Genomic DNA, 44,471 nt, shown 5'->3' on the forward strand with positions numbered 1-44,471 from the left:
TGAAGACTTCTTTACTACTGATCAATCCATCCTCCTTCCGAAGTTGGTTTGCTAAGTGCTGCTATTGTACCCCTTGAGCCCTTAACAGGCTGTAGGCGGTGGGAGTGTCAAGGTAGCTGTTCGCCGAGAGTGTCGGCAGACGGCTTCTCAGATGCGGAAACTTCTGGTCAGGTTTCACCAAGACAGGGTGGGGGGTGAATCTGAGGAGGAAGTATCTGCTGAGGCAGTTTGAGATTCCTTCACGTCAGCGGGCCGTAGGCCCTGTAGCGGGGGTTGTGGCGTCCCCCCCCCAGGGCTAGGGCGGCAGGGCAAGCAACCTGCGCCTCAATCGAGGATAAATACCTAGGGATCCTCCGCACAGGGAACGGCAACCTCAGAGGGCGCAGCTTGTCCTAGGCTATCCAAAAAATGCTGCAAGAGCTGAAAGCGAGGTGGGTTGAGGCTGTAGTAGATCCAGCGCCCCTGCTGGCGAGCGTTGACCAACTGCGCATCTCGCAAGGTCTTTAAGTGAAACGAGAGCTTGGATTGGCTTACCTGCAGCTTTTCGCAGAGATCGCAAACGCACAGCTCCCGCCCACGCAACAGTTGCAGCGCGCGCAGGCGAATCGGATCGGAGAGAGCGTGAAATCCCTCCCGTACCTGCTCACACAGCAAATCCTCCTCTACCTTGGCCAACCACGAAACCATCCTTCGACTAGGGTAGCAAGAGCTTTGCGCTCCCGTCGGCAAGCACTCCCCCCACCCCAGTTGCTCCTGGACTGGGAAGGCCGCCATTGCTTTGCAGCACCAGCGCAACCCTAGGCTCGCGCTGCCTCTGATCAGGTCAACCCCGGCAGCAGTTGGTAATGCAACACCTGCGGTGGCCGAGCAAAGTAGGGCTCGAGGAGGGTGCGCCAGCGGACAAAGTTTTCCGATTGGCGGAAGTTAACCAAATGGGCCTCCAGGGATCCCCAGTGTACCAGCAACAGGTATTGCTGAGGGTGCTCTAAACAGCGCTGCAGTTGGTGCTGCCGATAGCCATCGGTCTGTTGTAGGTAGACAAAGGCTTGCGCGATGGCAGCCTCAAAAGCGGCTTCAGAGCCGGGGCTGACTTCAAACTGAGCCACCTCTAGGACAGGCGAAGGGTTCATAGGCTAGGTGTGCAGGCCGCACTCGGTTTTGGCTGTGCCCTTCCAGCGGCCAGAGCGGGGATCCGCTCCCGGCTCCACCGGCGCCGTGCAGTGGATGCAGCCGATGCTGGGATAGTTGCGGTCGTGGAGGGGGTTGTAAGGGATCCCGTGGTCGAGGATGTACTTCCAGACTTGGCCGTTTGTCCAGTCGGCGAGCGGGTTGAGCTTGAGGCGGTTGCGCTTGCCATCCCACTGCACCTTGCCGATATCGGCGCGGGTGGGGGATTGCTCGCGGCGCATCCCCGTAATCCAGGTGGTGCAGTTGGCCAGGGCGCGATTCAGGGGCTCTACCTTGCGGAGGCTGCAGCAGAGGTCAGGGTTGGTGCGGTACAGCTCCGGCTCATATTGCGCCGCCTGCTCTTCGGGGGTGAGCAGCGGTTTGAAGATCTCCAGCTGCAAATGGGGGTAACGGGCCAACACCTGCTGCTGCAGTTGCAGGGTTTCCGGGAAGTGAAAATCGGTATCCAGGAAAAAGGCGCGCACCTGGGGGCGAATGGCCGTGAGCAGATCGATGAGAACCAGATCTTCCGGTCCAAAGCTGCAGGCCAGCACCAGCCCGTCCCCAAACTCCGCAACGGCCCAGGCCAGCAGGTCGCTCGCCGACAAAGGCTCAAATCGCTCGCTCAGAGAAGCTACCTGCGGCTGATACTGCTCTCGTAACGCCTGAGCCGCCAGCTCCCAGTGGCCGGAGGAAGAAAGGGTTGCAGTCATAGGGGGAAGACATCGAATCCAAGGCTCTTTGCCTTTTTAATCTACACTAATTCGGTCAAGGTTTAGGATTTTTGGCTACTGGGCAACGGCGGGCAGGGATCGAGATCCTTTGGCCCGCAGGGGGATTTGTCCCCAGCGATCCCGCCGAACTCCCATGACCAGGCCATGCCAGAGAGGTCTGGGATCCGGCTCCGGCAGGTGAACCCAGTGGTAGCGCAACACCCCTCGCCGTGGGTTGACGTCCAACTCAAACACGCGCAGAGCGGAGACCGGCCCCACCAGAGGCGGCGCTGTCAGGTAGGGGATTCCGTCCTGCACATAGACCTTCGGCACGTGCAGATGTCCACTCAACACTGCCACCACCCGCCCGTGGTCGGCCAAGAGGGTATGCAGAGCTACAGCTTGCTCGCTGCGAAGCCGGTACTTGCGGAACAAAACCGCATCCATTTGGGTGGGGGAGATAAAGGGAGGCTGATGGATGAGCAGGATCAGCCATTCCTCCGGCACCGCTTGTAGATGTTCGCCTAGCCAGCGCAGTTGCGCGGGGCGCAGCACGCCCTGGGGCAGAGGGAACTGGCCCAGGCTGGCATCGAGGGCAATCAAGCGGATCCCAGGCAGGGGGGAAAGGCTGTAATCGACATAGCCTGTGGGGGCAAGGGGCAACGGAAATTGACGTTGGCACCAGCGGATAAATTGCTCCCGGTTGAAGCGCCCCTCCCTCCCCAAGGTGTCGATATCGTGGTTGCCGAGGCTGAGGTAGTAGGGCACCCGCAGTTGGGCGAGGATCTCCTGGAACACCTCAAAGCTCTCCGGATCGGCTTGATCCACCAAATCGCCGGTGAACACCACAAAGTCCAGATCCGGCACTTGGTTGAGATGGGCAACGGCAGCTTCCAACTGGCGGCGGGGGGAATCGGACATCCACCAGCAGCGGCACCCTGTCTCCGGCATTAGGTGAACATCTGAGACTTGGGCAAAGCAAATCCTTTGGGTGGCCATCACCTAGGTACTTATTCACACCTCACGCCCGCATCATAGTCAATAACCGGCTAGAGGGCTATGGGCTTCTCTTAACCTCAGCCAGGATACCCTCACCCCCAGCCCCTCTCCCTTTGGGAGAGGGGAGTTGTGGTTGCTGCGATTTGGAATCGTCACAAATGAGTCTGATTCTTGTTCCGGCGCCGCTGCCGAGCAACTGCTAGGGTATAGCAACACGGATCTTCGACAAGAGGATCCCTCAGTTCAAGCAAGGAGAAAAAATCATGTCTGCTACCACCCTTGTTCGTTGCGCCTGTGACCACTGCAACTGCAGCTTCGAAAGCAGCCAAGGCTATCGCTACGAAGGCCAACTCTACTGCAGCCAAGCCTGTGCCACCCATGACCACGCCCACCCCTCCCCTTGCTGCGTGGCCTCTCACTGCTGTCAATAGCAGGTTGGCAGGGATCGCTCACCCCGGCTTTTGCTTTCCGGGATCCCAAGCTGCTTTTCTCCCTGAGCAGTTTTTGATAGGCTCCCAGGGAGTTTTATTCCTGTCGAGCTTGCATGGAATACCGCTGGGATCTGCTGCCCACCCCGCCTCAATTTGATCCGGAGCTGAGCCGAGAGTACGGCAAGTATGCGGCCAAGGTGCTGGCTCTGCGGGGGTTGCACAGCCGAGAACAGGCGCGGGCTTTTGTCGATCCTAATCAGTATTCTCCCACGCCAGCGGGATCCCTGCCGGATCTGGAGCGGGCGGTGGCGCGGCTGTTGCAGGCAAGAAAAAGAGGAGAAACCCTCTGCATTTGGGGAGACTTCGACTGCGATGGCGTTACCGCCACCAGCCTCTTGCTCTCGGCGCTACAAACCTTGGGCTTCCGAGTCCAGTTCACTCTACCGCTGCGCAGCACCGAAGGGCATGGCTTGAACCCTCAGCGGCTGCAGCAGGTGCTGGATCAAGGCTGCCAGGTGCTCCTGACGGTGGATTGCGGCATAGGCAATGCTGCCGAGATTGCTCTGGCCCAAGCCCAAGGGGTGGACGTGATCGTGACGGATCACCACGCCCTGCCGGATCCCTTGCCCCCTGCCTATGCGGTGGTCAACCCGCTGCGCCTGCCAGAGGAACACCCGCTGCGCTTTCTGCCGGGGGTGGGGGTGGCCTACAAGCTGGCGGAGGCCCTCTACCAAGCGCTGGGGATCCCTGGTGTAGAAGAGTACCTGGATCTGGTGGCGGTGGGGATCGTGGCCGATGTGGCGGTGTTGCAGCGGGAGTGCCGCTACCTGGTGCAGCGGGGCCTGCCCGTGCTGGCCAACACCCAGCGTCCGGGGCTGCGGGCTCTTTTGGATTGGGTGAGCAACAGCCAATCCTCAGGAACGCCGACAGCCCAGGACATCGCCTTTCGCCTTGCCCCCAAGCTGAACGCCATTGGTCGCTGGGACGATGCCAGCCTAGCGGTGGAGCTGTTGACCACCTCGGATCCGCAGCGGGCCCAGACGCTGGTGGAGCATTTCGTTGCCCTCAATGAGGAGTGTCGGCAACTCACCCAACAGGTTCTGCAAGAGGCCAGCCAACAGGTGGAGAGCTTGGATCTGGCGCGGGAGCGGGCAATTGTTTTGGCCGGAAGCGGCTGGAATCCGGGGGTTTTGGGGATCGCCGCGGCGCGCTTGGCGGAGCAGTACGGTTGCCCGACGGTGTTGATTGCCAAAGACGAGAGGACGGGACGGGGCTATGGTTCGGGCCGCTCGATTCCGGGGGTGAACCTGGTGGAGGCCATCGAGGCTGTGCGTCCCCTCTTGCTGGGGGGAGGCGGCCACCCCATGGCCGCTGGGATCCAAGTGGATCTGTCCTGCCTGGCCGCCGTACAACTGGCTTTGCGGCGGGAGCTGGCCGCGCGGGTCGGCCCGGATCGCCAAGCTCGCGCCTTGGCGGTGGAGATTGTTATCGATTGGGAGCGGTTGGCCTCTCAGGGCCGGGATGGGGTGGCAGAGCTGGACGAGGTGTATCGGCAGTTGCAGCTTCTGCAGCCCTTTGGCCACGGCAACCCCAACCCTGTCGTAGCCTTGATGAACGTTCGCCGCGGCAGCGTCAGGCTGAGGGCTTCCCAGAATGGCCGCCACCTGAAGTTTGAGCTGGGATCCCGTGCCCTCTGGTTTTGGGAAGCCGGCGAAGAGCTGGAGCGGTGGCAAGCATGCCAGGCCTTGGACATCGCCCTGCAGTTGGAAGCCGAGCAGCCCTGGCAGGGCAAAGTGCTGGCGGTGCGCCCCTCTGGCGACTGGCAGGCGCCCACCGTTTCCGCCCCCAGCCTTCGGATCCAGGATTACCGGCAACGCCCCCTGCCGGATTCCCTCCAAGAAGTCTTCCGCTACGATGGGCAGGCCCTTCCTCTCGAGCAAGACTTCCTCCCGTCGGCAAAAACAGCTCTGCTGCTGGCCCGCTGGCCCTGGCTGCCGGCAAATCTAGCCCAACTGCTGCAGCAGGTGCAGCCGCAAACGCTGATCCTGGCCGCTTCTGGTCATCACTGGAAGCGCCTCCCCCACCAAATCGCCCGACTCCAGGAATTGGGGCGGACGGGACAATGGGATCCCCATGTCCTGGCGGCGACAACCGGCTTGCCCTGGCAGTGGCTGGCGGAATTGGAGGGGCCGGAGCAGATCCCAACACGGCTGCTGGGCCGCATTCAAGAATCCCAAGCTTTTCACCGCTGGCTGGACGAAGCCAGCCCCACCCAGATCGCCCAGCTCTGTCAGCGGCTGCTGCGACCGGATCCCCTGCCGGCAGTTGTTTCTCCGAAGTAGAAGACGCCCCCCGGCACCACCATCAGCCAACTTTGGGATTGCGCACTACGCTTAGCCCTGCCGGCTGGAGTTGTGCCTCTTCGGCTCTGTCGGGCAGCGGGCGCAAGGGAGGGCCAAAGCGGCCAACGGCTATGGTGTTGTGCAAAGCCGGGATCCGGCGGATGGATCCCTGGCGTAGGCAGCGGTGCAGGCGGCGCAGCAGGAAGAGGTCAGCCTCGGAGCAATCCTCTTGGAAGACTTTGACGTTAAGTTCGTGTTCCTGAGCAGCGGTAAGCAGACCGGTCATCATGGCAGTTTGAATAATTTGCTGCACAATCGTGCTTTTGATCTCGCTCATGGTGGGGATGCTCTTGGATTGAGACTTTTCGCTGGTTTCATTCTCGGCAAGACCCTCTGAAATGGACTCCGCCGAATGGCGGATTGGATATACGCACTTTGCCGGCTTTTTCGCTGCCCAAGATCCCGGGCCTTTCACGGGTTTATAAGCTTCGACTTTGCTCAGATCCCATGCGGAGAGAAACCTAGGATCGGCGATGCGTTAGACTTTCACGTCTAACTCGAAGCCGGAGCAGCAATTGGATACTTAGGGATCCCATTGATGGGGCAGTGCAAAATTAAACTTGCAAATGGCTTGTCTGAACTTGCTTAACTTGGCCGACATCCTATTTTTTCGAGCCACTGTCTGTAGTAATACGGAAACGAAGAGGCCTTGCAACTACCGACAAATGGCGTAGGCCTGTCCAGACTTTACTTTCTGCAATCCCTGCCAAGGGAGAGCTGGCTCCCCCCTCAGGGGGCAGCGCAGCCGTTCTGTGTTAGTTTGGGGGCGTCCTACTTCTGCGATTGGCTGTGTCGGAAAGCCCCCAAAAAGTCGGCTGTGCCGCCCCTTTGGGCTGCTGTGGATGCGGCTGTCTGGGCCTGCTGGCGGTGCTGGGCTTGGGGCTGGCGGGGGCAGGGATCCTGGTCTGGAATGGGATCCGGGCTTCAGGCGCCTATCGCACCTACCAGTTGGCGGTGGAGCGGCTCGAACAGACTGCGGTGGTGGTGGAGCGGCTGGGGGATCCCCTGCGTCCGGGCTGGCCCTCGCGGCTGCGCTTTCAAGAGGATGAGCAAGCCGGCTGGGCCTGTCTGTCCTTTTTGATCACGGGATCCCGGCGCACCGGCGAGGTGGCTGTGGAGTCGGAGCGGGGGGTGGCCGGCTCAGCCTGGCAGTTGCGCCATCTGCAGGTGAAAGTGGATGGGGATCCACAGGCCATACAGATCCTGAAAGGGGAGGGGGGATCCCGCTGTGAACAAGAGGAGCCGGCTGCAGGGGCAGTGCTGCCGACAGGCGAGATCTGAGTAGTTGGACATGCTTAGCCGCGGGTAAAGTCAAAAGGACTCCGTCCCGCTGACGCGAACGGTTGTGGCCCTGGATCCCTATGCGAACAGTTCCCTATCTGCGCTTGCTGCTGCTGTTGGCGCTGTTGGCCTCGTTCGCGGGCCTGATCGTCTGGCTGATCCAATCGTTTTTGGATCTGTACTACGCCACCCGCTACCACCCGATTTTGGGGGGGCTGTTGATCGGGGTGCTGGTGTTGCTGCTGCTGGTGTTTTTGGCCGCTTCCATCTACTACTTGTTTCTGTTCCGCCCCGCCCCTAAAACCGAGAGGCTTCCCAGGCCAGCTCCCCCGGCAACTCCTGCCGAGAAGTGGGAGGCAGCCCGGCGCAACCTGGCGCAACTAGAAGCTCAGATGGCGCAGATCCAGGATCAGGTGGCGCGGGCGGCGCTGGCGGAACGGTCGGCCCGGCTGGCCCAACAGTTGGCCCAGCCGCAACTGAAGGTGGTGGTTTTCGGCACCGGATCGGCGGGCAAAACCTCGCTGGTGAACGCGCTGCTGGGGCGGCGGGTGGGGGCGGTGGGGGCAACGCTGGGCACCACGCAGGCGGTGGCGGTTTACGATTGGGACCTGCCCGGGATCCCCCACCCGGTGCAGATCGTGGACTGTCCGGGCATTTTGGAGATCGGGCCGGCAGGGGCGATGCGGGAAGAGGAGGCGCAGGCCCAGGCCCAAGCTGCCGATCTGCTGCTGGTGGTGGTGGACGGGGATCTGCGCCGGTCGGAGGTGGATCCCTTGCGTCGGTTGATCGCCCTGGGCAAGCGGGCTCTGCTGGTGCTCAACAAAATCGACCGTTACACCCCCGAAGAACGGCGGCTCCTGCTGCAACGGCTGCGGGAACGGGTTTACCCCTTGATCCAACCGGAAGATGTGCTGCCGGCCGCCGCTGCTCCAGCCCCTGTACAGGTGGGATCCCAAACCTGGCAGCCGGAACCGGAGGTGGCGGCGGTGCGGGATCGCGTCCAGGCGGTGCTCTACGCCGAGGGGGGATCCCTGGCGTTGGACAATGCCCTGCTGCAATCCCAGCAACTGGGCGAAGAGGCCAAGCGGATCATCCAGGCGCAGTTGCGCCGCCAGGCGGAGGAGGTGATCGACCGCTTTCAGTGGATCGTGACCGGCGTGGTCTTTGCCAACCCCATCCCGGCGCTGGATCTGCTGGCCATTGCTGCCATCAACGCCCAGATGGTGGTGGAGCTGGGATCCCTCTACGGCTGCAAGATGAACCTGCAGCAGGGGCGGGAGCTGGCCCTGTCGCTGGCCAAGACCCTGGCCGGCCTGGGGCTGGTGGAGGGGGCGCTCCAACTGACCACCGGGCTCCTGGCCACCGTGGCTGAGGTGAGCGTGGTTGGCTTTTTGGCGACAGCCCCCATCCAGGCGGCCAGCGCCGGCTATCTCACCCGCATTGCCGGCAAAAGCTTCATCGAGTATTTCCAGCGCAACCAAAGCTGGGGGGAAGGGGGGATGCAGGCAGTGGTCAAGGCCCAGGTGGAGAGCGCCCAAAAATCGGGCTGGCTCAAGGAGTTTGTCCGCCAGGCCTCAGAACGGGTTTTTCGCCTGCGCTAGTCCTTGTTGGTGGCCTCGACAGCAATGTCCGTCGGCATGAAGGCCAGCTCCATCTGCGCCACGTAGTCGGCGTAGCTGAGGGCGGGCACATCGTCCCATTCCGCCAGGCCGTGCATCCGCTTCGACCACTCGATAAAGGGGGCAGGGTAGGCGTAGGTCAAGCTGGGATCCGCCAGCACCTCTTTGGGCAGCGGCGGAACCGACTTGAGCACGGCCAGCAACGCCGGCGGTCTGTAAATGACCACGCGGGCGGCTTCGATCTGCTCCGGGGAAACCTTGAACTTGGCAGCGATGAACGAAATTACTTTGGAAAGGGCCATCCCCCACCCTCAACTTGGCCTGTACAGCTAGATCGCCGCAAGGGCAAGCAGTCGACCACGGGAATCCCACCGGGGATCCCTTGCTGCAGATTGTTGTTGCCCGCTATCCTAGTAAAGCCGAAAAATTGGGGAAACAGGTGAGCCGTGGCTAAAAAAAGCATGATCGAGCGGGAGAAAAAGCGCCAACGCTTGGTCGAAAAATACCGGGAGAAGCGCCAACAACTCAAGGCGGCCATGGCCGATCCCAACATCGACCAGGCCACCCGCATGGAGCTGCACGCCCAACTGCAAAAACTCCCTCGGGCCAGCTCGCCCACCCGCCTGCGCAACCGCTGCTGGAAAACCGGGCGTCCCCGCGGCTATTTCCGGGATTTCGGCCTCTGCCGCAACAGCCTGCGGGAAATGGCCCACCGCGGCCTGCTGCCGGGCGTGGTCAAGGCAAGCTGGTAGAGCCAAGCTTGCCAGCCGCTGGTTACAACCCCGCCCGCAGGAGCGGAGCGTTGCGAGCGAAAACCAGGCTGCTGGCCGTCTCAGTCGAGGGGAGGGCATCTCCTGTCTCCGAGGGGGGTGGAGTTTGCTCAGGGCTGGTCGGCCAGCGGCGCTGGTTGAGATGTCAAAAACTTTTGTCTTCAGGCGAGGGAAGTATCTCAGCCGGGCGGCTGCTCTCGCCAAGTTAGCGAGGGATCCCTGTGGCCCTAGAGCCTTTCCAGATCTGCGACGAAGATCTCACCCCCGAAGTGGCAGAGGCGCTGGCCGGGGAAACCCTCTTGGCTGTGGACACCGAAACAATGGGGCTGATCCCACAGCGGGACAGGCTCTGTGTGGTGCAAATAGCCAACGCTGCCGGCGAGGTGGTGCTGCTGCGGCTGAGCCGCGGCGTGAAGCAGGCCCCCCATTTGGCGCGGCTGCTGACGGATCCCAACATCGAAAAGATCTTCCATTACGCCCGTTTTGACCTGGCCATGCTGCGCTACCACTTGGGGATCCAGGCCTGGCCGGTCTTCTGCACCAAAATTGCCAGCAAGCTGGCCCGCACCTACACCAGCAAGCACAGCCTGAAGGACGTGGTGGGCGAGCTGTGCGGGGTGGAGCTGAATAAAACTGCCCAGAGCTCCGACTGGGGAAACGTCCAGGCCCTCTCGCCGGAGCAGTTGGAGTACGCGGCCAACGATGTTCGTTACTTGATCCCGGTGCGCCACAAGTTGGCCCAAATGCTGCAGCGGGAAGAGCGCTGGGAGCTGGCACAGCGCTGTTTTCAACACCTCCCCACCCTGGTGGAGCTGGATCTGCTGGGATATGGCAACGTCTTCGAGCACCAGTAGCGAAGGCCCTCAGTTGGCCAAGTCGGGGAAGGTGGCCCGCACCGCCGGGTGGATGAGCTTGCCGCCGCAGAGGTTGAGCCCCTTGGCCAGGGCCGGGTCCTGCTCCAAGGCGGCGCTCAAGCCGAGGTTGGCCAACTTGAAGATGTAAGGGAGGGTGGCGTTGACCAGCGCCTGGGTCGAGGTCCAGGGGACGGCCCCCGGCATGTTGGGAACCCCGTAGTGCAAGACTCCATAGGCTTCGTAAACCGGCTGGGCATGGGTGGTGGCCTTGGTGGTGGCGATGCACCCCCCCTGATCCACGGCCACATCCACGATCAAAGAGCGGGGCCGCATCTGGGCCACCAGCTCTTCCTTCACCAAAACCGGGGCGCGTCTGCCCGGCACCAACACCGCTCCCACCACCAGGTCGGCCTCGCGGACACATTCCTCGATGCTTTGGGCCGTGCTGTAGAGCAGCTCTACCCGCGAGCCAAAAATCAGCTCCAGCTCGTTCAGCCGCTGCAGGTTAATGTCCAAAATCTGCACCCGTGCCCCCAAGCCTACGGCCATTTTGGCCGCCTCAGTGCCCACGGTTCCCCCGCCCAGGATCACCACCCGCCCCGGCGGCACCCCCGGGATCCCGCCCAGCAGCACGCCTCGCCCCCCCTGCTGGCGAGTCAGGTAGTGGGCGCCCAATTGCACCGACAGCCGCCCGGCAATCATGCTCATGGGCATCAAGAGGGGCAGGGATCCATCGGCCAGCTCCACCGTCTCGTAGGCCAGGCAGGTGGCCCCCGAACGCAGCAGGGCCTGAGTCAGCTCGCGGCTGGCCGCCAGGTGCAAATAGGTAAACAGGATCAGATCCGGGTGGAGCAGGGGATACTCGGCGGGCAGGGGCTCTTTGACCTTCACCACCAACTGCTGCCGGTAGATCTCCTCAGGGGTGGCGGCCAGCTTGGCCCCCGCTTTTTGGTAGTCTTCGTCGCTAAAGCCCGCCCCCTGGCCAGCTTGGGTCTCCACCCACACCTGGTGCCCCTGCTCCGTCAGAGCCCGCACCGCCGCCGGCGTCAGGCCAACGCGAAACTCCTGCTCCTTGATCTCTTTGGGCACACCAATGCGCATAGGGATCCCCATAGGGCTGTCTTCCAGTCTAGACAGACCAGCGCTGGGATGGGATCCCTGGCCGACGGGGGGCGGCAGGAATTGTAAAGTTTTGTGCGCAATCTGTCGGGGCGAGCCGTTGTTAGCTTTCCCCTGGCAACACCAGGCTTTAAGAGGAATCTAGAACTGCTTGCCCAAATTGACCCAAAAACGTGACATAATGCCCTCAAAACAGCGAATTTCCCGACTTGCGCTTATCCGGCGAAGCAGTGTTAATATCTGTTTCGAGAAGTCTCCGTACTCCCTCGCAAACGCACCTTGAAAACCTTATGGATTCAGCCTTTTCCGGGGGTAGGGTTGATCCCTACCTTTTCCCCGCAAGGGGACGGAAACTAGAACACTCCTGCGTCGTAGATCTGTTTTGCGAGGGGTTGATCCCTACCTTTTCCCCGCAAGGGGACGGAAACTCGACAACGAGCACCCGGTGGCTGCGGTTTCCGGTGAAGTTGATCCCTACCTTTTCCCCGCAAGGGGACGGAAACGGTGGATTTTGTGAGATACACGAATTGTCTTTAAGTTATCGTTGATCCCTACCTTTTCCCCGCAAGGGGACGGAAACCTGCCAACTTGTATAGATATAGATTCGGCCCCCGTCGGGTGTTGATCCCTACCTTTTCCCCGCAAGGGGACGGAAACGATGGCTGCCTGATGGCAGCCATCCATATGGATATGATCGTTGATCCCTACCTTTTCCCCGCAAGGGGACGGAAACGTCATGAAGTACTGCTCGGAAAACCCCTCATACTCCAGTTGATCCCTACCTTTTCCCCGCAAGGGGACGGAAACTGCATTTGAACCTCCCTTTACAGGGATAAAAGAACACCCAGGTGTTGATCCCTACCTTTTCCCCGCAAGGGGACGGAAACAGTCAAACATTTTCGTCTCCTTGTGAGAAAGTGTGCCTAATCGTTGATCCCTACCTTTTCCCCGCAAGGGGACGGAAACCGACCTTAATGGGCAGCCGAGAAGTGGTGTAAGACCCCGTTGTTGATCCCTACCTTTTCCCCGCAAGGGGACGGAAACTTGATTAAGCTCACCATCCGGAGAGCCTCCCTGATGGTGTTGATCCCTACCTTTTCCCCGCAAGGGGACGGAAACATCAAGATGAGGTAACCATGTAGGCTTCAAGCAGAGCCTGCCTGTTGATCCCTACCTTTTCCCCGCAAGGGGACGGAAACGCGAGGCATTGCGGATGGTCCAGCTAATCTAATCTAATGTTGATCCCTACCTTTTCCCCGCAAGGGGACGGAAACAATCTGGGCATGGCCACCCATCATTGGTGACCTCCTCAAGGTTGATCCCTACCTTTTCCCCGCAAGGGGACGGAAACAAGCCACGGATGTGTCCGAACAGAGGGCAGCTAGCTCCCGTTGATCCCTACCTTTTCCCCGCAAGGGGACGGAAACTTTATATATATGACTACAACAGCGGGCAGCGCTTAGTCAGTTGATCCCTACCTTTTCCCCGCAAGGGGACGGAAACCTCGGGACAAGGTAGTCCCTCAAAGGTTTCGTGCTTTGTGAGGTTGATCCCTACCTTTTCCCCGCAAGGGGACGGAAACTTCCCAGGTCAGTTTGGCCTGTCCTGGTCCAACTTGACCGTTGATCCCTACCTTTTCCCCGCAAGGGGACGGAAACTGTATATGCGCACTACCTCCTTCCCGTCAAAAATGACGGGTTGATCCCTACCTTTTCCCCGCAAGGGGACGGAAACAAGACAAGTTTCAATTCAGCTGACTCAGTCTCAGCTAGTAAAGTTGATCCCTACCTTTTCCCCGCAAGGGGACGGAAACCTCCAAAGCTTCCCTGATTTCTCCGCGCTCTATGCGTAGTTGATCCCTACCTTTTCCCCGCAAGGGGACGGAAACTCCGCACCTGTGAAGCCCAGGGCCTTCAAGACTTCTGCAAGTTGATCCCTACCTTTTCCCCGCAAGGGGACGGAAACTTCCCGATAAGGGAGGTACAACCTACGGAAGAGAAGTTGATCCCTACCTTTTCCCCGCAAGGGGACGGAAACTCTTGAGACCTGGAACATAGAGGTACTCGATGACTCGTTGATCCCTACCTTTTCCCCGCAAGGGGACGGAAACCCCGCATCGTGAATTTGTTTGGCTAACGCACGAGCGCGGTTGATCCCTACCTTTTCCCCGCAAGGGGACGGAAACGTACCAAAAAGAGATGAACCATAATCAGTAGTTACTAAGTTGATCCCTACCTTTTCCCCGCAAGGGGACGGAAACCGTCGAAACATACACCCGCTGAGACCACAGTTACAGGGCACAAAGTGTTGATCCCTACCTTTTCCCCGCAAGGGGACGGAAACAAGACAAGTTTCAATTCAGCTGACTCAGTCTCAGCTAGTAAAGTTGATCCCTACCTTTTCCCCGCAAGGGGACGGAAACCTCCAAAGCTTCCCTGATTTCTCCGCGCTCTATGCGTAGTTGATCCCTACCTTTTCCCCGCAAGGGGACGGAAACTCCGCACCTGTGAAGCCCAGGGCCTTCAAGACTTCTGCAAGTTGATCCCTACCTTTTCCCCGCAAGGGGACGGAAACTTCCCGATAAGGGAGGTACAACCTACGGAAGAGAAGTTGATCCCTACCTTTTCCCCGCAAGGGGACGGAAACTCTTGAGACCTGGAACATAGAGGTACTCGATGACTCGTTGATCCCTACCTTTTCCCCGCAAGGGGACGGAAACCCCGCATCGTGAATTTGTTTGGCTAACGCACGAGCGCGGTTGATCCCTACCTTTTCCCCGCAAGGGGACGGAAACGTACCAAAAAGAGATGAACCATAATCAGTAGTTACTAAGTTGATCCCTACCTTTTCCCCGCAAGGGGACGGAAACCGTCGAAACATACACCCGCTGAGACCACAGTTACAGGGCACAAAGTGTTGATCCCTACCTTTTCCCCGCAAGGGGACGGAAACTGCAAAGAAACAAAGAAATCACGACCATTGATGAGGTATGCGTGTTGATCCCTACCTTTTCCCCGCAAGGGGACGGAAACTCGGTCAGCAAGCCGAAGCACTTCACCAACTTACGCAGGGTTGATCCCTACCTTTTCCCCGCAAGGGGACGGAAACGTACCTTTTGTCCGCACCGAGAGCAGTTTTGGCTTGTGGTTGATCCCTACCTTTTCCCCGCAAGGGGACGGAAACAACGCACGAAGTTGTTCCCAGGTTAACTTAAGCTGCCCTGGGTTGATCCCTACCTTTTCCCCGCAAGGGGACGGAAACGAAAAGGGAGGTCGTATGTTTACAAAAGAGCAGTTTCTGTTGATCCCTACCTTTTCCCCGCAAGGGGACGGAAACGCCCTGCTGAAAGCCTCAGAACCCTCCGCTATGTCACGAGTTGATCCCTACCTTTTCCCCGCAAGGGGACGGAAACTCCACGCCTCCATCCCGGAGGTCGGTTTAACGCTGCGTTGATCCCTACCTTTTCCCCGCAAGGGGACGGAAACAACTGCTGCCCAACCCCACACGCCGATTGACCCGGCTCCGTTGATCCCTACCTTTTCCCCGCAAGGGGACGGAAACTTCCCGGACAATCCGCTCTGTATCGTATCCCCCGCGGTTGATCCCTACCTTTTCCCCGCAAGGGGACGGAAACATCTAGTTCCTCCCCCACACCAGACACCCAGGATTAGTTGATCCCTACCTTTTCCCCGCAAGGGGACGGAAACCCCAGAACTTCATAACCATACTAATCCTCCCTTGTTGATCCCTACCTTTTCCCCGCAAGGGGACGGAAACGTCAGACTCAATTAATATAGTGGGTACTTCTTCAAGTTGATCCCTACCTTTTCCCCGCAAGGGGACGGAAACACGATGCAGGGGGTTTCATCCCCTGCCATTGTGGGGAAGTGTTGATCCCTACCTTTTCCCCGCAAGGGGACGGAAACTTTTTGAGGACTTCGATAATGTTAGATTTGGACTTAAGTTGATCCCTACCTTTTCCCCGCAAGGGGACGGAAACTGCAGTTTGCGAAATAGTCCTCGCGGTTGTTGAAGACATAGTTGATCCCTACCTTTTCCCCGCAAGGGGACGGAAACGCCTCCTTGAGGGAGAACCCATTAATCTTCATTTCAGCGTTGATCCCTACCTTTTCCCCGCAAGGGGACGGAAACCTTTGGAAAAGCACCGACCCTGCTAGCCACATCGAGAAGTTGATCCCTACCTTTTCCCCGCAAGGGGACGGAAACCCACATAGTATCTTTCCACTCGCTCGTTGAACATCCAGGTTGATCCCTACCTTTTCCCCGCAAGGGGACGGAAACTTTCCAAAGAGCACCGAGGCAATTGTCGAAAACATGTACTGTTGATCCCTACCTTTTCCCCGCAAGGGGACGGAAACTTCGCGTTGACCTCCTTCGGCTTGATGATCCCACCATCAAGCTCGAGTTGATCCCTACCTTTTCCCCGCAAGGGGACGGAAACACACCAGCTCGGGATGTACTTTATTGAGCAGTGGCGCATGTGTTGATCCCTACCTTTTCCCCGCAAGGGGACGGAAACGGGTTGCTTTACCCGGGTTACACCCCGGGATAGGGCGCAGAAGTTGATCCCTACCTTTTCCCCGCAAGGGGACGGAAACGTTGAACCACCCAAGTTGGTGGTTCGTAACATCAACGGGTTGATCCCTACCTTTTCCCCGCAAGGGGACGGAAACGCTTCTTCACAGGAACTGGAACTGGGGACAGCTCCTTCAGACCGTTGATCCCTACCTTTTCCCCGCAAGGGGACGGAAACTATAGGGATCCGGTGGATCCCTGGTTAGGTCGGGGGTTGCTCTGCCCAGAAGGGATCCCTAGCGCAGGAAGCGGGCCAACAGCAGCAGGCCGAGGCCGCCGAAGAGGATGTTGAAGCTCCAGGCTGCCGCCCAGGGGGGAAGGGCTCCTGCTTCGCCCAGGCTGCGAGACACACTCAGCACCACGTAGTAGGCAAACACCAACAGGATCCCGAAGACGACACCCCCATAGCGGCCCACCCGCCGCGCAGTGGTGGATCCCAGGGGAAGGGAGATCAAGACGGCAAAAAAGCTGGCCAAGGGCAGGGAAAAGCGCATGTGGAACTCGGTGCGCAGGGGCTGGGTATTGAGGTTGGAGCGGGCCAGGCGGGAGATGCGCTCCGCCAGCTCCGGCAGGCTCAGCTCGTTGGGCGGAACCGGCGGCTGCATCAGGGCGGCCAGATCTTGGGAGACCTCTAGCGGCTTGCGGTCGAAGGGCTCTTCGGCCAGGCTGAGGCCGTCAGGGCCGTAGCGGTGGGTCACCCCTTCGCTGAGGGTCCAGTCCAGGCCATTCCACACCGCCTGGGCCGCCAGGGTCACCTCTGCCAACTGGTACTTGCCCCCCGGCAAGGGATCCACCTGCAAGATGGTGACATCCTGCATGGTGTTCAGCCGCGGATCCACCTGGCGGATGAAAAACCAGAGGTTGTCTTCCGTCCCGCCAACGCGGGCGGTTCTGAAAAAGACGTCGTATTGCACCGGGGTGGTGGCCCGGGCCAGGAGCGCCTGCTGGTCGATCTGGCGGATTTCTCGTTTGCTGGCCGGCAGGAGCACGTTGCTGATCCAAAAAGCGCTCAGGCTCATGAGCAGCCCCACCAGCAACAGGGGACGAAAAATGCGCGTAAACGGGATCCCGGCTGCCCGCATGGCGGTAATCTCGCTGTTGCCGCTCAGCTTGCCCAAGGTGAGCATGGTGGCAAAAAAAGCGGCGATGGGCATGCCCAGCAGCACCATCTCCGGCAGATCCAAAATGAGAAGGCGCAACACCGTCAGGGGCGGCACGGATCCCTCGACCAGCCGCTCGGCCAAGGTAAAGAGCCGGCCTGCCAAAAGCAGCAGGGTTCCCCCAGCTATACCGGCCAGCACCGGCGTGAGCATCTGCCCAAACAGGTAGCGCTCCAGCAGCCAGAACTTGGTGAGCAAGCGGGCCATGTCCAACAATTGAGGGATTGGGGCTATTTCAGGCTAGCTTGAACGGTTCTCCGGCAGGCCCTCACCCCCAGCCCCTCTCCCAGAGGGAGAGGGGAGCTGGGATCAACTCACAAGCTGTTTCATGGCTGTTTGCCATGACCATGGCAGCGCTGGCGTTGAACCCAGGTTTGCCGGCCATTGGCTCTGGATCAAGGCCTCCGGGAGGCCGGCGGCTCGGCAGGAGGGGGTAAGGGCTCGGTTTCGCCGCCGGGATCCAAACGGCTGGCCGAGGAGTTGAGGGGAAGCGGGGGCTCAGGATCCAGCTTGGCTCCCCAGGCGGCCAGGTAGGCTCTTTGTTCGGGGGAAAGGCGACGCACCCGGCGAAAGTCCGCGCCGGCCACGATGGCGCCGGCGTAGGCCCCGCTTTTAAAATCGGGCTTTTTTCCTGGCTGAGCCGGAGAAGCCGTCTGCAGGGATCCCACAAACAAGAGGGCGCGGTAGAGATCGGCGCCGCGCAGGTCGGCATTGCGCAGGTTGGCCCCGCAGAGGTTGGTGTGGCTGAGGTCGCAATCCCGCAGGTTGGCTCTTTCCAGGCTGGCCTCGCTGAAGTCCACCCCCCGCAGCAGGGTGCCATGCAGGTCGGCCCCTTCCAGCATGGTGCCCAGATTCACCACCCGGATCCCGTTGAGGCGATCCCGCTGGTAGCCGCCTTTGCCGTCCAGGATGGGCCGGCCCAGGTGTTCGTCGCGGCGCAGGGGGCTAAGCAAGTTAGCGGTGGAGAGGAAGCGCAGGATCTTGGCTTTGCCAAAGCGATCCACGCCGTTGAGGAGCGCCGCCGTGCGCCCGGCCGCAATGGCCCGCTCCAGGGGCCAGTCGTCCAACTGCCCGTCAGGGGAGAGAACCAGGTTGGAGATGCCCTCGAAGTAGGCGTCGATGGTCTGCTGCTGGGTGATGATGTTCTGCTGGATGGTGAGGTCGCGGGAGATGACGTACTGCCGCCAGGCGATGTAGGCGGCCAGGAGGGCGATCAGGATCTGACCTGTAGCCCCGAACACCTCGCCCAAAGCCCCGATGGCCTCCCAGCTCAGGGATCCCAGGGCCGAGAAGGCTCCACTCCAGACCAATCCTCCCATCACCGCCAAGCCGAGAGCTGCTGCCGCCCACCCCAGGCTGGGCCAGGTGGTCAGCCACTGCCAGAGGTCGCGCCCGATCTGCACCCAGAGCGGCTGCCCCCACCAGCCGGCCAGGCCCAGCCAAGCCAGCACCGCCCCCCAGCCCAGGGCCGGCTGCCCTGCCCACTGGCCCAGCAGCAGCAGCAGGGCTGGGATCCCCAACAACAGCAGGTTGAGCAGGGGGCGCCCAGACGAGAGGGAAGCCAGCGGCAACTCTTGGGAGGAGCCTTCGCGGGCAAGGGCTTCGTCGGTCATGGCAAGGGTATACTCTAGGGGTAGCGTTGGATCTACAAAAAGAAGCCTGCATCAGTCCGTATTTGGAGTTGGGGAAGAGGGCAGGATCCTGCCTGTCAGGTTTGGTAGGATAGCCTCGACCCTCCTTCCTTCTCTGGCCCAGCCTGGTGTGGGGATGACTCCTATGATCTCTTCCTTATCGTTCATCCGTCTGCAGAAATCCGGCGAACACCAATTTACAGCAGTCCTGCCTGACTTGCGGTTGCAGCGTCACGGCTCCGCGACGCTGACGCGACTGGCCACCTCTTTGCTGTTGAGCACCAGCTTACTGCTGGCGGCAGGAAGGGATCCCAGTTGGGCGCAAACTTCCCTGGACACCGGCCTTTTGGAGAAGCAGGCCCTGCCCCAAGCGCCGCCGCTGCCGGACGACCGCCCCGCCATTTTTGTGGATGCCGCCAATGGCAGCGATACCCAAGGGGATGGATCCCGCAACAACCCCTTCAAGACCATCACCCATGCCATCAGCCGGGCGCCAGCCGGCAGCATCATCCAGCTTCTGCCGGGGGTGTACAGCGCAGAAAGCGGCGAAGTCTTCCCCATCCGCCTCAAGGCCGGCCTTATCTTGCGCGGGGACGAGTCCACCTTGGGAGAGGGCTACCTGATCGATGGCGGCGGCACCTACATGAGCCCGACCTTGGCCCGGCAAAACGTTGCCCTGCTGGCAGAGACCGGCTCAGAGGTGCGGGGGGTTACCCTGCGCAACCAGGGTCGGCGCGGCTACGCCCTCTGGGTAGAATCGGCTTCCCCGCGCATTCTCAACAACAGCTTTGTGGGCAGCATCCACGACGGCATTTTCATCGCCGGCGCCTCCAACCCCTGGATAGAAGGCAACCGCTTCTACAAAAACGGGGCCAACGGCATCTCCGTCTTGGGCACCTCCCAGCCCACCATTGTCAACAACCTCTTCCAAGAGACCGGCTTTGGCCTCACCATCGACCAGCGCTCGGCGCCGATTGTGCGCAACAACCGCATCCTGCAAAACCGCACCGGCATTGTGGTCGGCGGCAGCGCCCGTCCCATCCTGCGCAACAATCTCATTGCCCGCAACCTGGAGACTGGCCTGACAGCTATCACCACCGCCCAGCCAGATTTGGGCACGGCTTCGGATCCCGGCAACAACATCTTTGAGGGGAACGGCCAGTACGACATCCACAACGCCACCCGCGGCCTGCGCCTCAACGCCAATGGCAACCAACTGGCCGGCAAAACCAAAGGGGAGCTGGATCTGGCCGGCCAGACCACGGTGGCTGCGCTGCCCAGCAACGCCCCGCCACCCATTGCGGCAGGCGGCTTGACGCTGCCCACAACTCCGCAGGCCGAGCCTCCGGCTCCCAGCAGGGATCCCCAGCCGGCGGCGGCCTCTCCCACCTTGCCGGTGGTGACGGTGCCCCAATCGACTGCCCCCGTTCCCCCTCCTGCAGCGGGATCGGGAGGGCGCATTTTGCCCAGTGCCCCCCCTCAGCCGGCAGGCGCTCAACCCCAGGAGTTTGTTGCCGTCCCCTTCACCCCCGATGGCTCCACCACGCCTGCCCAACCGGTTGAGCCTGCTCCTGCCACTCCCGTCCGCCAGCAATCTGTGGCTCCTCTCACGGATATTACTACCCTCCTGCCACCCCCGGCTCGCCGACAAGCGGGCAGCAGCCCAACAACCCCCCCTGTTCCCGTTGCCGCGGCTCCAGAACCGGCGGTAGCCCCAGCAGAGTCGGCCACCCGCTTTCGTGTGCTGGTGACCCCCAAGGGCAGCGACGATTTGCAGCGGCTGCGGCAGCTCCTCCCCGAAGCGGTGGAGACCGTGTTCAACGGCAGGAGGGTGCTGCAGGCCGGCCTCTACGACAGCCGCAGCCAGGCCCAGTCAGTCTTGGATCGGCTGTTGGACGCCGGCTTTGACGCGGTGGCGGAGATGATCTTCCGTTGACCTCACTGCCCAGGGATCCCCCCCGGCAGGATAGGAACTCCCCAGCAGGGAATGTATGATGCCTAGCACGGCTTTTTCCAGAGCAATGGGGAGGAAAGCCGTGCCGTCAGGTTGTCCTGGGGATCAGCCAGGGCAAGCAATGGGGAAAGTCCGGTGCAAATCCGGCGCTGTGCCGCAACTGTGATGGGCTGAGGCCCTCAGTCAGGATGCCCGCCTGCGGCTTTGGCTCAAAGCTTAGCCCTTCCGCGTCGCACGGAAGCAGGAGCAACCGGATGAAAGTAACTGTATGTCTCAGCCTTGGGCTGGGGATCTTGAGTTTGGGGATCCCGGCCTGGGGGCAGGCAATCTTGGATACCGGCCTCAGCGCCGAGATTTTGAATCAACCCGTCACCACCCCGTTTCGCCGTCCCGACCTCTTGCGAGAGTCTTCCCGCCCCGTCTATGTCATCACCCGCCAGCAGATGCGCCAGCAAGGGGCAAGGACGGTGCAGGAAGCCCTGCGCTACTTGCCCGGGATCCTCAGCGATGGCACAGCGGGAACTCAGTTGGGAGCTCTTAGCTCTCAATTCATGCGAGGGGCGCGAACGGCGCAGGTATTGGTGCTCTTGGATGGCCGCCCTCTCAACGATCTGGGTTTTTTCGGGGGGTTTGACCTCTCCCAAATCACCGCCGATGTCGTCGAGCGAATTGAAGTCTCCCCCGGCGGCGGCTCTACCCTGTACGGCTCAGACGCCGTTGGCGGCGTGATCAACATCGTCACGGTGGAGCCGCAGCCAGAAACGGAGACGGTGCTGGAAGCGGCGGTCGGCAGCTACGGTCTCAATGAGCAAGGGATCCAAAGTCGCGGCCAAGCCCAGGATCTGGGCTGGGTGCTCAGCTATCGCCGTCTGCAAAGTAACAACGACTTTCCCTTTGCCATTGAGCGGCTGGGCAAGTCAGGCAGGCGGGAAAACTCGGCGGTGGAGTACCACAACTTGCAGGCCAAGCTCACCTGGCAACTGGCCGAAGATCAAGTCCTAACAGCCAACGCCCTCTACCTCAACAAAGCCTTTCGCGTGCCCGGCAGTGTAGAGTTTCCCTCTCCCGACGCAGAGCAAAACACCAACGATCTGCTGCTGGATCTCAGTTGGCTGTGGACTCAGGAAACAGGATCCCTGCAGGCAAGAGTCTTTTTGGACGATCTCAACTACCGCTTCAGCGCTCCGCAAAGCCAGGGATCCCGCGACGTCATCTTGCGCAATGGCTGGGGATCCCAGCTTCAATATGCTTGGCAGGCCGGCGAAAACCTAGAGGGAGTTTTGGGGGCAGATTATCGCTCTATCTCAGCCCGCAATACGACTTTTTCTTTTGCCAGGGGTTCTGCCAATATCAACTACGACGATACGGTTAACCAGGGGGCCCTGTTTGCCCGCCTGGACTACAGCCCGGATCCCCAGTTCCACCTCGACCTGGGCATCCGTCAGGACTTCAGCAGTTTGGCCAACGGCTCGGCCACCTCGCCGGCTGTGGGGATCCGGTGGGCAGTTGCCGAGGGAACTACCTTGAGGGCCAGCTACGCCGGCAGCTTTCGCACCCCCTTGATCTCGGAATTGTTCTTTCGGCTGCGCGGCTTTTTTGAAGTGGATGGCAACCCCAATCTCCGCCCAGAGCGAGGGGAGAGCTTGGACATCGGCCTGGATCAAACCTTGGGAGATTTTGGCCTGCTGCGCTTAACTTTTGCCCACAACCGCATCCGCGATGGCATCACCTTTGTCAGCCTTGGGCCGCGCCGGGGAACCTATGAAAATATCGGGCTGGTCGAATATACCGGCCTGGAAGCGGCTTTAGATTTGCGTTTGGGGGAAAACTGGACGCTTTTTGCCAACTATACCCTCAATGATCCCATCATCCGCGCTGCCCTTAACCCGGCCACAGTTGGCAAAGAGCTAGCCTTTGTAGGAGCCGATAGCTTCAATCTAGGCCTAAGCTACCGCCACGAGCAGGGCTGGTACGGCTCGATTTTGGTCCATCACATTGGGAGCTTTTTTACCAACAATGCCAATACGGAATCCCTGCCAGGCTACACCACCGTGGCTCTGCGCGGCGGGATCCCGTTGGCTGAGGCCCTGAGCCTAGAGTTGGGGATCGACAACCTGCTGGATGAGCAGTATGAAGTTTTCCCCGGCTATCCCGGAGTTGGCCGCACGCTGAGGGTGAACTTGCGGGGGCAATTTTAGCGATATCCCAGGCTGTTTTTAACTCTCCGGCTGACCACTTTTAGCGAGAACTTTCCAAGTTGATTGTCTGCTTTACGGTTTAGTTTGGATGCAACTTATGGCGATCTCAACCAACTCTCTATCTCCTAACTTTTCTCCATCGCCAACTTCGGCTCAAGCTGAGGCCGAACATTACCTCTGGATCTGCACCACCTGCGGATCTCGCTGGGTGAACGGCCAAAAAGAAGGGACTAGCAAAGGAGAAATGCTCCTGGCCGCCTTGCAATCGCAAGTGCTCAATTCCCAATTGCACCTGAAGCCAGTTGCCTGTATGAGCGGCTGCAGCCATGCCTGCGTGATTGCCCTAGCAGCCCCGGGGAAGATGACCTATGTCTTTGGCGATCTCGATCCAAAAGATGTAGAGCCAATCTTACAAACGGCGGAGCTGTATTTGACAAAGCCCGATGGGATCCTGCCCTGGGCAGAGCGCCCCATCAAAAAGGGGGTGATTGCCCGCATTCCGCCAATCCAATAGGAGCAACCTATGGCCGCTTTCAGTCCCTGGATCACGCCCTTAAACCAGACTTGGCAAGAGGTTTCCCCCACCGGCTGGACAACCGTTTACGAAGGGATCCCGGCTCACATCGACTGTCTTGGGCCATTGCTCTATGAGCTCTTTCAGGAGCGCTGGGCCGAGATCCAAGTGGGCCAGGTGGTGGAGGGAGGAGTGCTGGAGGCGGCCTTCAAGGATCCCCCTGCTCTCTGTGTGCTCTACGACGGCTATTTGACCGTGGCCACCGAAACTTGGCATTTGCACCTGTGTCTAGAAGAGCACCAGGGCGGCCCCTACAGCAGAACTCCACCTGAGCTGCGCCGCAAAAGATTGGTCGGCCGCGCCGCCCTCTATCGCCGCCTCAATCCGCAGGGCCAGCCTCGCCAATGGGGGATCCAATTTTGGAACGGAGCAGAGGAATCGCTGCTGCAGATCTTTTTGCCCAGTCCCTTTTTGGGGCCAGGAGAAGACTACCTGCCCGAAGGCAAAGCCGACTATCAGAAGCTCTCCCTTTATGAACGCCTGCGGGCCATTTACGTCGAGGGAAAAGAGCGGATCCCGTATGAAGATAACCCCCTCAAGCGGCCCTATTTGGCGGTTTGCCGTTCCAGCCGCTGCTATCCTTCTCGCCACTATCAGCCCGTTGTGGAAGCTCTGCAATCGGCCCTGCGGGAAGCCAATTTGGATATTCAGGTCATTACTTCCGGATGCCTAGAAGTCTGTCAACAAGGGCCGGTGGTTTTTTACTCCGGAGATCGCACCTGGTACAAGCGGGTTACCCCCCAAGTAGCGCGGCAAATTGTCCAGGAGCATCTGCTAAAGAACTGCCCCTTGAAAGCTCACCTTTTTCCTGGAGATTAGCCTATGGTTAGCCTACAAGCTCTTGTCCAGTCCATCCCCAAGCCTCGCCGCGGGATCCCAGAAGTAATTTGGATCCAAGCCAGCCGAGATCTAGCCCAAGGTCGATTTTGGCCCAGCCTATTTACCACCATCGGCTGCCTGAGCAACATTGCCTATACCTGCACGCTTCCTTTTGTAACTGTTGGCATCATCGCGGGCACCACGTTAACTCGCCAAAGGGCAATTATTAGCGCTTCGATGATTTGGCTGGCCAACCAAATCTTTGGCTACACCTGGCACAACTATCCCCGTACACCTGATTCTTTTGCTTGGGGGTTGGTCTTGGGGATCGGCACGGTGGGGGTCGCTTTTGCTGCCGGCTACCGACCTCTGTTTTCTCAGTCCAAACCTATTAGGCCAAGGCAATTGCTGCTGAACTATCTTTGGATCCCAGCCATGCTGATCCTAGGGTTCCTTGCTTTTGAAGGGCTGATCTTGGCAGCCGGCCTGGTTCTGGGCGGAACGGAGGGCTTGACCCTGCCCATCTTGGCCAAGATCTGGCTGGACAACTGGCTGTGGACGGGATTTTGGCTTGGGATCCACGCGCTGCTGGCGTGGGACAGAGGACGCCGGTTGTGGTGGGAGAGGGGAAACTTCGCTGATCTGGAGCATCCCTAAGGGAGATCCAGGCCACAATGGGGGTGACCTGTGCCAGAAGGGATCCCTTTGCAGCCTGCTCAACTCGATTGTGGCGGGAGCGCTTTCCGCCTGTCTCTCCTTTCTCCTTGCCAGCGTCTGCTGCTGTTTAGCGGCAAGGGGGGCGTAGGCAAAACCACCCTCACCTGTGCCCTGGCCCGTCACCTGGCCCAGGCGCAACCAGAGCGCCGTCTGCTGCTCCTGTCCACCGATCCGGCCCACTCCCTGGGGGATGTGCTGGGGATCCCGGTGGCCGACGTTCCCCAGCCCCTGCCGGATTGGCCCAACTTGCAGGTGCGGGCTCTCCAGGCCGAGGTGTTGCTGCAGGATTTCAAGCAGACCTACGGCCCGGCTCTGGAGCTGATTGCCGAGCGGGGCAGTTGGCTGGCCAAGGAAGATCTCCTGCCCCTTTGGGATCTGGACTGGCCGGGGGTGGACGAGCTGATGGCCATCTTAGAGGTCAACCGGCTGCTGGCGGGCCAAGAGGTGGATACAGTTATCCTGGATACCGCCCCCACCGGCCACACCCTGCGGCTGTTGGAACTGCCCGACTTTCTCGACAATTTGCTGGCGGTGTTTGCCACCTTCCAGGCCAAGCACCGCGAGGTTGTCCAATCCCTCACGGGCGCCTATCGACCGGATGAGGCCGACGCCTTCCTGGCCCGCTTGCAGAGCGAGCTGGAGGGGGGCAAAGCCCGCCTCACCGACCCGGAGAGCACTGCCGCCTGGCTGGTGCTGATCCCGGAGCCGTTGAGCGTGGCGGAGACGCGCCGCTTTTGTCAACAACTGCAAAGCCGCCGGGTGCCCATTGGCGGCCTGTTGGTCAACCAGGTGTTGTTGGGAGCCAGCGGGAGAGCGTCGTCTGGGATCCCGCCGTCCCCCCTCTACCTGGCCCGCCAGCAGGAACAGCGGCGCTGGCTAAAAGCGCTCCAAGAGGAGCTGCCTGGCTATCCCATCTGGGTTTGTCCCTATCAACTGGAGGAGCCCATTGGGCCGGCGGCCCTGGACAAGCTGGTGCAGCAGCTTCGTCCCTTGCCAGAGGTGCTGCTGCAGTTGGAAGAGATTCCCGCTAGCCCAGGGGAGCCTGTCGGCGGGATCCCCTCCCCCCCAAGGGTGGCCCTGCCAGATTTTTTGGCCCAAGGGATCCGCCTGCTGCTGGTGGGAGGCAAAGGCGGGGTAGGCAAGACCACGGTGGCCGGGGCGCTGGCCTGGAACTTGGCCCAACGCCATCCCGACCGGCAGCTCTTGCTGGTCTCCATCGACCCGGCCCACTCGCTGGGGGATCTGTTCGGGGTGAAATTGGGGCAAGATCCGCTGCCGCTGCTGCCCAATTTGCTGGGGCAGGAGATCGAGGCGGCGGCAGTGCTGGAGCGCTTCCGGCAGGAGTACCTGGAAGAGGTGGCGGCCATCTTGGCCGGCGAAGGGACGGCGGGGGTGGAGGTTCAGTACGACCCGCAGGCCTGGCGGCAGCTTTTGCAGATGGCTCCACCGGGCCTGGACGAGGTGATGGCCCTGCTGACGGTGCTGGAGCAGGAGGCCAGCGGCCAGTTCAACCTGGTGGTGGTGGATACAGCCCCCACCGGCCATCTCCTGCGCTTTTTGCAGATGCCGCAGGCCCTGGAAGGTTGGGTCAGCCTGGCCCTGAAGCTGTGGCTAAAGTACCGCGACGTGGTGGGCCGGCCAGAATGGGCGCAGCGGCTGCGGGATCTCTTAGGCCAGGTGCGGCAGCTCCGGCAGCGGCTGCGGGATCCCCAGTTTGTTAGCTTTATCCCCGTCTTCAACCCGGAGCAGGCGGTTCTGGCGGAAACCGAGCGCCTTCTGGCGGAACTGGATGCCCTGGGGATCCCTCATCCCTACGCCGTTCTCAATCGGGTTTGGCTGGAGGAGGCCACCCCCTTTGGTGCAGGGCTGCGGCGCCGCCACCAGGCCATCTTGGCCCAGTTGCCCCAGCGATTCTCCCAGCAGGCCATTGTCACCGTCCCTTTTCTGCACCCGCCCAGCTTGCAGGCCGTTGGCGCCTACTTGCTGACTCCTGAGGACCCTGCCTTGCCGGTGCCAGAAGTCTCAACCTAGGGCCTGGGAGAGCCGCTAGTCTGGAAAAGGGGCTAGTGCAGCCCCTTCCTTCTGCTGCTTTTGCCTATGTTGTTCAACCTCCCCCTGCAAGCCATTCCCCTGTTCTCCATCGCAGCGGCCATCCTGTTGGTGTACCTGCCCATGGGCGTGGTGGGCTATGCCCGCGCCCGCGTCGGTTATGACCCGCATGCGCCGCGGGCGATGTTCGACCGGCTGCCTCCCTACGGCCAGCGGGCCACCTGGGCCCATGCCAACGGCTTTGAGGCCCTGGGCACCTTTGCGCCGTCAGCCCTGATAGCCTACGTCACCGGCCCCCACCCGGATCCCTGGCTGTTTGGGCTCAGCGGCGACGAAGGGGTGGCCCTGCTCTGCGGCGTTTTCTTGCTGGCGCGGCTGCTCTACAACTTCTTCTACATTGGCGACATTCCTATCGGGCGCTCCCTCTCCTTCTTGGTCGGGTCGCTGGCCACGCTGGGCCTGCTGCTCATTGGCCTGTTGCCGTTTCTGGGCCAGAACCTGGCCTAGCCGGGCAGTTGCAGGGAAGACAGGGCCACCCCAGCCCGGTGGGCCACCACCACGCCAATGGCCTCTAGGTAGGAGCTAACGGCCACATGCGGGATCCCCAACTGGCGGGGGTGGACCTGCATGACCGTGGCGTTCTCTTCGACGGCGATAAACAAGGGCGGGCGGGGGCGGCTGGCGAGGTAGAGCAGGCCGGGGCCGCCAAAGGCAGTGGCCGGGGCAATGACGCTGTCCACCTGCTCCGCGGTCAGGTCGCCCGGCTGGGGAGGATCCCCCCTCTTGACAAACTGGGGGGCATAGCTTAGCCCCGCCAAAACGGAGGGCAGGAAGGTAAACCCCACCTCTTCGGCGGCGGCGCGGGGGTGGACCGGCTTAGGGGCGGGATCGGGGTAGAAGGCGGGGGCGTGGGCACAGGGGATCCCCAGCTCTCGCACCACCAGGTGGCTGAGGATGGCCTCGGCCCCAGCCAGGGGATCGACCCCCTGCCCCTGCTCGTACCGGCTGAAGTCCAGATCGTCGGGGAAGCGGGCCACCACGGCAAGGGCCTCGGCTCCCGCGCAGAGCAGCTCGCGGGCGGCCTCCAGGAGCGCCTCGGGATCCTCTAGGGATCCCTGGCTGGCCCCGGCAGGGGAGAAGCTGACGGCAACGCCCAGGGGTCGAGGAGTCAAGCGCAAGGGGCCGATGTCCAGCCCCAGCGTGGCCTGGGCGGCCTGCAGAACGTGCAGGTGGCGTTGGCGCAAGTCTTCTGGGATCCCGGCATCCAGCACCACCCCGACGCGGTTTTGCCGCACCGGCCTGAGGAACCACTCCCCGGCGCAGAAGCGATCCAGGCCGTACCCTTCCACATAGAGGACGTTCTTCAGGGGCCAAAACAGGGTGGCGCCGTTGAGCACATTGGGATGGGTGACGAGGCAGTCGACTGCAGCGGCCAAGGCGCGGGCCACCGGCAGGGCATCGCCGGCAAAGCCACCCACGCGGGCGCCGATGCCCGTGGGAACCAAAAGCAGCGCCGTGTAGGGGCGATCCATGGGCCACTAGCGGAGGACTAGGCCTGGGACAAAAGCTGCTGCGCCAGCGCCTCAGCCCGCCGCACGCAATCGCCCAGAGCTACGCCATCCAGGTAGTTGGCACACACCCAGATCCCCGGCGTCTGGGAGGCCAGGTGGGCCTGCACCTGGGCTATCCGCTGCCGGTGGCCGAGGGTGTACTGGGGGATGGCGCGGGGCCATAGGCGTTCCCCTAGGTAGATGGGCTCGACGCGGCGGGTGAGCAGAACCTGGCTAAGCTCGGCGTGGGCAATTTGCGCTCGCTCCTCAGGAGACAGCGTAGGGATGGGTGGGATCCCTTGCTGGCGGGCCAAGGCCGCATCGGTGGCGCCGCCCAGGAAGCTGAGGAAGCTGTGGTAGCCCTGGGGAGCGCGCTCGGGAAAAAGGCAGGAAGCCCAGATCGTGCCCAGGGTGCGCAGGCCCTGGGAACGGGGGATGAGGTGGCCAAAGCCCCGCAGCGGCTGGGGCAGGGCCTCTTGGGGATAGGCCAGAGCCACCACCGCCACCGGCGGATAGAGGATCTCGGCCAAGAGCTGGCTGGCCGGGGGGTTGAGCTCCTGTAGCAGCGCGGCAGCCTCGTAGGCGGGGAGGGCCAGCACCACCTGGCGGGCAGCCACCCAGCGGGATCCCTCTGGGGTCTCAAAGCCCACCCAGTAGAGCTCTCCCGCCCGCTTCAGCTGCAGCGCTCGCCAGCCCAGCCGCAGGCTGTCGCCCAGCTTTTGGGCTAGGGCCTCTGGCAACTGCTGCAGCCCCTGCCTCAGATTGCCCAGTTGGCCCCGTTTGGGCGGGGGTTGGATGGCCGCAGGAGAAGGCTGGGGTCTTTGGCGCAGAGCCTGCAGGGCGCCGGCAAAGAGGCTGCCATAGCGCTCCTCCAGGCCCGCCACGCGAGGGAAAGCCGCCACGGCGCTGAGCTGATCCGGATCCCCCGCATAAACCCCCGAGGTAAAGGGCTCCACCAGGCGCTCGGCCACTTCGGATCCCAGTTGTCGCCGGAAAAACTGCCGCACCGTTTCCTCGCGTCCTGGCGGCGGCGGGACAAACCCCAACAAGCCCTGCAGAGCCCGCAGCTTGCCGCCCACGCTGAGCAGCCGTGATCCCAGGGCTGCCGCGGGGCTCAGAGGCACCGGCAACAGCGCTCCTTCCCAGTAGATGTAGCGGGGCAGCTTGGCATCGGCCAGCACCAGTTGGTCGGCCAGGCCCACCTCGGCAATGAGGTTGAGCAGGGCAGGGGTGGGGGTAAAGCTATTGGGGCCTTCCTCCCAGCGGTAGCCGTCTTTGGACTGGGTGGAAATGCAGCCGCCGACGCGGGAGCTGGCCTCCGCCAGGAGCACCGCTTGAGGGGATCCCCCCCTAGCCGATAAACCCTGCTGCAGGCGCCAGGCCAGCGTCAGGCCGCTGATGCCCGCCCCAATGACCACCACCTCCGCGTTAAGGGGTTCAGGGGTTGCAGGATTCACTGCCGCTTCCAAGGTGTTTTTCCTCCATCACGTCCGGGGGGCCAATCTTCGTTAGCGCAGTACGCGAAATAGGCTGGGGATCTCGGCCACCTGGGGAAGCTGCTGGATCTCGGCCAGCGCCTGGCGGCAGTCGGCCTCGCGCACGCTGTGGGTGAGGATCACAATCTCCGCCAACTCCTGGTGGCACTCCTTTTGGGTGATGCTCTCCAGGCTCACCCCGTGCCGGCCAAAGCAGGTGCCGATGGCCCCCATCACCCCCGGCCGATCCTGGGCCAGCACTCGCACGTAAAACTCCGACTGCGCCTCTGCCAGCGGCAGCAAGGAGGCAACAGGAGGGGAGGCGGCAAAGCCCCACAGGGGATTGGGCAACTGAGCCCCCGTCTGCAGGTGGGCAAGTAGGATAAGCAGATCCCCGACCACCGCGCTGGCGGTTGGCCCCCGGCCCGCCCCTGGCCCAGCCAGCACCACCTGCCCCAAGGGATCCCCTTGCACCCAGACGGCGTTGTCCACCCCGTGGATGTTGGCCAGCGGGTGGGTAACCGGCAGCAGGGCGGGGTGGACGCGAATATCCAGGGTTGGTTCACCTCCCTGCCCCTCGGCCCTTTGGGCGATGGCCAAAAGCTTAAAAGTATAGCCCCACTCGCGGGCGTAGCGGATGTCGGTGGAGCTGATGCTGCCGATCCCTTCGCAGGGGATGGCCTGTCGCGGTACCGACACCCCAAAAGCCAGGCTGGCCAGAATGGCGATCTTGTCCGCCGCATCCCATCCTTCCACATCGGCGCTGGGATCCGCCTCGGCGTAGCCGCGGGCCTGGGCCTGGGCCAGCGCTTCGGCAAAGGAGCTGCCCTCCTGGGCCATCTGGCTGAGGATGAAATTGGTGGTGCCGTTGATGATGCCCCAGACCGCCTGAATGCGGCTGGCCCGTAGCGACTGCTGTAAAGCCTGGATGACGGGGATCCCACCCCCCACCGCTGCCTCCAGGAGCACGGCCACCCTGGCCTGGGCGGCAGCCTGAAAGATCTCCATCCCATAGCGGGCAATCACTGCCTTGTTGGCCGTGATCACCGGTTTGCCGTGGTCAATGGCTTTCAGGATAAGGCTGCGAGCCGGCTCCAGGCCGCCCATGAGCTCAATGACCACATCAATCTCTGGATCCGAGACAATCCGCTCTAGGTCAGTGGTCAGGCGCTCAGGCGGAATCGGCACCAGCCGCGGCTTGTCCAGGGAACGCACTCCCACCGCCGCAATTTCAACTGCCTGCAACAGAGGATGAGGAGGGCGCTGTAAGATCTCGACCACGCCTGTGCCGACAGTACCCAGCCCCAATAGCCCAACCCGATAGACCACAGCCGCTCCCTCGTCTGCCGCTCCCTGCGACCCGAAGACTTCCCTACCTTTACCAGGTTGACACACTCCTAGTCCCATCAGGACGAGATTTTAGCCATCTATCCCGAGGCGCTATAGGAAGGCGCGTCGAGATAGGCCCAGGGATCCCTCGCCGCGGGGACAGTGCCGGTTTGGGGTTTATGCTGAAGGGGGGATCCTCTACAGTTCATAGCCTTCATGTCCAGAACCTGTACCATCTACCGCCGCGCCCAATTTGCTGCCAGCCACCGCTACTGGCTGCCGGAGCTCTCGGAAGCCGAGAACCTGGCCCGCTTCGGCCCCCATGCCCGCTTTCCCGGCCACGGCCACAACTACGTGCTGGAGGTGGGCCTGACGGGGGAGGTAGACGAGTACGGCATGGTGCTCAACCTCTCGCAGGTGAAGCGGGTGATTCAGGAGCGGGTAATTCGGGAGCTGAACCTTGCCTACCTCAACGAAGCTTGGCCAGAGTTTGCCCAAACCCTGCCCACCACCGAGTTCATTGCCTACGCCATCTGGCAGCGCCTGGCCGATGCTCTGCCGCTAGCCAGCGTGCGCCTCTACGAGGATCCCCACCTTTGGGCCGAATACCGAGGAGAAGCCATGGAAGCCTACCTGACCGTTGCCACCCACTTTAGCGCCGCCCATCGCTTGGCCTTGGATCACCTAAGTTTGGAGGAGAACACTGCCCTCTACGGCCTCTGCGCCCGCCCTCACGGCCACGGCCACAACTATGGCCTGGAGATTACCGTCAAGGGATCCATCGACCCGCGCACAGGGATGATCGTGGATTTGGCAGCTCTGCAGCGGGTGATTGAGGAGCAGGTGGTGAAGCCCCTGGATCACACTTTCTTGAACAAAGACGTCCCCTACTTTGCCCAGGTGGTGCCCACCGCCGAAAACATCGCCCTCTACGTCCAGCGGCTGCTGACTTTGCCCCTGCGCGAGCTGGGGGTGCAACTGCATCGGGTTCGCCTGCAAGAGAGCCCCAACAACAGCAGCGAAGTCTACGGGGAGTTTCCGCTAGAGGAGCTGGGCGCAGCTACCGCTGCCACCACATACCCCGCGAGCGAGGGCAAGAGGGATCCCTCCGAAGTGGAGCCCCTGGCCGCCGGCAGGGCTGAGCCAGCCGCCTATGCTGGATCTGGTTAAGCTGAGCGGGCAGATTCCCGCCTTTGCCCGCCACCTGCAGCAGGAGTCGAAGGCCAACCAAGAGCGTCTGCGCCTGGCCTTGCAGGAGTTTGCCCGCCTGCAGCGAGAACCCCAAACCTGGCAGTCGCGCTGGGCGGAGTGGAGCTCCCATCTCGCCTTTACCTGCGCCAGCCCCGCCGAGCCGCCGGAAACCTGGGGATCCCTGCCCAAAGTCGAGCCCTTGCAGGGGCCGCACACGGTGGTGGCCACCGACGGCTCCCAGATCCTGCCCAGCCACCACGAGATTGCCTACTGCTCGCTCATCAACATCGGGCGGGTGGCTCTCCACTACGGCACGCAAGAGTGGCCGCTGCTGGACAGCCAGCCCCTGCTGATCTACGGGCAGGAGCCCTTTGCTCAACCTGAGCGATCCAACTCTCTTCCAGGAACAGCCCTCCACCCTCTTCGCCACCGACCCAGCCGATCGCGTAGGCAGGCCGTAGGCCTTGGGGAAGAAGATCGCGGGGAGGGGGGGGAGATTGCGTTGGATGCCGAAGCGGTGCTGGCTTTGCGGCGGGCTCAGGCAGAGCTGGAGGAGCTGGCCCAATTGGCCCTGCCGCTGCCTAGGAGTCGCCCCGTGCTAGCGCTGCTGGATGGATCCCTCATCCCCTGGGGGCTGGAGCCGCTGCCCAAGCCAGCCCAGCGTCCCTGGCTGGATCCCATCCTGGCAACTCTGGAGCAGTTGCGGGCAGCTCGCATCCCCCTGGTGGGCTACATCAGCGCTTCCCGCAGCAGCGAAACCCTCAACTATCTGCGCCTGGGGTTGTGTCCCTACCTGGGCTGCGACTGCTATCGCTACTGCGCCGGCGAGAAAACTCCCCCCTGCCAGCCCTTTGCCCCCCTAGCAGATCGCGTTTTTTGGGGATCCCTGCTGCAGCCGGGAGAGCGCAGCCCCCTCTGGCGCAGTGGCGCCAGCGTCTTGGAGACTTTTGGGGAACACCACATCCACTGCTGTTACTTGAATGTCGGCGCAAACCCTGGGGAGGGATCCCTGCCGGAGATCGCCCGGCTAGAGTTTCCCGCCTGGGTGGCTCAAGACGCCGAGTTGCTGCAGCGGGCCCTGGCCGGAGTGCTAAGCCAGGTGCAAAAGGGCTTTGGCTACCCCATCGCCCTGGCGGAAGCCCACCATCTGGCCGTGGTGCGCAGCGGGGATCGGCAGCGCTTCTTCGCCTTGATCGAGCAGGAGCTGATCCGCGCCGGCCTGCGCCATGTAGCCGTCTCCCGTAAGGAAGCCCAGAAGCGAACCGGCATCGCCTAATTGGTGCCAGTGCTGCAAAACCCTTCCTCCCTACCTCCCCTCTCCCTCAGGGAGAGGGGCTGGCGGTGAGGGGTTAAAATCACCCTGTCAGACCCAAAACCGCATCGCCTACCGGGATCCCTGGCACCCCAGAAAAGGCTGCAGCCTATTGAGGGGATCCCTGTTCAACGGTTAGGGTTGCCAAGGTGTCCAAATCCTGTCTCTGTTGCCGATATGATGAGCCAAGCCCCTCTGCGCAGCCTCGTCTCTCCCTTAACCTACAACCCCCTCTGGTACAAAGACGCGATCATCTACGAGCTACCGGTGCGCGCCTTTTTCGACAGTGATGGCGATGGCGTGGGCGACTTCCAGGGTTTGACCGAAAAGCTGGACTATTTGCAGGATCTGGGCATCACGGCCATCTGGCTGCTGCCCTTTTTCCCTTCCCCGCTGCGGGATGATGGCTATGATGTTTCTGATTTTACCAACGTTAACCCCGCGCTGGGCACCCTAGAGGACTTTAAAATCTTTCTAGATGCCGCCCACCAACGCGGGATCCGCGTCATCATCGAGCTGATCCTCAACCACACCTCCGATCAGCATCCCTGGTTTCAGCGGGCTCGGCGCGCCGCCCCCGGCACCCCTGAGCGGGACTTCTACGTCTGGAGCGACACCCCGGAAAAGTACAAAGAGGCCCGCATCATCTTTCAAGACTTTGAAACCTCCAACTGGGCCTGGGATCCGGTGGCCAAGGCCTACTACTGGCATCGCTTCTACTCCCACCAGCCGGATCTCAACTACGACAACCCCGCCGTGCAGAAGGCCATCTTCGAGGTGGTGGACTTTTGGTTGAGCATGGGGGTGGACGGCCTGCGGCTGGACGCCGTGCCCTACCTATACGAGCGGGAGGGAACCAACTGCGAGAACCTGCCGGAAACCCACGCCTTCCTCAAGGCCCTACGCAAATACATTGACGAAAGATATCCCAACCGCATGCTGCTGGCAGAAGCCAACCAGTGGCCGGAAGATGCTGTGGCCTACTTCGGCGACGGGGACGAGTGCCACATGGACTTTCACTTCCCCCTGATGCCGCGGCTGTTCATGGCCATCCAGATGGAGGATCGCTTCCCCATCATCGACATCCTGCAGCAGACTCCCCCCATTCCCGAAACCTGCCAGTGGGCCATCTTCCTGCGCAACCACGACGAGCTCACCCTGGAGATGGTCACTGACGAGGAGCGCGACTACATGTACCAGGTGTACGCCAAGGATCCCAACGCGCGGGTCAATCTGGGCATCCGCCGCCGCTTGGCGCCCCTGCTGGGCAACAGCCGCCGCCGCATCGAGCTGATGAACAGCCTGCTGTTTTCTCTGCCCGGCACGCCGGTCATCTACTACGGCGACGAGATCGGCATGGGGGACAACATCTACTTAGGGGATCGCAACAGCGTGCGCACGCCGATGCAGTGGAGCGCCGACCGCAACGCCGGCTTCTCTCGGGCTAACCCGCAGAAGCTCTACCTGCCCATCGTCATCGACGCCGAGTACCACTACGAAACCGTCAACGTGGAAGCGCAGCGGAACAACCCCTATTCCCTGTGGTGGACGATGAAACGGATGATCGCGGTGCGCAAGCGCTTCCAAGCCTTTGGCCGGGGCTCTTTTGAGCTGCTGCACCCGGAAAACCGCAAGGTGCTGGCCTTTATGCGGGCCTACGGCGACGAGCGCATCCTGGTGGTGGCCAACCTCTCCCGCTACGCGCAGTTTGTGGAGCTGGACTTGGCCCACTGGGAGGGGCTGATCCCGGTGGAGATCTTCGGGCGCACGCCGTTTCCTCCCATCGGCCAACTGCCCTATTTCCTGACCCTGGGCCCCCACTCCTTCTACTGGTTTTCCCTCGAGCCGCAGCGACAAACGGAGCGGATCCACCCCAGCCACAGCAAGCCAGAAGAGTTGGATCGCCTGCCCACCCTGCTGGTTCAAAACGGCAGTTGGGAAAGCCTCTTCCAGGGGGAAAGCCAAAAGCAGGTGGAGGCGGTGCTGGGCGACTACCTCTACCGCTGCCGTTGGTTCGGCTCCAAAGCCCGCCAGATCCAGTCGGCCCAGATCTTGGATGCCATTCCCTGTAACCGGGAAGGGGATCCCCCCTTTCGGGGCCAGATTTTGCTTTTGCAGGTCGAGTTTACCGAGGGGGAGGCAGAACTCTACTCTTTACCCGTGGGCTATGCCATCCAGGAGGCGGCCATGCACCTGCGCGTAGAGGCGCCCCAGGCGGCGATTGTCCCTGTGCAAGTGGCTGGGGAGCCGCCGGGCGTGCTGTTCGACGCCCTGGCCGATAAAAGCTTTTTGTCGTTGCCGCTGCAGATCATCGCCCAGCAGGGCCGTCTGCGCCACTCCTCAGGGGAGCTGTGGGCCACCACCTTTGCCCCTTTTGAGTACCACCTCGGCCTGGAACCCCGCATCCTCAAGGCGGAGCAGAGCAACACCTCGGTGGTCTACGGCAGCCAGTACATCCTCAAGTTCTACCGCAAGGTGGCCGAGGGGGTAAATCCAGAGCTGGAGATCGGCCGCTATCTGCTGGAGCACCATCCCCAGGTGCGGGTGCCGCGGCTGTTGGGATCCCTGGAGTATCGCCGCCGCCGTGGGGCGCGGGGCTTTGATCCCGGCGATCAGCCCATCACGTTGGCCATCTTGCAGGAGTACATCCCCAACGAGGGGGATGCCTGGCACTACACGCTGGACAGCCTGGGGCAGTTTTTCGAGACGGTGCTGGTTCATCACGCAGAGGCGGAAGCGGTGCCCGTGCCGCGGGGATCCTTTCTGGAACTCTCGCACCTTCCCTTGCCGGAGCTGGCCTACGCCACCATCGGCAGCTACCTGGAGTCGGTGCGGATCTTGGCCAAGCGCACCGCCGAGCTGCACCTTGCCTTGGCCGCCGACACCGAGAACAAGGACTTTGCCCCCGAGCCCTTCTCCAGTCTCTACCAGCGCTCCATCTATCAATCGATGCGCAATTTGGTGGGGCAGGTGTTTCCGCTGCTCAACAAGCAGATCCCCAAGCTGCCCGAACTGGAGGCTAAGTTGGCCCGCACCGTTCGCGACCAAGAAGGGGGGATCATGAGCCGCTTCCGCCTCATCCTGGAGCGGAAGATCACGGCTTTGCGCACCCGCTGCCATGGGGATTACCACCTGGGCCAGGTGCTGTTTACCGGCAAGGACTTTGTCATCATCGACTTTGAAGGGGAGCCGGCCCGGTCGCTAGGAGAGCGCCGCCTCAAACGCTGCCCCCTGCGGGATGTGGCGGGAATGCTGCGCTCTTTCCACTACGCCGTCCACACCGGCTTGCGCCAGCAATTGGAAAGCGGGCTGGTTTGCGGGGACAAGTGCCCTGACATGATGCGCTGGGCCCAGTTTTGGCACCGCTGGGTCTGCGCCGCCTTCTTGGCCGAATATCTGCAGGTGGCTTCTCAAGGGGCTTTTCTGCCCCGCAGCCCGCAGGAGCTGGAAGTGCTGCTCGAGGCCTACCTGCTGGAGAAGGCCATCTACGAGCTGGGCTACGAGCTCAACCACCGCCCCGAGTGGGTGGAGATCCCGCTGCGGGGGATCCTGCAGTTGCTGGGCATTTCCACCAAGGTCTGAGGGATCCCAGATGTGCGGACGGTTTAGCCTGGCAGTTGCCCCCGAACGGCTGCAGCAGCATTTTCCAATCGAGAGGGGGGCAGTTGGGGCGCTCCAGCCCCGCGACAACATCGCCCCTTCTCAGCCGGTGCTGGCGGTGGTGGCGGGATCCCTGCAGCGTCAGGCAGTCCATTTCCGCTGGGGCTTGATCCCCAGGTGGAGCCAAGCTCCCCAGGCTGGGTGGATCAATGCCCGCGCCGAGACGGTGGCCGAAAAACCCTCTTTCCGCCAGGCCTTTTGCCGCCGCCTCCTGATCCCGGCAGATGGCTTCTATGAGTGGGTCGGCCGGGGCAAGCAGGGGAGGCAACCCTACTGGTTTTACCTAGTGGAGCGACTGTTGACACTCCCACCCAGGGGATTCTTACGCAGTCCACAAAAGAACCCGTAACGGCGTTGTCAAAGCGCCTCTAGACAGTTCCTGAAGGCAAAGCCCCAAGGTTCTGCTGACTTTCTTAAGCAGATTGGCGGCAGCATTTGCCTCAGCCTTGACCAACCACCCCTTTGCCGTTTGGTACAGGCCCCGCTTGACACGCTTTCCAGAGGGTCTCCACCCGTCGGGTTTTTCACCATAATTAGGTAGCTCATCTCCATCTAGGAAGCTTGCCTGCGATCTTTACGCCTCCTCTACCTCAATAAACTCAACGCCATAATGCTGACATAATTGCGCAATACGCTCCTTGAACCGACCTGTTGGGACGAAAACAAAGTTTTGGTTAAAACCGCATTCTTGTTTTTGTTCTTTGTTCCAACCGAAGAGGATTCTCCCAATTGAGTGGTGCAAACAGAAGTCAATGACCTTGCCCGCAGCTTTGTGGACCGCATTCTCCGGTTTCCGTAATTCGGTCAAGCTTTTGCAACCAAAACCCCTGCGGCTTGTGAGTCTTGAGCCTAGCCAGCTCCTTGTTGTGCCACTGGTTAAAGGACTTGACTTTGCGGCCATCAATGATGAAGCTGTGCCCTAAGTTGCTAACGCACGTAAGCCAGTTGTTGACTCCGTGGTCAATTGCTAGAGCTTTTCTCGGATCCAGTGATTTGGGCTGGGCAGGCTTGGCATAGACCCACTCCAGCTACAGACTTACACGTCTGTTGTGCGGCGGAGACATACATTGCGATGAAGTGCTTGCTTTGGGTTCTCCCCATCTCAGCGCAAAGCGCACCATAGCTTGCCCATCGCTTCGTTTTGAAATAGACTTGTCTCGCATAGTACAGGGCACAGTTGTACACCTTATTAGACTGTTGACACAAGTACTCTAATAGGGGGACTAGCTCCCTGTCCCTGACTCGAACCTGCTGACAGCCGTACTTCATCATTGTTGGCAAGCGGCATGACAACCGCAGTCTGACATGGGCAAGCGATAGTGCGAGAGGAAAGTCAACGGTACAATCACTACAACCATGGTGTGGGGCTAGCGGTTGTTCATCTCATTTTTTGGCCAAAGAGAAGGAAAAAGGTGTTGGTGGGAGAAGTCAGGAACAGGTTGTTTGAGCTATGAAACTATATCAACGACCCCCATCATGGGTAAGCGACTAAAGTGGCTAGCGGGCTTTTCCGGCGCGCACTCAAGTGCGGGGCTACCAAGCTATCCTTTTGTGTCGGGAAGCAACCTGATCTTTTTTGGAGCGGCCATGAACGCGCGTCAACTGGCCCTCTTGGCTCTGCAGAAGATCGAGCGGCACAACGCCTATGCCGACGTGGTGCTAGAACACTTGTTGGCCCATAGCCGCCTGATCCCTGCCGACTGCCACCTGGTCAGCGAGTTGGTGTATGGGATTACCCGCCGTCGCCGCACCCTTGATGCCCTGATCGACTGCTTTGCCCGGCGCCCCGCCCACCAGCAACCGCTCGATTTGCGGCTGATTCTCTACCTTGGCTTCTACCAACTGGCTTTTCTGGATCACATCCCGCCCAGGGCCGCCATTCACACCAGCGTGGAGCTGGCCCGCCAGGTGGGCCTGGGATCCCTGACGGGGGTAGTCAACGGCATCTTGCGCGCCTACCAGCGGCAAGCGTTGGATGGGGCGGAAAAGGATCCCCTCAAGCCCTTGCAGGACACTCTGCCCACTGACCCGATTCAGGCCTTGGGGATCCGGCATAGCTTTCCCGATTGGCTGGTGCGCCTCTGGTGGGAGCGCCTGGGACCAGCCGAGACCGAGCAGTTGTGCGCCTGGTTCAACCAGCCGCCCCACCTGGATCTGCGGGTCAACCCGCTGCGGGCGGATGTGGACAAAGTCATCCAAGCCTTGGCAGAAGCGGGGATCCCTGCCTCACCCATCCCTGAGGTGCCGGGCGCCCTGCGCCTGGGACAACATGCCGGCGACATCACGGCCCTGCCCGGCTTTGCCCAAGGCTGGTGGAGCGTTCAGGATGCCAGCGCCCAGCAGGTGGTGCACTATCTGGATCCCCAGCCGGGAGAGCGAGTCATCGACTGCTGCGCCGCTCCGGGCGGCAAGACCACGCATATGGCCGAGCAGATGCAGGATCGCGGCGAGATCTGGGCCCTGGACCGCCATCCCCACCGCCTGCGCCGCCTAGAGGAAAATGTGCAGCGCTTGGGCTTGAGCTCGATCCGTCCCCTGGCCATCGACCTGCTCTCCCTGGACGCCGCTGCCGAACCTCCTGCACCCCTGCCCCCGTGGCAGAGCGCCGACCGAGTGTTGTTGGATGCCCCCTGCTCCGGCTTGGGCACCCTGCACCGCCACGCCGACGCCCGCTGGCGGCAAACCCCCGCCCAGATTCAAGAGCTGGCCCATCTGCAAGCTCAGCTTCTGCAGGTGGCAGCCCGGTGGCTCAAGCCGGGCGGACTGTTGGTGTACGCCACCTGCACCCTGCATCCTGCCGAAAACGAGGCAGTCATCCAGTCTTTTCTGAACCGGCATCCCCACTGGGCTGCCGAAGGGGATCCCCTGCTCATCTGGCCTCATCGCCAGGATCGGGATGGATTTTTTATCCAACGGTTGCGTCGCCGCGATTAAGCCTTCCCCGCCCCATCTCTCCTCTTCCTCCGCATGGCTTCTGAGCTGCTCACCAGCCCCAAAAACCCTTGGATCCGACAGTTGCGGCAGTTGCACCGCAGCAAAGGCCGGCGAGAACAGGGCGCCTTCCTGGTCGAGGGATCCCACCTCCTCGAAGAGGCGCTGGGGGTCGGCTGGCCTCTGCGAGCTGTCTGCTACACCTTCGACTGGGCTGAGCGTCACCCCCGCTTGTTGGCCAGCCTGCCCAAACATCTGCGGCGGCAGGCCGTCAGCTTGGAAGTGATGGCGGCCCTCTCTACGACCGAGTCTCCGGAAGGGGTTGTAGCTGTGGCCGTTAGCCGGCAAATCGCCTCCCCTCCCCCAGAGGCGCTGCGCCTGGGCTTGGTGGTCGAAACGCTGCAAGATCCAGGTAATTTGGGATCCCTGATCCGCGTCGTGGCGGCCACCGGAGCCGATGGCCTCTGGCTAAGCGCAGACAGCGTCGATCCGGAAAACCCCAAAGTCCTGCGGGCCTCCGCCGGCCAGTGGTTTCGCCGCCCGCCTCAGGTTCTCTCTGACTTGCCCGCCTGGATCCAGTCCTGTCGTCGCCAAGGGATCCAAGTTTTGGCCGCCACCCTCGCCCCTCTGGCCACCTGTTACTGGGATCACGACCTCACTCGGCCAACCCTTTTTCTCTTGGGCAACGAAGGGGCTGGCCTGCAGGAATCGACGATCCAACTGGCCGATGCCCAGGTGCGGATCCCGATGGCTGCTGGCGTCGAGTCCCTCAACGTGGCCATGACCGGGGGATTGCTGCTCTACGAAGCTTTGCGCCAGCAGCGAGCCCAGTTGAGAGGCACAGCTTGAAGAGCCGCCCTCGTTTCAAAACTCCTCATCTGCAAAGATGGGGGCCTCAACCTCTTCCTGCTCTCCCTCCTCTATCCCCCCCGGTCGGCTGGCAGAAACCGTTACCCCTGCAGAAAGTTTTTCCCGCACAGCCGCTTCCACCTCCGCCAGGATCTCCGGCTTTTCTTTCAGGTAAACGACCAGATTGTCTCTCCCTTGGGCCACATTTTCCTCTTTGTAGCTGTACCAGGAACCGCGTCGTTTGAGAATGCCCATCTCCTCGGCCAGATCGACAATGCAGCCGATGTTGGAGATGCCCTGGCCGAAGATGATGTCGAATTCTGCCCGCCGGAATGGGGGAGCAACTTTGTTTTTCACCACCTTGACCCGCGCCCGGATCCCGTATTCTTCAGCACCTTTCTTCAGAGTTTGCACGCGGCGAATATCCAGCCGCACCGACGCATAGAACTTGAGGGCATTGCCGCCAGTGGTGGTTTCCTGGGGGCCGTAGCCGATGCCGCCGATTTTGGAGCGCAACTGGTTGAGGAACAGAACAATTGACCCGGTTTTGCTGACGTTGCCGGCAATCTTGCGCAGCGCTTGGCTCATCAGGCGGGCCTGTAACCCCACATGGGCGTCTCCCATATCCCCCTCGATCTCGGCGCGGGGAACCAACGCTGCCACCGAGTCCACCACCACAATGTCCACAGCAGCAGAGCGCACCAGTTGATCGACAATCTCCAGGGCGGCCTCCCCCGTGTCCGGCTGGGAGATGAGCAGATTCTGGATATCTACCCCCAAAGCCGCCGCGTAGGCGGGATCCAGCGCGTGCTCAGCATCCACAAAAGCAGCCGTTCCCCCTCGTTTTTGCACCTCAGCGATGGCGTGCAGAGCAACCGAGGTTTTCCCAGAAGATTCCGGCCCGAAGACTTCGATGATTCGCCCCTTGGGGTAGCCACCGCCCATGGCCAAGTCGAGGGTGATAGCGCCGCTGGGTATGGTCTCCACCCGCATCTGGGCCGCATCTCCCAGGCGCATGATCGCCCCTTTGCCAAAATTGCGCTCGATCTGGCCCAACACCTGATCCAGAGCTTTGCGTTTCTCCGACTTCAACTTGTCCAAGTCGTCGCCGTTGTTCACGTCGGCAGCTTTGCGGGCCATAACCAGCACCCTCCCCCAGGAGTCGCGGTGGAAAATCAAGCCTGCATTCTAACATTGTCGCCTTGTTGCCCCCAGCGGATCCCTTGATCTCCCTCCAATTGCAGTCAGCTCGTACCTTGCCTCGGTTCCAAGCTCCCCTCTCCCTGAGGGAGAGGGGCTGGGGGTGAGGGTCGCAGAACAGGTAGAGTGAGCTAGAAAGACCGGTTTAGGAATACTGCCGTGTTCACGACCCTGGTGTTGCGATCCCCCGGTCCAATTGTGTTTAGCTGGGGGCCATTCAGCCTACGCTGGTATGGCCTGCTGATCGGCTTAGCAACCGTTTTGGGCCTGTTTCTAGCTCGCCACCTGGCGGCACGGCGCGGTCTTCCCCCCAATTCCATGTCCGATCTGCTGCCGTGGCTGGTGGTGGGATCCCTGCCCCTTGCCCGTTTTTACTACGTGGCTTTTGAGTGGGAGCGATATCGAGATGGCCCTTGGTGGAAAGTCCTGGCCCTCTGGCAGGGGGGAATGGCCATCCATGGCGCTTTGCTCGGGGGCACTGCAGCGCTTTACCTGTTTGCCCACCGGCATCGGATCAACTTCTGGCTGCTGGCCGATTGCATCGTTCCTTCCCTCAGCCTTGGCCAGAGCATCGGTCGCTGGGGCAACTTCTTCAACAACGAGGCCTATGGAAAGGCTTTGTCTCCGGCTAGTTCTCTGTGGATCCAACTGCAGCTCCCCGACGGATCCCGCGTGCATCCCACTTTTTTGTACGAATCCCTCTGGAACCTCGGCCTCTTCGGGATCCTGCTCTTTTTGAACTATCGGCGCCAGCCTCCGCCCGGTAGCCTCCTGGGCCTCTACCTGCTGGGGTATAGTCTTGGACGCTTCTGGATCGAGGGGCTGCGCGCCGACAGCCTCATGCTGGGGCCCCTGCGGGTGGCCCAGGGGGTGAGCCTACTGCTCATCGGAGCTGGCCTGGCCCTGATGCTGACCGCTCAAAGACGTGCTTCTGCTCACCTGAGCCCAGTGAGGCCCTCACCCGCTCTCTCGACAGGGATCCCTGCCCCTGAGCACCCCCCGAAGGAGCCGTAAGCCATGGCGAGCGCACGAGATGAAGAGCTTTGGCAACAAGCTTCCCCTCTGGTGTTGTCCTCTGCCGCTGCCACCCAATCGCTGGCGGCCCTGGTGGCTCAGGCCGCCGTTCGCCTCCTCAGAGGCCCGCAACACAGCCCCCAGCGCAGGAGCAAGACAGACTCCCCTCCCGGCCTGGTGATCCTTCTAGAGGGCAATCTGGGCAGCGGCAAAACCACCTTTGTGCAGGGGCTGGGGCAAGGGCTGGGGATCCCGGAGCCCATCGACAGCCCCACCTTCGTGCTGGTGCAGGAATACCACACGGGACGGATCCCTCTTTTTCATTGCGATCTCTACCGTCTAGAGTCCGCCTCTGGCGGAGCCGAGTCCTCAGCTCTGGACGATCTGGGGCTGGAAGAACTTTGGAGCCAAGCTGGGATCACCGCCATCGAGTGGCCTCAGTACCTGCCCTACTGGCCAGCAACCTACCTCTGGCTGTGCCTAGAAGCCCATCCCCAGGCAGAGGGATCCCGCCTGCTGTATGCCAAGGGCAAAGGATCCCAGCTCGCCCACCTTTGGCAACAAGTTCTCTCTCAATTCACCCAGCAAGACCCTCAAGAGAACGGGATTCTCTTCTCCTCCTGAAAGGGGATCCCGAATTCGTATGGACTTACCCTCAACCCAAGAGCCAAAACTCGCGCAACTGAAAAGACGGAGCTCACTTCCCTCGGCAATAGCCACGCCATCCCCTTCTCGCAAGGGCAGCCCGTTCAGAGTCGCATTGCCCCGGGCTACCTGCAGCCACCCATAACGCTCCTTATCCAAGCGTTGGCTGGTGGGTGGTATTGACATATGGGTTGAGGTGGGGGTAAGGTAGTAAAGTGCCAGCAAGGCCACCGGCCACGGCGCGCCAGAACCTTGACAAGTA

General features: G+C 61.5%; 34 protein-coding genes, 3 pseudogenes, 1 CRISPR repeat array and 1 riboswitch. Of the genes and pseudogenes, 22 read left to right on the forward strand and 15 right to left on the reverse strand.

Annotated features, from left to right (window positions below; translation table 11 throughout):
• Positions 1-342: 342 nt before the first annotated feature.
• The 4 genes from ACVW0R_RS09990 to ACVW0R_RS10005 form a co-directional block, all read right to left on the reverse strand.
• Positions 343-687, reverse strand: a complete 345-nt coding sequence (locus ACVW0R_RS09990) for an ArsR/SmtB family transcription factor (RefSeq protein WP_011429997.1) — start codon at positions 685-687, stop codon at positions 343-345.
• Positions 688-818: 131 nt separating this feature from the next.
• The gene (locus tag ACVW0R_RS09995) at positions 819-1,130 is read right to left on the reverse strand and encodes an antibiotic biosynthesis monooxygenase family protein (RefSeq protein ID WP_457502006.1); all 312 of its coding nucleotides are present in this window, start codon (positions 1,128-1,130) and stop codon (positions 819-821) included.
• Positions 1,131-1,133: 3 nt separating this feature from the next.
• On the reverse strand, positions 1,134-1,880 hold the full coding sequence (locus ACVW0R_RS10000; RefSeq protein WP_011429995.1) for a phosphoadenylyl-sulfate reductase: 747 nt from the start codon (positions 1,878-1,880) through the stop codon (positions 1,134-1,136).
• Between the two features lie 75 nt (positions 1,881-1,955).
• Entirely contained in the window at positions 1,956-2,879 is a 924-nt protein-coding gene (locus ACVW0R_RS10005) for a metallophosphoesterase family protein (RefSeq protein ID WP_011429994.1), read from the reverse strand.
• Between the two features lie 263 nt (positions 2,880-3,142).
• Between ACVW0R_RS10005 and ACVW0R_RS10010 the strand changes: the two genes are divergently transcribed.
• Together ACVW0R_RS10010 and recJ are read left to right on the forward strand one after the other, a co-directional pair.
• The gene (locus ACVW0R_RS10010) at positions 3,143-3,310 is read left to right on the forward strand and encodes a hypothetical protein (RefSeq protein WP_083759159.1); all 168 of its coding nucleotides are present in this window, start codon (positions 3,143-3,145) and stop codon (positions 3,308-3,310) included.
• A 113-nt stretch (positions 3,311-3,423) separates the two neighbouring features.
• Complete coding sequence (gene recJ / locus ACVW0R_RS10015) at positions 3,424-5,652, forward strand: single-stranded-DNA-specific exonuclease RecJ (protein ID WP_414390358.1); 2,229 nt, start codon at positions 3,424-3,426, stop codon at positions 5,650-5,652.
• Positions 5,653-5,674: 22 nt separating this feature from the next.
• Here recJ and ACVW0R_RS10020 read toward each other — a convergent pair whose 3' ends face one another.
• Positions 5,675-5,989, reverse strand: a complete 315-nt coding sequence (locus ACVW0R_RS10020) for a hypothetical protein (RefSeq protein ID WP_041438224.1) — start codon at positions 5,987-5,989, stop codon at positions 5,675-5,677.
• A 512-nt stretch (positions 5,990-6,501) separates the two neighbouring features.
• On the opposite strand from ACVW0R_RS10020, the gene ACVW0R_RS10025 reads away from it, so the two are divergent.
• The gene (locus tag ACVW0R_RS10025; protein ID WP_011429990.1) at positions 6,502-6,993 is read left to right on the forward strand and encodes a cytochrome c oxidase assembly factor Coa1 family protein; all 492 of its coding nucleotides are present in this window, start codon (positions 6,502-6,504) and stop codon (positions 6,991-6,993) included.
• Between the two features lie 80 nt (positions 6,994-7,073).
• A complete protein-coding gene (locus ACVW0R_RS10030) occupies positions 7,074-8,594 on the forward strand; it encodes a YcjF family protein (protein WP_011429989.1) in 1,521 nt (506 codons plus the stop codon).
• Here the strand turns inward: ACVW0R_RS10030 and ACVW0R_RS10035 are convergent.
• A complete protein-coding gene (locus ACVW0R_RS10035) occupies positions 8,591-8,914 on the reverse strand; it encodes a hypothetical protein (RefSeq protein WP_011429988.1) in 324 nt (107 codons plus the stop codon). The genes ACVW0R_RS10030 and ACVW0R_RS10035 overlap by 4 nt on opposite strands.
• A gap of 144 nt (positions 8,915-9,058) precedes the next feature.
• Between ACVW0R_RS10035 and rpsN the strand changes: the two genes are divergently transcribed.
• Together rpsN and ACVW0R_RS10045 are read left to right on the forward strand one after the other, a co-directional pair.
• Complete coding sequence (rpsN, locus tag ACVW0R_RS10040) at positions 9,059-9,364, forward strand: 30S ribosomal protein S14 (RefSeq protein ID WP_011429986.1); 306 nt, start codon at positions 9,059-9,061, stop codon at positions 9,362-9,364.
• Positions 9,365-9,603: 239 nt separating this feature from the next.
• Positions 9,604-10,236: a ribonuclease D gene (locus ACVW0R_RS10045; RefSeq protein WP_011429985.1), complete on the forward strand. Its 633-nt coding sequence runs from the start codon at positions 9,604-9,606 to the stop codon at positions 10,234-10,236.
• Between the two features lie 9 nt (positions 10,237-10,245).
• Here ACVW0R_RS10045 and ald read toward each other — a convergent pair whose 3' ends face one another.
• The 3 genes from ald to ACVW0R_RS10060 all read right to left on the reverse strand — a co-directional run bounded on the left by ald (position 10,246) and on the right by ACVW0R_RS10060 (position 18,724).
• Positions 10,246-11,337, reverse strand: a complete 1,092-nt coding sequence (ald, locus tag ACVW0R_RS10050) for an alanine dehydrogenase (RefSeq protein ID WP_011429984.1) — start codon at positions 11,335-11,337, stop codon at positions 10,246-10,248.
• Positions 11,338-11,672: 335 nt separating this feature from the next.
• A CRISPR array of direct repeats spans positions 11,673-16,129; the repeat unit is 37 nt; unit sequence GTTGATCCCTACCTTTTCCCCGCAAGGGGACGGAAAC.
• A gap of 58 nt (positions 16,130-16,187) precedes the next feature.
• Positions 16,188-17,318: an LptF/LptG family permease gene (locus ACVW0R_RS10055; RefSeq protein ID WP_011429983.1), complete on the reverse strand. Its 1,131-nt coding sequence runs from the start codon at positions 17,316-17,318 to the stop codon at positions 16,188-16,190.
• A 188-nt stretch (positions 17,319-17,506) separates the two neighbouring features.
• Complete coding sequence (locus ACVW0R_RS10060) at positions 17,507-18,724, reverse strand: pentapeptide repeat-containing protein (protein WP_011429982.1); 1,218 nt, start codon at positions 18,722-18,724, stop codon at positions 17,507-17,509.
• 163 nt (positions 18,725-18,887) lie between these two features.
• Here ACVW0R_RS10060 and ACVW0R_RS10065 point away from each other — a divergent pair, with 163 nt between their 5' ends.
• The 7 genes from ACVW0R_RS10065 (at position 18,888) to ACVW0R_RS10095 (ending at position 27,560) form a co-directional block, all read left to right on the forward strand.
• The gene (locus ACVW0R_RS10065) at positions 18,888-20,678 is read left to right on the forward strand and encodes a DUF1565 domain-containing protein (RefSeq protein WP_414390372.1); all 1,791 of its coding nucleotides are present in this window, start codon (positions 18,888-18,890) and stop codon (positions 20,676-20,678) included.
• A 91-nt stretch (positions 20,679-20,769) separates the two neighbouring features.
• Positions 20,770-20,910: riboswitch (cobalamin riboswitch) on the forward strand.
• Between the two features lie 40 nt (positions 20,911-20,950).
• A complete protein-coding gene (locus ACVW0R_RS10070; RefSeq protein WP_457502007.1) occupies positions 20,951-22,894 on the forward strand; it encodes a TonB-dependent receptor in 1,944 nt (647 codons plus the stop codon).
• A 97-nt stretch (positions 22,895-22,991) separates the two neighbouring features.
• Positions 22,992-23,408, forward strand: coding sequence for a DUF1636 domain-containing protein (locus tag ACVW0R_RS10075; protein WP_457502008.1), 417 nt, complete (start codon positions 22,992-22,994; stop codon positions 23,406-23,408).
• A gap of 9 nt (positions 23,409-23,417) precedes the next feature.
• The gene (locus ACVW0R_RS10080) at positions 23,418-24,287 is read left to right on the forward strand and encodes a (2Fe-2S) ferredoxin domain-containing protein (RefSeq protein WP_011429978.1); all 870 of its coding nucleotides are present in this window, start codon (positions 23,418-23,420) and stop codon (positions 24,285-24,287) included.
• A gap of 3 nt (positions 24,288-24,290) precedes the next feature.
• Positions 24,291-24,944 (forward strand): hypothetical protein, encoded by a 654-nt coding sequence (locus ACVW0R_RS10085; protein WP_011429977.1) that lies wholly within the window; start codon positions 24,291-24,293, stop codon positions 24,942-24,944.
• 48 nt (positions 24,945-24,992) lie between these two features.
• Positions 24,993-27,035, forward strand: coding sequence for an ArsA family ATPase (locus ACVW0R_RS10090; RefSeq protein WP_457502009.1), 2,043 nt, complete (start codon positions 24,993-24,995; stop codon positions 27,033-27,035).
• A gap of 66 nt (positions 27,036-27,101) precedes the next feature.
• Positions 27,102-27,560: an MAPEG family protein gene (locus ACVW0R_RS10095; protein WP_099812226.1), complete on the forward strand. Its 459-nt coding sequence runs from the start codon at positions 27,102-27,104 to the stop codon at positions 27,558-27,560.
• Here the strand turns inward: ACVW0R_RS10095 and ACVW0R_RS10100 are convergent.
• The 3 genes from ACVW0R_RS10100 to ACVW0R_RS10110 are packed head-to-tail and all read right to left on the reverse strand — an operon-like array spanning position 27,557 to position 31,407.
• Positions 27,557-28,585: a DUF3326 domain-containing protein gene (locus tag ACVW0R_RS10100; RefSeq protein WP_457502010.1), complete on the reverse strand. Its 1,029-nt coding sequence runs from the start codon at positions 28,583-28,585 to the stop codon at positions 27,557-27,559. The genes ACVW0R_RS10095 and ACVW0R_RS10100 overlap by 4 nt on opposite strands.
• Before the next feature lie 17 nt (positions 28,586-28,602).
• Positions 28,603-30,060: a protoporphyrinogen oxidase gene (hemG, locus tag ACVW0R_RS10105; protein WP_457502011.1), complete on the reverse strand. Its 1,458-nt coding sequence runs from the start codon at positions 30,058-30,060 to the stop codon at positions 28,603-28,605.
• Positions 30,061-30,111: 51 nt separating this feature from the next.
• Positions 30,112-31,407 (reverse strand): homoserine dehydrogenase, encoded by a 1,296-nt coding sequence (locus ACVW0R_RS10110; protein WP_457502012.1) that lies wholly within the window; start codon positions 31,405-31,407, stop codon positions 30,112-30,114.
• Positions 31,408-31,623: 216 nt separating this feature from the next.
• On the opposite strand from ACVW0R_RS10110, the gene ACVW0R_RS10115 reads away from it, so the two are divergent.
• From ACVW0R_RS10115 to ACVW0R_RS10130, 4 genes are all read left to right on the forward strand, one after another.
• Positions 31,624-32,577, forward strand: coding sequence for a 6-carboxytetrahydropterin synthase (locus tag ACVW0R_RS10115; protein ID WP_457502013.1), 954 nt, complete (start codon positions 31,624-31,626; stop codon positions 32,575-32,577).
• Positions 32,561-33,874, forward strand: coding sequence for a DNA double-strand break repair nuclease NurA (locus tag ACVW0R_RS10120; RefSeq protein ID WP_011429970.1), 1,314 nt, complete (start codon positions 32,561-32,563; stop codon positions 33,872-33,874). Before ACVW0R_RS10115 ends, ACVW0R_RS10120 begins: the two co-directional genes overlap by 17 nt.
• 216 nt (positions 33,875-34,090) lie before the next feature.
• Entirely contained in the window at positions 34,091-37,492 is a 3,402-nt protein-coding gene (gene treS / locus ACVW0R_RS10125; RefSeq protein WP_099813207.1) for a maltose alpha-D-glucosyltransferase, read from the forward strand.
• Between the two features lie 10 nt (positions 37,493-37,502).
• The gene (locus ACVW0R_RS10130) at positions 37,503-37,919 is read left to right on the forward strand and encodes an SOS response-associated peptidase (protein ID WP_457502014.1); all 417 of its coding nucleotides are present in this window, start codon (positions 37,503-37,505) and stop codon (positions 37,917-37,919) included.
• On the opposite strand, the pseudogene ACVW0R_RS10135 reads toward ACVW0R_RS10130, so the two are convergent.
• A pseudogene (locus tag ACVW0R_RS10135) lies at positions 37,893-38,839 on the reverse strand (transposase). The gene ACVW0R_RS10130 and the pseudogene ACVW0R_RS10135 overlap by 27 nt on opposite strands.
• A gap of 50 nt (positions 38,840-38,889) precedes the next feature.
• On the opposite strand from ACVW0R_RS10135, the pseudogene ACVW0R_RS10140 reads away from it, so the two are divergent.
• The 3 genes and pseudogenes from ACVW0R_RS10140 to ACVW0R_RS10150 form a co-directional block, all read left to right on the forward strand.
• Positions 38,890-39,021, forward strand: a pseudogene (locus ACVW0R_RS10140) (IS200/IS605 family transposase); the annotation flags it as partial.
• Between the two features lie 136 nt (positions 39,022-39,157).
• Entirely contained in the window at positions 39,158-40,504 is a 1,347-nt protein-coding gene (locus ACVW0R_RS10145; protein ID WP_011429967.1) for a 16S rRNA (cytosine(967)-C(5))-methyltransferase, read from the forward strand.
• A gap of 33 nt (positions 40,505-40,537) precedes the next feature.
• Positions 40,538-41,350 carry a TrmH family RNA methyltransferase gene (locus ACVW0R_RS10150; protein ID WP_011429966.1) on the forward strand — a complete coding sequence of 271 codons (813 nt, stop codon included), beginning with the start codon at positions 40,538-40,540 and terminating at the stop codon, positions 41,348-41,350.
• A 15-nt stretch (positions 41,351-41,365) separates the two neighbouring features.
• Here ACVW0R_RS10150 and recA read toward each other — a convergent pair whose 3' ends face one another.
• The gene (gene recA / locus ACVW0R_RS10155; RefSeq protein WP_099812230.1) at positions 41,366-42,490 is read right to left on the reverse strand and encodes a recombinase RecA; all 1,125 of its coding nucleotides are present in this window, start codon (positions 42,488-42,490) and stop codon (positions 41,366-41,368) included.
• 219 nt (positions 42,491-42,709) lie between these two features.
• On the opposite strand from recA, the gene lgt reads away from it, so the two are divergent.
• Together lgt and tsaE are read left to right on the forward strand one after the other, a co-directional pair.
• Positions 42,710-43,564 (forward strand): prolipoprotein diacylglyceryl transferase, encoded by an 855-nt coding sequence (gene lgt / locus ACVW0R_RS10160; RefSeq protein WP_457502015.1) that lies wholly within the window; start codon positions 42,710-42,712, stop codon positions 43,562-43,564.
• A gap of 3 nt (positions 43,565-43,567) precedes the next feature.
• Positions 43,568-44,188: a tRNA (adenosine(37)-N6)-threonylcarbamoyltransferase complex ATPase subunit type 1 TsaE gene (gene tsaE / locus ACVW0R_RS10165; RefSeq protein ID WP_099812231.1), complete on the forward strand. Its 621-nt coding sequence runs from the start codon at positions 43,568-43,570 to the stop codon at positions 44,186-44,188.
• A 75-nt stretch (positions 44,189-44,263) separates the two neighbouring features.
• Here tsaE and ACVW0R_RS10170 read toward each other — a convergent pair.
• A pseudogene (locus ACVW0R_RS10170) lies at positions 44,264-44,395 on the reverse strand (pirin family protein); the annotation flags it as partial.
• Between the last annotated feature and the right edge of the window lie 76 nt (positions 44,396-44,471).

It is taken from the genome of Thermostichus sp. MS-CIW-15 (genome assembly GCF_054060575.1).

Coding starts and splice junctions, on each gene's coding strand:
- ACVW0R_RS10000 (WP_011429995.1), bottom strand. CDS start 1,880: ATGACTGCAACCCTTTCTTCCTCCGGCCACTGGGAGCTGGCGGCTCAG.
- ACVW0R_RS10150 (WP_011429966.1), top strand. CDS start 40,538: ATGGCTTCTGAGCTGCTCACCAGCCCCAAAAACCCTTGGATCCGACAG.
- ACVW0R_RS10145 (WP_011429967.1), top strand. CDS start 39,158: ATGAACGCGCGTCAACTGGCCCTCTTGGCTCTGCAGAAGATCGAGCGG.
- tsaE (WP_099812231.1), top strand. CDS start 43,568: ATGGCGAGCGCACGAGATGAAGAGCTTTGGCAACAAGCTTCCCCTCTG.
- ACVW0R_RS10095 (WP_099812226.1), top strand. CDS start 27,102: ATGTTGTTCAACCTCCCCCTGCAAGCCATTCCCCTGTTCTCCATCGCA.
- ald (WP_011429984.1), bottom strand. CDS start 11,337: ATGCGCATTGGTGTGCCCAAAGAGATCAAGGAGCAGGAGTTTCGCGTT.
- ACVW0R_RS10130 (WP_457502014.1), top strand. CDS start 37,503: ATGTGCGGACGGTTTAGCCTGGCAGTTGCCCCCGAACGGCTGCAGCAG.
- treS (WP_099813207.1), top strand. CDS start 34,091: ATGAGCCAAGCCCCTCTGCGCAGCCTCGTCTCTCCCTTAACCTACAAC.
- ACVW0R_RS10035 (WP_011429988.1), bottom strand. CDS start 8,914: ATGGCCCTTTCCAAAGTAATTTCGTTCATCGCTGCCAAGTTCAAGGTT.
- ACVW0R_RS10085 (WP_011429977.1), top strand. CDS start 24,291: ATGGTTAGCCTACAAGCTCTTGTCCAGTCCATCCCCAAGCCTCGCCGC.
- ACVW0R_RS10005 (WP_011429994.1), bottom strand. CDS start 2,879: ATGGCCACCCAAAGGATTTGCTTTGCCCAAGTCTCAGATGTTCACCTA.
- recA (WP_099812230.1), bottom strand. CDS start 42,490: ATGGCCCGCAAAGCTGCCGACGTGAACAACGGCGACGACTTGGACAAG.
- ACVW0R_RS10120 (WP_011429970.1), top strand. CDS start 32,561: ATGCTGGATCTGGTTAAGCTGAGCGGGCAGATTCCCGCCTTTGCCCGC.
- ACVW0R_RS10080 (WP_011429978.1), top strand. CDS start 23,418: ATGGCCGCTTTCAGTCCCTGGATCACGCCCTTAAACCAGACTTGGCAA.
- ACVW0R_RS09995 (WP_457502006.1), bottom strand. CDS start 1,130: ATGAACCCTTCGCCTGTCCTAGAGGTGGCTCAGTTTGAAGTCAGCCCC.
- ACVW0R_RS09990 (WP_011429997.1), bottom strand. CDS start 687: ATGGTTTCGTGGTTGGCCAAGGTAGAGGAGGATTTGCTGTGTGAGCAG.
- ACVW0R_RS10010 (WP_083759159.1), top strand. CDS start 3,143: ATGTCTGCTACCACCCTTGTTCGTTGCGCCTGTGACCACTGCAACTGC.
- ACVW0R_RS10070 (WP_457502007.1), top strand. CDS start 20,951: ATGAAAGTAACTGTATGTCTCAGCCTTGGGCTGGGGATCTTGAGTTTG.
- ACVW0R_RS10055 (WP_011429983.1), bottom strand. CDS start 17,318: ATGGCCCGCTTGCTCACCAAGTTCTGGCTGCTGGAGCGCTACCTGTTT.
- ACVW0R_RS10115 (WP_457502013.1), top strand. CDS start 31,624: ATGTCCAGAACCTGTACCATCTACCGCCGCGCCCAATTTGCTGCCAGC.
- recJ (WP_414390358.1), top strand. CDS start 3,424: ATGGAATACCGCTGGGATCTGCTGCCCACCCCGCCTCAATTTGATCCG.
- ACVW0R_RS10075 (WP_457502008.1), top strand. CDS start 22,992: ATGGCGATCTCAACCAACTCTCTATCTCCTAACTTTTCTCCATCGCCA.
- ACVW0R_RS10100 (WP_457502010.1), bottom strand. CDS start 28,585: ATGGATCGCCCCTACACGGCGCTGCTTTTGGTTCCCACGGGCATCGGC.
- ACVW0R_RS10020 (WP_041438224.1), bottom strand. CDS start 5,989: ATGAGCGAGATCAAAAGCACGATTGTGCAGCAAATTATTCAAACTGCC.
- ACVW0R_RS10060 (WP_011429982.1), bottom strand. CDS start 18,724: ATGACCGACGAAGCCCTTGCCCGCGAAGGCTCCTCCCAAGAGTTGCCG.
- ACVW0R_RS10065 (WP_414390372.1), top strand. CDS start 18,888: ATGATCTCTTCCTTATCGTTCATCCGTCTGCAGAAATCCGGCGAACAC.
- ACVW0R_RS10030 (WP_011429989.1), top strand. CDS start 7,074: ATGCGAACAGTTCCCTATCTGCGCTTGCTGCTGCTGTTGGCGCTGTTG.